The sequence below is a fragment of the Pedobacter ghigonis genome (assembly GCF_903166585.1).
Lineage (GTDB): Bacteria > Bacteroidota > Bacteroidia > Sphingobacteriales > Sphingobacteriaceae > Pedobacter > Pedobacter ghigonis.
In genome coordinates this window covers 1-57,671 of the sequence record NZ_CAESCM010000006.1, presented here as the reverse complement: position 1 = coordinate 57,671, position 57,671 = coordinate 1, and the positions used below count along the sequence as shown (strand labels likewise).

Annotated in this window: 37 protein-coding genes (1 of these 37 running past the window's edge); 2 read left to right on the top strand and 35 right to left on the bottom strand. The window is 39.9% G+C overall.

From position 1 onward, the window contains the following. Together HWV58_RS10540 and HWV58_RS10535 are read right to left on the bottom strand one after the other, a co-directional pair. Positions 1–3,238, bottom strand: partial view of a gliding motility-associated C-terminal domain-containing protein gene (locus HWV58_RS10540; protein ID WP_175634075.1) — the 5' portion only. It extends 101 nt beyond the left edge of the window; 3,238 of the gene's 3,339 nt are visible here — the first part of the coding sequence; it begins with the start codon at positions 3,236–3,238; its stop codon lies off the left edge, out of view. 14 nt (positions 3,239–3,252) lie between these two features. Beyond that, entirely contained in the window at positions 3,253–12,561 is a 9,309-nt protein-coding gene (locus HWV58_RS10535; RefSeq protein ID WP_175634074.1) for a beta strand repeat-containing protein, read from the bottom strand. Positions 12,562–12,861: 300 nt separating this feature from the next. On the opposite strand from HWV58_RS10535, the gene HWV58_RS10530 reads away from it, so the two are divergent. Further along, a complete protein-coding gene (locus HWV58_RS10530; RefSeq protein WP_175634073.1) occupies positions 12,862–15,396 on the top strand; it encodes an NACHT domain-containing protein in 2,535 nt (844 codons plus the stop codon). A 105-nt stretch (positions 15,397–15,501) separates the two neighbouring features. Here the strand turns inward: HWV58_RS10530 and HWV58_RS10525 are convergent, their stop codons facing one another. The 32 genes from HWV58_RS10525 to HWV58_RS10370 form a co-directional block, all read right to left on the bottom strand. Next, positions 15,502–16,341, bottom strand: coding sequence for an OmpA/MotB family protein (locus HWV58_RS10525; RefSeq protein ID WP_175634072.1), 840 nt, complete (start codon positions 16,339–16,341; stop codon positions 15,502–15,504). A 79-nt stretch (positions 16,342–16,420) separates the two neighbouring features. Continuing rightward, positions 16,421–17,080 (bottom strand): DUF2461 domain-containing protein, encoded by a 660-nt coding sequence (locus HWV58_RS10520; protein ID WP_175634071.1) that lies wholly within the window; start codon positions 17,078–17,080, stop codon positions 16,421–16,423. 137 nt (positions 17,081–17,217) lie between these two features. Next, positions 17,218–17,613: a DUF983 domain-containing protein gene (locus tag HWV58_RS10515; protein ID WP_175634070.1), complete on the bottom strand. Its 396-nt coding sequence runs from the start codon at positions 17,611–17,613 to the stop codon at positions 17,218–17,220. Positions 17,614–17,617: 4 nt separating this feature from the next. Next, a complete protein-coding gene (locus tag HWV58_RS10510) occupies positions 17,618–17,890 on the bottom strand; it encodes a hypothetical protein (RefSeq protein WP_175634069.1) in 273 nt (90 codons plus the stop codon). A gap of 198 nt (positions 17,891–18,088) precedes the next feature. Continuing rightward, positions 18,089–19,438 (bottom strand): DUF4302 domain-containing protein, encoded by a 1,350-nt coding sequence (locus HWV58_RS10505; protein WP_175634068.1) that lies wholly within the window; start codon positions 19,436–19,438, stop codon positions 18,089–18,091. A gap of 12 nt (positions 19,439–19,450) precedes the next feature. After that, positions 19,451–20,842, bottom strand: a complete 1,392-nt coding sequence (locus HWV58_RS10500) for a substrate import-associated zinc metallohydrolase lipoprotein (protein ID WP_175634067.1) — start codon at positions 20,840–20,842, stop codon at positions 19,451–19,453. A 12-nt stretch (positions 20,843–20,854) separates the two neighbouring features. Continuing rightward, on the bottom strand, positions 20,855–22,333 hold the full coding sequence (locus HWV58_RS10495) for a RagB/SusD family nutrient uptake outer membrane protein (protein ID WP_175634066.1): 1,479 nt from the start codon (positions 22,331–22,333) through the stop codon (positions 20,855–20,857). 11 nt (positions 22,334–22,344) lie between these two features. Next, positions 22,345–25,974 carry a SusC/RagA family TonB-linked outer membrane protein gene (locus tag HWV58_RS10490; RefSeq protein WP_235972702.1) on the bottom strand — a complete coding sequence of 1,210 codons (3,630 nt, stop codon included), beginning with the start codon at positions 25,972–25,974 and terminating at the stop codon, positions 22,345–22,347. Positions 25,975–26,315: 341 nt separating this feature from the next. Next, the gene (locus HWV58_RS10485) at positions 26,316–27,482 is read right to left on the bottom strand and encodes a FecR family protein (protein WP_175634065.1); all 1,167 of its coding nucleotides are present in this window, start codon (positions 27,480–27,482) and stop codon (positions 26,316–26,318) included. Between the two features lie 63 nt (positions 27,483–27,545). After that, complete coding sequence (locus HWV58_RS10480; RefSeq protein WP_175634064.1) at positions 27,546–28,145, bottom strand: RNA polymerase sigma factor; 600 nt, start codon at positions 28,143–28,145, stop codon at positions 27,546–27,548. Between the two features lie 233 nt (positions 28,146–28,378). Beyond that, positions 28,379–29,692 carry a DUF4302 domain-containing protein gene (locus HWV58_RS10475; RefSeq protein ID WP_175634063.1) on the bottom strand — a complete coding sequence of 438 codons (1,314 nt, stop codon included), beginning with the start codon at positions 29,690–29,692 and terminating at the stop codon, positions 28,379–28,381. A gap of 16 nt (positions 29,693–29,708) precedes the next feature. After that, positions 29,709–31,139, bottom strand: a complete 1,431-nt coding sequence (locus HWV58_RS10470) for a substrate import-associated zinc metallohydrolase lipoprotein (RefSeq protein ID WP_175634062.1) — start codon at positions 31,137–31,139, stop codon at positions 29,709–29,711. 18 nt (positions 31,140–31,157) lie between these two features. Then, positions 31,158–32,627 carry a RagB/SusD family nutrient uptake outer membrane protein gene (locus HWV58_RS10465; protein WP_175634061.1) on the bottom strand — a complete coding sequence of 490 codons (1,470 nt, stop codon included), beginning with the start codon at positions 32,625–32,627 and terminating at the stop codon, positions 31,158–31,160. Positions 32,628–32,644: 17 nt separating this feature from the next. Further along, positions 32,645–36,268, bottom strand: a complete 3,624-nt coding sequence (locus HWV58_RS10460; RefSeq protein ID WP_175634060.1) for a SusC/RagA family TonB-linked outer membrane protein — start codon at positions 36,266–36,268, stop codon at positions 32,645–32,647. Between the two features lie 25 nt (positions 36,269–36,293). Beyond that, a complete protein-coding gene (locus tag HWV58_RS10455; protein WP_175634059.1) occupies positions 36,294–37,265 on the bottom strand; it encodes a FecR family protein in 972 nt (323 codons plus the stop codon). Positions 37,266–37,397: 132 nt separating this feature from the next. Further along, positions 37,398–38,000 carry an RNA polymerase sigma-70 factor gene (locus HWV58_RS10450; protein ID WP_175634058.1) on the bottom strand — a complete coding sequence of 201 codons (603 nt, stop codon included), beginning with the start codon at positions 37,998–38,000 and terminating at the stop codon, positions 37,398–37,400. 98 nt (positions 38,001–38,098) lie between these two features. Next, the gene (locus tag HWV58_RS10445; protein WP_175634057.1) at positions 38,099–38,641 is read right to left on the bottom strand and encodes a DUF420 domain-containing protein; all 543 of its coding nucleotides are present in this window, start codon (positions 38,639–38,641) and stop codon (positions 38,099–38,101) included. Positions 38,642–38,739: 98 nt separating this feature from the next. Continuing rightward, entirely contained in the window at positions 38,740–39,435 is a 696-nt protein-coding gene (locus HWV58_RS10440) for an SCO family protein (protein ID WP_175634056.1), read from the bottom strand. Then, entirely contained in the window at positions 39,435–39,788 is a 354-nt protein-coding gene (locus tag HWV58_RS10435; RefSeq protein ID WP_175634055.1) for a cytochrome C oxidase subunit IV family protein, read from the bottom strand. The genes HWV58_RS10440 and HWV58_RS10435 overlap by 1 nt, the downstream gene beginning before the upstream one ends. Before the next feature lie 25 nt (positions 39,789–39,813). Beyond that, entirely contained in the window at positions 39,814–40,527 is a 714-nt protein-coding gene (locus tag HWV58_RS10430; RefSeq protein ID WP_175634054.1) for a cytochrome c oxidase subunit 3, read from the bottom strand. Between the two features lie 31 nt (positions 40,528–40,558). Next, the gene (locus HWV58_RS10425; RefSeq protein ID WP_175634053.1) at positions 40,559–41,125 is read right to left on the bottom strand and encodes a cytochrome c oxidase subunit 3; all 567 of its coding nucleotides are present in this window, start codon (positions 41,123–41,125) and stop codon (positions 40,559–40,561) included. Between the two features lie 15 nt (positions 41,126–41,140). After that, on the bottom strand, positions 41,141–42,049 hold the full coding sequence (cyoE, locus tag HWV58_RS10420) for a heme o synthase (RefSeq protein ID WP_175634052.1): 909 nt from the start codon (positions 42,047–42,049) through the stop codon (positions 41,141–41,143). A gap of 12 nt (positions 42,050–42,061) precedes the next feature. Further along, positions 42,062–43,120: a COX15/CtaA family protein gene (locus tag HWV58_RS10415; RefSeq protein WP_175634051.1), complete on the bottom strand. Its 1,059-nt coding sequence runs from the start codon at positions 43,118–43,120 to the stop codon at positions 42,062–42,064. A gap of 82 nt (positions 43,121–43,202) precedes the next feature. Beyond that, positions 43,203–44,990 (bottom strand): cytochrome c oxidase subunit I, encoded by a 1,788-nt coding sequence (locus tag HWV58_RS10410; protein WP_235972701.1) that lies wholly within the window; start codon positions 44,988–44,990, stop codon positions 43,203–43,205. A gap of 116 nt (positions 44,991–45,106) precedes the next feature. Then, positions 45,107–46,339 carry a cytochrome c oxidase subunit II gene (locus HWV58_RS10405; protein WP_175634049.1) on the bottom strand — a complete coding sequence of 411 codons (1,233 nt, stop codon included), beginning with the start codon at positions 46,337–46,339 and terminating at the stop codon, positions 45,107–45,109. 69 nt (positions 46,340–46,408) lie between these two features. Continuing rightward, positions 46,409–47,632: a quinol:cytochrome C oxidoreductase gene (locus tag HWV58_RS10400; RefSeq protein WP_175634048.1), complete on the bottom strand. Its 1,224-nt coding sequence runs from the start codon at positions 47,630–47,632 to the stop codon at positions 46,409–46,411. A 16-nt stretch (positions 47,633–47,648) separates the two neighbouring features. Continuing rightward, positions 47,649–48,254, bottom strand: coding sequence for a c-type cytochrome (locus tag HWV58_RS10395; protein ID WP_175634047.1), 606 nt, complete (start codon positions 48,252–48,254; stop codon positions 47,649–47,651). After that, on the bottom strand, positions 48,226–48,762 hold the full coding sequence (locus HWV58_RS10390) for a DUF3341 domain-containing protein (protein WP_090986764.1): 537 nt from the start codon (positions 48,760–48,762) through the stop codon (positions 48,226–48,228). The genes HWV58_RS10395 and HWV58_RS10390 overlap by 29 nt, the downstream gene beginning before the upstream one ends. Before the next feature lie 2 nt (positions 48,763–48,764). After that, positions 48,765–50,237: an NrfD/PsrC family molybdoenzyme membrane anchor subunit gene (nrfD, locus tag HWV58_RS10385; protein ID WP_175634046.1), complete on the bottom strand. Its 1,473-nt coding sequence runs from the start codon at positions 50,235–50,237 to the stop codon at positions 48,765–48,767. Between the two features lie 26 nt (positions 50,238–50,263). Beyond that, positions 50,264–53,296, bottom strand: a complete 3,033-nt coding sequence (locus HWV58_RS10380) for a TAT-variant-translocated molybdopterin oxidoreductase (protein ID WP_175634045.1) — start codon at positions 53,294–53,296, stop codon at positions 50,264–50,266. A 48-nt stretch (positions 53,297–53,344) separates the two neighbouring features. Continuing rightward, the gene (locus tag HWV58_RS10375) at positions 53,345–54,637 is read right to left on the bottom strand and encodes a c-type cytochrome (protein WP_175634044.1); all 1,293 of its coding nucleotides are present in this window, start codon (positions 54,635–54,637) and stop codon (positions 53,345–53,347) included. A gap of 255 nt (positions 54,638–54,892) precedes the next feature. After that, positions 54,893–55,873, bottom strand: a complete 981-nt coding sequence (locus HWV58_RS10370; protein ID WP_175634043.1) for a deoxyhypusine synthase family protein — start codon at positions 55,871–55,873, stop codon at positions 54,893–54,895. Positions 55,874–56,336: 463 nt separating this feature from the next. On the opposite strand from HWV58_RS10370, the gene HWV58_RS10365 reads away from it, so the two are divergent. After that, positions 56,337–57,467, top strand: coding sequence for a BamA/TamA family outer membrane protein (locus HWV58_RS10365; protein WP_175634042.1), 1,131 nt, complete (start codon positions 56,337–56,339; stop codon positions 57,465–57,467). Here the strand turns inward: HWV58_RS10365 and HWV58_RS24280 are convergent. Beyond that, positions 57,445–57,671: hypothetical protein (locus HWV58_RS24280; protein ID WP_217706978.1), on the bottom strand; the 227-nt coding region annotated here is incomplete at its 5' end. The two genes, HWV58_RS10365 and HWV58_RS24280, sit on opposite strands and share 23 nt — an antisense overlap.

Here is a 57,671-nt window from a genome sequence, read left to right as displayed (position 1 = left end):
CTTTAAAGGTTCCGTCCCATCCGTTAGCCACGTTATCTGACTGGAATATCAATTGACCCCATTGGGTGTAAATGCTCATTTTAGCACTTGCAATGGTATTGCCATAGATTAAGAATACATCGTTTTTACCATCGTTATTTGGTGTAAACGCATTCGGTATATACACCTGGTTTCCGAAAGGATTAGATGCTTTGCCTGTAACCGGAGTAGAGTTTGCACTGGTTTGACAATCTAACTGGCCTTTTGCCCTTACAATAATGGTCACACTTTGATCAGGTTTTAAGCCCAGCGCCGTGTAAGTTGTTCCAGTCGATCCGCTTGTTGGACTAATCCACGATAAGCCATTGTCTAATGAAACTTCATAACCTGTTGCATTGGCAACCGCAGCCCAGCCAAATGTTACGCTGTTAGGTGTTGTGCTTTGCACCACTACCACAGGTTTGTCGAGTACCGGAAGTACATTTACGGTAACCGCTGTTCTGGTTGGACTTGCACAACCACCTACTGCAATACTTTCTACATAGTAAATAGTAGTAGCGTTTAATGCAGGGGTTGTAAACGTAATACCTTCTGCTAACACTGTACCTCCAGAGCTTGAAGCATACCATCTGTAAACTAAGCCAGTTACCGGATTATTTACGGTTAATATGGTTGAGCTACCTGCGCAAAGCGTACCGTTTGCTGCTGTTACCGATGCTGGTGCAACCGGTACTGGCAATGCGGTAACATTTACCGGAGTTCTTGAGCTTGATGTACATGAGCCGTTAGCACCTTCAACATAATAAGTTGCATTGGTATTTACCGCCGGAGTAGTAAAGTTAACTCCTGTTCCAACAGGCGACCCGCCGGTTGATGCAGTGTACCAGTTGTAAGTAACGCCCGTTTGTGGGTTGGTAACTGTTAATACTGCAGGGCTTCCGGTACAAACACTTACCGATGGTGAAGCTACCGTTGGTATGGTTGGTTTGGCATTAACGGTAACCGTTACTTTAACCCTGCCACCATTGTTGGTACAGCCACCGGTGCCGGTTGCAATTACATAGTAATCGGTTGTGGCAGTAAGCGCAGTTGTATTAAATGTAGTACCTGCGAATAACAGGTTGCCACTGGTTGCAGCATCGTACCATTGGTAAGTTACACCTGGCTGAATGTTGGTAATGGTTAGTGTTGCAGCATCGCCGGCACAAATACCACCTGCCGGAGCAGATACTGTTGGTGTAGTTGGTGTTGCATTAACAACTACATTTACCGATCTGGCTGTTGCAGCTGTATTTTCACATTTGTTATCACCTTTAACCGTTACGTAGTAAGTAGTATTGGTGCTTAATGCAGGCGATACAAATACTGGTCCGGTAAACACTACGGTAGTTAAGGCTGCATCGCTGTACCAGGTAAATACAGGGTTAGTTACCGTTGTGCTTGTTGCGGCTAAAGTTGCAGCGGTATTTGCACAAACCGAAGTAGAACCATTTACAGTAATATCAGTTGCTACTGCAATTGGGTTAACAGTAACCGTTACTGCTTTAGCATTTGCTGCACTGTTTTCGCATTTGTTGGCACCTCTAACCGTTACGTAATAAGTAGTTGTAGTGGTTAAGTTTGGTGTGGTGAATATCGGGCCGGTAAATGCAACACTGGTTAGTGAAGCATCATTGTACCAGGTAAATACCGGACTGGTAACTGTAGTAGAACTGGCGTTGATTACTACCGAACCAGAACCACATACTTTAGCTGGTGTTGATAAGGTAATATCAGCAGCAGTTGCACCCGCATTTACTGTTACGGTTACTACTTTGGCCGTAATTTTTGAGTTTTCACATTTGTTATCACCTTTAACTGTAACGTAGTAAGTAGTAGTTGCAGTTAATGTTGGGGTAACAAACGATGCACCTACATAGGCTACCGATGTTAAATTCGCATCAGTATACCAGGTAAAGGTTGGATTGGTAACTGTGGTGGTGCTGGCTACCAATGTAGTACCAGAGCCAGAACAGATGGTGGCATTATTAGCAGTAATGTCGGCTGCTGTAGCTACCGGGTTTACCGTAATGGTGATTACCCTTGCTGTACCAGGTGCATTTTCACATTTATTATCGCCTTTAACCGTTACATAATAAGTAGTTGTGCTGGTTAAAGCTGGTGTAGTATAGTTTGCGCCAATGAAACTTACGTTGGTTAAAGCGGCATCGCTGTACCAGGTAAACACCGGATTAGTTACTGTTGGAGATGTTGCACTCAACACAGCTGGTGATCCGGCGCAGGCTACTGTGCTTCCGTTAAGGATAATATCGGTTGAGGTTGCCAAAGGATTGACGGTAACCGTTACCACTTTCGCATCAGCTGCACCGTTTTCGCATTTGTTGGCACCTTTAACCGTTACATAATAATTGGTTGTAGCAGTTAAGCCATTTACCGTAAAGGTTGGTCCGGTGAATACCACGCTGGTTAGTGAGGCATCGCTGTACCAGGTAAATACCGGTTGGGTAACTGTTGTGCTCGAAGCCATCAACATCACGGTAGTACCAGAGCAGATACGGGCATTGCTTACGGCAATATCGGCAGCTGTAGCAAACTCTTTAACTGTTACGGTAACCACTTTAGCGTTAGCAGGCAAATTCTCGCATTTATTATCTCCCCTTACGGTTACATAATAAGTAGTAGTAGCGTTTAATGCTGGCGTAGTAAAGCTTGTACCTACATAAGCTACCGTAGTTAAAGCTGCATCACTGTACCAGGTAAATACCGGGTTAATTACAGTGCTTGTTGAAGCAGATAATGCCGCGGTTGATCCTTTACAAATTGAGGTTATTCCGTTGATGGCAATATCAGAATCTGTAGCTTTTGGATTAACCGTAATGGTAATCGATTTCGCTGTAGCAGCTGTATTCTCGCACTTGTTATCGCCTTTTACGGTTACATAATAAGTGGTGGTTGCATTAAGTGCAGGCGTAACAAAGCTTGCTCCTGTGTTTACAACCGTAGTTAAGGCTGCATCGCTATACCAGGTAAATACTGGGTTGGTAACCGTAGTGCTCGTAGCTGTTAGGGTTACTGTAGAGCCACCGCAAATGGTGCTTGTTCCGGTTAAATTAATATCAGTCGGACCAGCAACCGGGTTAACGGTAACCGTAACCTCTTTTGCATTACCTGGGCTGTTTGCACATTTATTTGTACCGCTAACGGTAACATAGTATTTAGTAGTAACCGTAATGGCTGGGGTATTGAATACCGCGCCCACGTTAACAACCTGTGTTAAAGCAGCGCGCTATACCAGGTAAACACCGGACTGGTTACTGTAGTGCTGGCTGCAGTTAATACTGCTGTACCCGAAGCACATAATGAGGTTGTTCCGGTCACAGTTACATCGGCAGCAGTTGCTGATGGATTAACCGTTATAGAAACTTTTGTACGGGTTGGGTTTGTACAACCTGCTCCACTTACCGATTCTACATAATAATCATGCGGACCAACTGCAAGAGATGCAGGGGTAGTAAAGCTGCTGTTGTTGGTAACCAGCATGTTTCCGCCAACGGCTGCATCGTACCAGTTATAGGTGATGCCTGCTACAGCCTGAACACTTAAAGTTGCAGGTGTACCGATACAAGTTGTAGCCGGGTTGGTAGTCGAAGCAATTGGAGGCGCTGCCGGAGGCAGTATAGTTACTACCACTTTAGTGCCCACAGTTTCGCAACCATTAGCTGTTGCAGTTACCGAATAAGTATAAGTACCGGCAGTTAAAGTTGGGTCGGTGGTGAAAGTTGCACCATCTTTTCCAGCCTGATAAGTTGTGCCTAAGTACCATTTGTACACAACACCTGCCTGTGGATTTTGCACGCCTAATGTGGCCGATGAGCCCTGGCAAGCACTCGCCGTTGCTGATGTTACTGTAGGGGTAGTAATTACACGTTGTGCATAATCTAAATTAACTGATGTTAATGCCCCAAGTAAACCTGAACCTAATCTCAGTTCTACACCGTCGAATTTACTGGTTGGAACAAAGCTTAATATAGCTGAAGTTCCGCCTGACAATAATTTTAAGCTGATTAATGGATTAGATACAGAAACCGCATCGTTATTGCTGGTGGTTCCCTGGAAAGTAGTTACCGTTAAGTTTGGCAATACCGCTACCGAAAGCAATGCTCCAGGTGTAGTAATTTTTACTTTTAAGGTATCACCTACGTTCGATAATCCGGTAAAACCAACCTGGTGATAAACCGAAGCACCCAATAAACCTACCGGAATAACCAGGCTTGATCCTGTATTCACATCATTATCAACTGCATAAGTTGGGTTGAAAACGCCTGCTAAAACAGCCACACCCGTAACACCACTGGCCACTGTTGTTATAGCAGCACCACAAGGTGTAGTAACCGGTGTACCATTAGGAATAACAGTAACGGTAACGGTAGCTCTGCTGGTAGCTGTACAACCACCCGCTATTGTAGCTTCTACATAGTAAGTTGTTGTTGCAGTTAACTGTGGTGTAACAAAAGTTTCACCGGTAAATATTGGCACCACTCCGTTTGATGTGGTGTACCAGTTAATGGTTGCACCTGCAGTACTCGAAGTTGCTTTTAATACGGCAACTGAACCTTCGCTGATGGTTACAGACGGTGGCGTAATTACCGGAATATCTATAGTACCCAATACAATTTTACCTTCCGTTCTGGTTGATGAGGTACCGCAGCTGTTTACCGCGGCTACAAAATAGCTGGTATTTGCGGTAATTAATGGTGTGGTAAAGTTATCACCTGTAAACAATACGGTATTCGATGTTGCACTATCGTACCAGTTGTAAGTTGTACCCACAACCGGGTTTTTAACCTGGAAGGTAACCGATGTATTCGGACAGGTATTAACCAGTGCCGAAAGTAAATCAGGTGTTACCGGAGCAGGGTTAGTAGTTACATTAACTACTGTTTTGTAGCTAACACAACCTGTTGGAGAAACAGCTGCAACATAGAATTTTGTGTCGCCTGTTAAAACCGGCGTGGTAAATATGATACCATCTTTACCAGTTAAATAAGTGCCGGTAGCATCGTACCATCTGTAGGTTAATCCTGCTGATGGATCGCTTACCTGCAATTGGGTGGTAGCACCCACACAAGCGGTAACATTAGCTGCTGTTACTGTCGGAGCAACCAATATACGTTGTGCGTAGTTTAAATTTATTGAAGTTAATGCGCCTAATAAGCCAGAGTTTAACCTAACTTCTACACCATCAAAAACAGCTGTTGGTACAAAAGTGATTAAAGCCTGTGTATTGCCGCTTAACAATTGAATATTGATTAAGTTATCATTCAACAGTTTCGAATCGCCATTGCTGTTGGTTCCAACATAGGTGGTGATTGATGCATTGCCTAATAACGAAAGTGACAATAGTTTTCCTGGCGATGATACCAATACACGTACCGTATCACCAACTTTAGATAATGATCCAAAACCAACTCTTTGATAAACAGAAGCACCTAATGCGCCTACCGGCATTACCAGCGATGAAGCTGTTTGTGTATCGTTATCAATAGCCAGTGTTGGGTTAAATACGCCTGATAATAAGGCTACACCTGTAACACCGCTAACCTGAGTAGTTGCAGCCTCACAAGGAACCGGATTTGGAGATCCGTTGCCATCTACCGTAATGGTAACCTGTACACGCGTAGCCGATGCACAACCATTGGTAGAAACCGATTCTACATAATAAGTTGTGGTAGCCAATAATGGTGGCGTTACATAGGTAGCACCTACATATACCGGAGTAGTTGCAGCAGCAGAAGTATACCAGTTAAAGGTATTGGTTGCATCAGCCGATGTTGCTGTTAAAATTGCAGTCTGCCCAGCACTTACTGTTGATGAACTTGCGGTTACTACTGGTAATCCCGGACGAGGGTTTACCGATACCGCAGCTACAGCACGTGCAGCGCTGGTACAGTTACCTTGCGATGCCTCTACATAATAAGTTGTAGCAGTAGCTAAGGCCGGAGTTTGAAACACTGCGCCTGTAAATACCAGGTTACCTGCTACTGCAGCATCGTACCATTTGTAAGTTACCGCAGCATCTGGATTGGCAACAGATAATGTAGCTGAAGAACCTTCACAAACATTGACAATTGTAGCCAATACCGGTGTTGGAAGCGCTGGAGTTACGGTTACAGTTACCGGAACACGCGTTGGATTTGGACAAGTACCTTTGCTTACTTCAATGTAGTAAGTAGTGGTAGCTGTTAAAGCTGGTGTGGTAAATGTTTCGCCAGTGGCAAGTTGTGTACCGCCTGTTGGCGCGTCGAACCAGGCCAATGTAGTACCACCATTTGCTGTTGCTGCTAATGAAGCTGTACTACCTGCACAAATGGTTTGTGCACCAGCAGTTATAGTTGGGTTTGGATAAACAACGGTTGCACCATATACATCTAAGCTGGTAACAGCCGAAACTAATCCGCCAAAGCTGACCTGTACCCTATCGTAAACGCCACCTGCAGCCAATGTTGCAGCGAAACGGTTACCAGAAAGTAACTGAAGGTTTAATAATGATGAATTTAACTGAACCGTTCTAACCACTGTAGAACCATTCATGATATTTACGGTAACATTGCCTAGGGCAGTTAAATCTAACAAGCCACCTGGCAAGGCTAAATCTAAGCGTACGCTATCGGTAGCCACGCCAGCTGATTGGAATATCAGTTGCTGATAACCTGATGCCCCTACACCTACCGCTAGCGATATTCTGGTGAAGTTGGTTGCATCAGCATCAGTAGAGTTTCCGGCACCAGTGATACCACACAGTAAACAAATTCCGTTAATTCCTGAATTTTGCGCGTTGGCAGCATTACAAGCTGTTCCGCCGCCACCGTTTAAAACAGTAACGGTTACTGCTACACGACTTGCGCTTTTACAGCCATTGCTGCTGGTCGTTTCTACATAATAAGTAGTGTTGGCAGTTAATGCCGGTGTGGTAAACGAAGTACCTGCTCCTACCTGGTTTCCTCCTGTAGCAGCATCGTACCATTGAATGGTATTACCTGCATCGGCTGTAGCCAATAAAGTAGTAGACTGACCGCTGTTAATTACCTGACTGTTGGTTGTAACCGTTGCTAAAGTTGCAGCCGGGTTAACCGAAACATTTACGGCTGTTCTCGAACTTACCGCAGTTCCGGATACCGCTTCTACGTAAAATACGGTAGCTGAAGTTATTGCCGGGGTTACAAAGGTACCATTGTTATTGGTAGCCAGTGGCGTGCTTCCGGTTGATGCATACCAGTTATAGGTAACGCCCGCCTGCAGATTGCTAACACTTAAGGTAGCAGGGCTGCCGGCACAAACCGTAGCTGCTGCCACTACTGGTGCATTAACGGTAACAGTTAAGCTGTAAGCTGTTGTTGCCTTGTTTCCGTTTGCATCGGTAGCAGTTAAAGAAATGGTATAGTTTCCGCCTGCAGTTGGTGTACCTGTAATTTCTCTTGTTGCGGTATTAAAGCTTAATCCCGGAGGAAGGCCTGTTGCCAAATAAGTATAAGGTGCTGTACCTCCTGTTACCGCAGGCAATGTTTGCGTTGGATACGCAGTACCAACCACACCGTTTGGTAAAGTTGCACCCGGTAACGATAGTACACCAATTACTTTTAGTGCATAAGTATTACTTGCGGTTCTGCCCTCGCTATCAGTGACAGTTACGCCGATTGAATAATTTCCGGCTTGTGTTGGTGTGCCCGAAACGGTTCTTGTAGCTGGATCAAAAGTTAATCCGGCAGGAAGGTTAGTACCTGCATAAGTATATGGACCAACACCACCTGTTGCCGCTGGCAAAGTTTGTGTGGCATATAGTGTTCCCTCTGTTCCATCAGGCAAGGTTGCTGCTGGTAACAATAAAGGATTAACGACAGTAATGGTATAATTGGTTGTTGCTGTTTTTCCGTCAGCGTCGGTAACTGTTACCGGTACGGTGAACGTTCCGGCAGCTGTTGGTGTACCTGTAATTTCTCTTGTTGCAGGGTTAAAGGTTAATCCGGCAGGAAGACCAGTAGCTGCGTAAGTATAAGGTGATGATCCGCCTGTTGCCGATGGAATAGTTTGTGTTGGATAAACCGTTCCGGTAGTTCCGTTAGCCAAAGTTGCTGCAGGTAATACCAGCGGATCGGTTACTTTAAGGGTGTAGCTGGAAGTAATGGTATTGCCATTGGCATCAGTTACAGTAACTGGTATAGTAAAGGTTCCGGTTTGTGTTGGCGTACCTGTAATTTCTCTTGTTGCAGGGTTAAAGGTTAATCCCGGAGGCACACCTGCTGCCGAATAAGTATATGGGCCCGTGCCACCAGTAGCAGCCGGAATTCCGTTTGTAGTATAGGCTGTACCGGTTACGCCATTAGGCAATGCACCAGGAGCTAAAGCCAACGCAGGAGTTACAGTTAAAGCAAATGTTGCTGTTGCAGTACAGTTTTTGCTATCGGTAACCACCACATCAAAAGTTGGGTTGCCCGTTGCAGTTGGTGTTCCGCTTACTAAACCACTTGGCGATAAGGTTAAACCAGCTGGTAAGGTGCTGCCTGCTGCTAAAGCATAAGTATAACCTGCGGTACCACCAGTGGCTACCGGAAGCTGTTTGCTATATGCCGAAGCAATTGTTGCATTGGTTAAAGTTGTGCCTGCAAATACAATTGCTGGGTTAACAGTCACCGTTACGGGTACTCTTGTTGTATTTGCACAGCTTCCTTTGCTAACCTGTACATAATAAGTAGTAGTTGCAGTTAAAGCCGGAGTAGTAAAGTTTGCTCCGGTACCCACCTGGGTGCCACCTGTAAGCGCATCGAACCAGGCTAAGGTTGTACCACCGTTTGCTGTTGCACTTAATGCTGCGGTACCACCCGAGCAAATGGTTTGTGCACCAGAAATAAAAGTTGGGTTTGGATAAACTACGGTTGCACCATAAATATCTAAACTGCTTAATGCCGAAACTACAGCGCCGAAGCTCACCTGTACCCTATCGTACACACCACCTGCTGCAACAGTTGCTGCAAAACGGTTAGCCGATAAAAGTTGAAGGTTTAATAATGAGGCACTGATTTGTGTTGTTTTTACAACCGTTGTACCATTATAAACGGTAACGGTGATATTGTTTAATAAACCTACATCGGCCAAACCGCTTGGTAAAGCCAAATCTAAGCGAATGCTATCAGTAGCTACACCTGCCGCAGGGAAAATTAACTGTTGGTAACCTGTTGCGCCAACACCTACCGCTAAATTGATCCTGGTAAAGTTGGTTGCATCAGCATCAGTAGAATTTCCTGCACCGGTAATTCCGCACAATAAACAAATGCCAGTAATTCCAGAATTTTGTGAGTTTGCGGCATTACAAGCTGTTGCACCACCACCGTTAATTACGGTTACAGTTACTGCTACACGGCTTGCGCTTTTACAACCACTTGAGCTGGTTGTTTCAATATAATAAGTTTTAGTTGCTGTTAAAGCCGGAGTGGTAAACGAATTTCCTGTTCCAACCTGTGTTCCTGCAGTTGGTGCATCGAACCAGGCAATGGTGTTACCTGCATCGGCAGTTGCATTTAAGGTAGTGGTTTGACCAGAATTGATATTCTGGTTGTTGGTGGTTACCGTTGCTAAAGTAGCTGGCGGATTAACCGAAACCGAAACTGAAGTTCTTGTACTTACCGCTGTTCCCGAAACCGCCTCTACATAGAATACAGTTGCTGAGTTCACTGCCGGTGTTATAAAAGTACCGTTGTTGTTGGTTGCCAATGGTGTACTACCAGTAGATGCATACCAGTTATAAGTTACACCTGGTTGCAAATTGCTTACCGTTAAGGTAGCCGTGCTGCCCGAACATACTGTAGCAGAAGCTACAACCGGAGCACTCACGCCTACCGTTATGGCGTAAGATGTAGTGGCTTTGTTTCCGTTAGCATCGGTTGCAGTTAAAGCAACATTATAAGTACCACCTTGTGTTGGTGTGCCCGAAATTTCTCTGGTAACCGGATCAAATGTTAATCCCGGAGGCAGATTGGTTGCTACATAAGTATAAGGTGCAGTACCGCCTGTTACGGCAGGTAAAGTTTGTGTTGGGTAAGTTGTGCCCACTACACCGTTAGGCAATGTTTTGGTTGGCAGGCTTAACGTTCCGTTTACTTTAATCGGATAGATATTGCTTGCCGTTTTACCCTGGCTATCGGTAACGGTAACACTAATGGCATAATTACCTGCCTGTGTTGGTGTTCCTGTAATTTCTCTAGTAGCTGGGTTAAAAGCCAGTCCGGCAGGTAAATCTGTAGCTACATAAGTATAGGGACCAACACCACCTGTTGCAGCTGGTAAAGTTTGGGTAGCGTAAACTGCTCCTTCTGTTCCATCAGGCAAAGTAGCGGCAGGCAACAATAAAGGATTGTTTACCGTAATGCTATAATTGGTTGTTATCGTTTTGCCGTCAACATCGGTTACTGTAACAGGTACACTATAAGTACCGGCAGTTGTTGGTGTACCGGTAATTGCCCTGGTTGATGGGTTAAAAGTTAAGCCCGGAGGAAGACCCGTTGCCGAATAGGTATAAGGCGTAGTACCTCCTGTTGCTGCAGGTATAACCTGTGTAGGGTAAGCTGTTCCTGTTGTTCCATCAGCCAATGTAGCTGCAGGTAACACCAAAGGATCAGTAATTTTTATCGTATAATTCGAAGTAAGCGTATTGCCATTGGCATCAACAACTGTAACCGGAATGGTATAAGTACCAGGTTGGGTTGGTGTTCCGCTAATTTCTCTGGTGGTTGGATTGAAGGTTAATCCCGGAGGAACACCCGTGGCCGAATAAGTATAAGGCCCTGTTCCACCTGTTGCAGCCGGAATAGTTTGTGTTGCATAAACGTTACCTGTTATACCTTCAGGCAATGCGCCTGGAGTAAGTACCAGGGTTGCCGTAACGGTTAAATTGTAGGTTGCCGTTGAAGTACAGTTCTTGGTATCTTTTGCTACAACAGAAAAAGTGTAGGTATTGGCTACACTTGGCGTTCCGGTTATTGCGCCGCTTGCCGATAAACTTAAGCCAGCTGGCAAAGTGCTGCCGGCAGCTAAGGCATATGTATAACCTGGTGTACCTCCCGTTGCGGCATCCAGTTGTTTAGCGTAGGCAAAACCTGCAGTAGCATTGGTTAAGGTTGATCCGTTAAAGATAATCTGCGGATTTACTGTAATAACTACAGGTACCCTGGCCGATTCGGCAGTACAACCCAATCTGCGGGCCGAAACATAGTAAGTTTTATTGGCCGTTAATGCCGGCGTAGTAAAGGTGCCGTTATAAGCAACAGTTTGCAATGCAGTTCCTCCTTCTATCGCGTCGTACCAGATCAGTTCGTTGGTACTTGGCGTAGTGGCCTGTAAAGCTACCGTTGTATTATAACATGCAGCAATGGCATTACTTGCAGGGGAAGTAAAGGTTGGTCTTCCCGCCGAACGGATTACCCCGTAAACCTGAATGGTTTGTGTAAGGTTTAGGTTCACCAGTGAACCGAGGGTAACTTTTACCCGGTCGAAAACAACATTGGAGCCGGGCGAGAATGGAATGGATGCCGGCTGACCGCTATTTAGCAGCCCCAGTAAATCTAAACTTAATAAAGCCGGATCAACCGTTGAGGTGTACACCTGCTGGTTGCCGTTATAGGCTGTAACCGTTATATTTTTTAAAACACCGGCAGTTAGTAATGCTGGTGTTGAGCTAAGTCTTAAAGTAAAATCATCGCCTGCATTTGATGGCGTTGCAAAATAAAAATTTTGGCTAATGGATGATGCCACGCCAAGTATACCTAAACTGAGTTGAGAAAAGTTATTCGGATCAGCATCAATGGCCCTTTCGCTATTGGTAACGCCTGAACTACCGAGCTGAAGCGCATCGAGCGTTATGCCTGTGCCTTCGTAACCTGTGGCAAATGCCTGGGCACAGGGGTCGGTACCGGAAGTATAAAATGCATAATATACCTTGGTATTATTGGCTACACCAAGTAATAACGCATTGGTTACATCTTTTATATATACCCTGTCGTAAGCCTGTGTAGGTGTTATCGCTACATAAAAGAATCCGTTGGCATCTTTTACCAAACGTAAATTTTCGGCAGAGAATGCTGCAGTACTGCTTCCGCTTAATATAGTCGTTGCACCATTTCTGGCACCAACCTCAAAAGAGTGGTTACCCAGAACAACTGTTCCGCCTACATTGGCAAGTAAGCCGCCCAGGCTACCTCCCAGCAACCTGTTTAAAATATCTCCGTCAAAATCAATCCTGATATAGGAAGTAACACCCGCAGAAACTGCTGCCGGATATCTGAGTTCCAACTCTCCGCTATAGCTACCTATACCAACGGCAATACCACCATAAGAATTTACAGTAGCAAAGGTGTTGTTGTTTAAAGTTGCATTGTTTGCATTATCTACATGGCTCTGTGCAGATACGTTATTTGCAAAAACTTTTGTTTGCGCATACGATTTGGAATAGAAGAGCGTTAATAAAATGATGATTGCAACACAGGTATTGCGGACTATCCCTATTCGGGACGAAAAAGTATGAGTTTTCATCATGTCAGGCGTTGTTTAGAAGACTTACTATGGGTAAATGCTGCCGTTAGGTAAATGTTTTTATAGGTGCATTATATAATCATGACAAATCTAAATCTTGAATAGGTTGGTATTTCATCCATTGCTATTCATTTTCCGAAAATCTCTTCCATTCATTTTATTCATAGCTCGCATTCTTCATGAATAGATTTCCTCAATTGTGAAATTATGATGACATTAGCGCTAGTCATCCCCATACGTTAATTCATGAATGCTAACGATCTCCTTATTGAACTTAGGAAGTTTGTCCTTATAAAATCAGGTTTGAGAAATATCGACCCTGCCCATTGTAAGATCATTTCTGAGTATGTATTTCAAGAAACCAAGAATTATGTAAGCGAAACCACGATCAAACGTTTCTTTGGCTTCGCCAACACTTTGCATAAATTTTCGCTTTTTACCTTAAACAGCTTATCACAATATATAGGCTATAACGATTGGGATTCGTTTTGTAAAGACAAGGAAAATCAGACAACCTCTGTACAAAGTATCTGGCAGGATTTAAAATTAAAAACTCATGCCATTACAGAAGTATCGTTAATTGCCAATAAAAACAATTCGGGGGTTCCTTTTAATGCTACCGCAAACCGGAGTTTCTTTTATCCCGATTTCGATTATTTCTTAAAAAACAATTACCAGTTTACCACTGTAAGTGCGCAGCCCGGTCAAGGCAAATCGATATTACTGACTCATATGATTGAGTATTTTTTCCTTTCAGAAAATGCCCTTTATAAAAATGATATCGTTTTAATGGTTAATTCGACCAGTATTAACACCATTATACAAACCGGAAGTACTTTACAGGAATGGTTTTTAAAAGAATTTAAATTTAACAGCCTTACCGAACTGATAGGCTTTTTTAAAAAGAACCCCGATAAACGTGAAGGACGTTTTGTGATTATTGTTGATGGTATAGACGAGCATCTGGCCAAAAGCAATTATTTTAAAACTTTTATCGATTTCTTATACAGCATTGAGGAAAACAATTTTGTGAAACTTGTTTTTGCACTGCGAACGAATAGCTGGATTAACCTCCAGCCCGCCATTTACGGATCGGCATCGTTAACCAAATTGTGGTACACAGGTCTCTTTTACGATGACGATACCTTAAGCAACGTTCCCTCACTCAATACCGAAGAAGTACTCTACGCCCTTAGCAACATCGAGAATAAAGCCATTAACAAAGCTGATGTTAGCCCTCCCCTTTTAACCCAGTTTAAAACCCCTTTTTGGTTACAGGTTTATTTTAAGCTTAAAGATGAAAACCACCATCTCGAGCTGAATAACCCCCTGCTGTGTTATGAGCTGATTAATTATTTTCTGGAAAGGCGGGTATTTCTGGCTAAAAAAAGTACCGAAAAAATATTCCTGCTTAAGAAAATAAGTGATTCCATTTCGGAAGGGAGCAAAAAACTAAGGGTATCGAAAGAAAAAATACTGAGTTACATCAACTGCTATCCAGATGCTTACGAAGAGCTTTTACAAGCGGGAATTATAATAGAAGAAAAACGATTAAGTACCGCCATTCCGACAGAAATTGTACGTTTCTTGAACGACGATATTTATACTTACTTCCTGTTTATACAGATAACAGATAAATTTGCCTACAAGCCAGATAAATCATTTTTTGAATACATTTTAAACAACTTCGCAGTACAGAGCAGCCTCAGGTGCCACATTTTAAACTGGTCTATCCGCTTTTGCGTGAACAGAAACGAAATTGCTGCGCTCAAAAATATTTTTAGGCTACCATTTAGCAATACCGAAAAAAACAATGCTTTCGATTTTATCTGCTACGTTTCGAAATTCGAGCTGGGCAAAGCCAATTCTAACTTTAACAAGTTAAGTATTGGAATGGATTTTATCGATATTATGGCTACCGGAAGGACCATGAGCAGCCTGTATAAGGAAACAGTGAAAACCATTTCTGAAAATGTACTCAATGAGGATATCCAGATTATGCTGCATGTGATAGAATGCAACGTTAACCTCATCGATGTAGATAAAAATGCCCTGGCCAATACCATGCAATCGCTTAAAAGAAATTACAAGCGGTTAAATGAACTTTTTCCAATCAATCCGTACGATTTAATTCTTTACTTCTACAACAACCTGGTTAACAAGCCCAGCGACAGTAAAACCCTTGAAGATAAAATTATCAGGCTTTGCCAGGATATAGACCGCAGCACGCCGCGTAAAAACGAAGAGATGACTTCTGCAGAGATTTTGTGCTACCGGATGGTTTTGATCTCCCTGTTCTCACAAAAGAGTTACGCCGAATGCCACCGTTTCATTATGGCCATCCTAAGCAAGTATCCGAACCTTTTTTATGTGCGCCACTCGGTGTTTTCGCCATTTTTGCTTATTCACCTGGGGCAAACTTATATTAAGCTCAATTACTTTAAAAAGGCACAGCGCATTATCCAGTTTGTTGATAAGATTATTAGCAGCGATTATACCTATTATACCAATTTTATACTGGCAAGTTTTAGTGTTTTTAAGGCTAATTTTTACAGCGCCACACACAACTACGAGCAGGCATTGGTTGAAGCCAACATTGGCCTTGAATTAACCAGCAAAAATGATTTTAAAATGTTCGAGATTTCGCTCCTGCTCAACAAGATCGATACCTTGAAACACACTGAAGATTCTGAAGAGGTATCGAACGTAATTAAAGAACTGCTTAATTTCTTAACCGTGCACAAGCTCTCCATGCCTGATTATGCCAACCTGAGCGGCAGCGAATTTGAGCATACCTTTAAGATCTTAAAATCGTACCGACGCCACCAAAATCTATAAAAAAAGTCCTGCAGTTATTGCAAGACTTTATTTCGTTCATTCGTTCAATGGTCAATTGTTCATTAGTACTGCAAATTGCCAATTTTAAACTGCTAACTGTTATTACTATTTGATCAGGTTATAGAGTTCATCCAGTTTTGGTGAAAGTACAATCTCGATCCTTCTGTTTTTACTTCTTCCATCCGCATTAGCATTTGTACCCAATGGTTGGAATTCCCCTTTACCTGTAGCAGTCATCCTTACACTTTCTACCTTTCCAATTTCAGTCAGATAACGTACAACTGAGGTAGCTCTTAGTACGCTTAAATCCCAGTTATCCTTAATTTGTCCGAGGTTATTTATTTTTTGGTTATCGGTATGGCCTTCTACAGCAATATTGATTTCGGGTTGTTGTTTTAGTACATTTGCCAGCTGTGTAAGCGCCTGTTTACCTTTTTCATCAATTATGATACTTCCGGAAGGGAACAAGAGTTTATCGGTTAACGATACATATACCTTCCCGTTTTTAATTTCTACGGTTAAGCCACTTTTGGTAAAGCCAAGTAATGCTTGCTGCAGCTTTTCTTTAAGTGCATTGGTTGCTTCATCACGCTTGCGCAATACTTCTTCTACTTCCTTTAAGCGTTTTTCTCGTGCAGCTAAATCGCCGGATAGTTTGGTGATTTCTGAAGATGAATTACTTTTTAGTTTTTTATAATTGGCATCAACTGTATTGTAATTGCGCTGTAAATCGCGGAGTTCTTCGGCCATTAAAGTGGTATCCTTTTTTAAACGGTTTACTTCTTTTTCGAGGTTTTCGATTTTAATCAAACCTTCGTTAAAGGCAGTATAGAGTGAATCTTTTGTACCCAATAAAGCTTTATACTTTTTAGGCGATAATACAACACAGGAAGTTAGCGAAGAAATAACGAGGAGAAAGGCAAATGCAAGAAAGGTGTTTTTCATTGTTTTAATTTTGGGGTTAATTGGTTAATCGGTTAACTGTTTAATCGTGGCAGTTAACCAATTTATGCTGTTTATACAGTTAACCATCTATGGCGTTCCGTAAAAATGCAACTAAAGGTTGTACCGTTTTAAAAGAACTTATCAACTTATTAACGAGGTTAGGTTTAAAAAATTCTTCATCATCGATTTTCATCGTTGCTTCAAAGCTTTTTAATTTCAGGAGTTCGATGTTCGGATCAGCCGGATCATATCCCTTAGGTGCATTTTTCAATGCATTATCGACCCCCAGCTTAAAATTTTTCTTAAACTCCTTTGCGTTAATAATTGCTTTAAAGTCTTCGGCATTGTAATCTATTTCCTGCCTGATCAGTTTTAGGTGTGGTACATCGGGCATCCAGTAACCTCCGGCAATAAAGCTTTTTCCGGGTTGAATGTGCAGATAATAGCCGGGCTCGTTCCCTCCTTTTTTGGTAGAAAACCACATGCCGTAATTATTTTTATAGGGATCTTTATTTTTGCTGAAACGCACATCGCGGTAAATACGTAACAGGCATTTTTTGGGGTCGGCCTCTGCCGAAAGTATCGGATCTATTTTAGCCAGTTCGGGAATAATGGCACTTACAAGTTTTAAAACATCACTTTTGGCTTCTTCATAAACTTCTTTATTAATTGCAAACCATTCGCGGTTATTATTTTCCGCAACATCTTTTATAAAGTTTAAGGTTTCTTTTTTAAGCATATATCTTGAGGTTAACTGGTTAAGCGGTTAATTGGTTAATCGTTTCTAAATGCGCATTGTTTAATCGGCGCCAAACGCTTATCGCTAAGTGCCAAACCAACAATTAACCAGTTTATACAATTAAACAGTTAACCTAATTACTTATCGTAATAGGGCTTGTACTTAATATTTGGCGATAAAACGTGAAGTAAAATGATCCTCGAATATCGGTAATTAAAGGGATACAGGATAAAACAGCCTGTAAAAATTACGATGAGGTAATGCCAGAAAGTACTATCGGTAAGTGGTCCGAAAATTAAATAGGTAATAAAGCTGGCCACCAGCATTTCTATCACATTCATGGCGTAGCTTACGTACATAGCGGCATAAAAATAACCGGGTTCTATTTCTATACGCTGCGCGCAGTGCCCGCAAATTTCTTTGGTATGCTGTATATTCCAGCCGTACATGCTGCCGGTAAAAATATCTCCTCTACGGCAGTGTGGGCACTTGCAGTGTACAATGGCGTAAAGTTTCGATGTAGTGCCCGACATACTTTTAATTTAAATTAAAAGGTTCTCTTTTCATATTGAGGTGGATATTTTTTTTACGGTATTTTTTATACCAGATTACCCCAACAATTACAGCCATTAAGTATGGAATAGATAAAAGATATAAAACCCCGGTATTTAAACCCGCCGTTTGTGTATTACCGTTTTTAACGCCCTGCTCGGCATTAATGGTACACATAGAGCACTGCGCATTAACATGCTGGCTTGTTGCAAATGCGAGCACCAATACAAACAGGATAAAAATTACTTTCTTTTTCATGTGGTACAAATATAAGCATAAACGGCTGGAGGGGTTTAAAAATTATGTCATAAAAAAGCCCTTGCTTTTTAGGGCAAGGGCTACGGGAGAGAAAGATTAAACTTTAGATTTTAATAGGAGTTGCCACGATACAAAAAATAATACATTATGAAAAGCCTCCGAAAATCTCGGAGGCTTTGGAGGCGTTAATCCTTAAATTTATTGTAAAACTCCAGAAAATGTAAAAGTTGGATTTTGAATACTTTTAAATTGCGCAAATAAACCACCTGTTACAGGATCTGTGAGATAGTCAACAGTAAAAGTATCTACATTTAATCTTTGACCAAGCAATGCAGCCATGAAAGGAACAATAATTGCCCCGTTTCCATCAGCATCTACATAAGTAAACTTAAATATACCATCATCTGTTCTTGTATAAGTATAGTTTATTGTACCTACATATTGAGTGGCATTTTGAGGCATATTTACTTTTAAAGTTAACTTCTTAGTAGTATTGTTAAAAGTATATGCCATTTGCTCTAATCTCAATGCATATCCACCATTAAGCATTGCCGCAGCAGCGGTAGCTCTTCTGGTAACATAATCAGCTCCCCACCCTGCATAGGTTGTTGCATTAGGAACTGTAACCAACGTGTAGCCAGCACCAACTAATAAATATAGCGGAGTAAGCGGAGTTGGGCTACTTTTTACGATATATTCTTTGCCAGCTGAATCATATACAGCCAGAGTTGTTGCATCTTTCCATGCGAACCTAACAAACTTTATCCCGTTATACACCAATCCGCTACCTAATAAATCTGCTCCTGCTAATGTGAATGCAAATTTAGAATTACCTCCTAAAACAGTCTTATTATCTTCAAGTACACCTGTAAAACTCACTCTTTTTCCTGCAGTCATATTATTAGTAACATTAACTGCAATGCCAGCTTTTAATGTAGCACTACCAGAAACGATTTCGATATAAGGGTATTTTATAGTAGAGAAAAATGATTTAAACTTATCGATTGCTGTTTTATATTCACCAGCAAGAAACGCTGCTTTTTGGGCTGCGGTAGCTTTAACCATTAACAATGGTTGACGAAACTGGCGACCAACCATAATTAAACTATCTGCAGTTGAGCGCACGTAGGTAAATTCTACATCCGATGAAAATCCGCTTCCCTGCACACCGCCAAGTACCGACGCTTTTGGATCTTGAAGCATTGAGATAAAGTTGTAGGTATCAAAAGCAAGCATTGCTCCACTGCCGGTAGTAACCCTATAAGTAGATTCAGCACCCGTTGAGGCACCTGCATCTGAAATGTCACTATACATAGTTACTTTTTGGCTGGCATTAAAATTCATATAGAAGCCGTAACCGCCTCCTGCAGAGGTAGGCAGCGTTGCTATCCAGCCATTTGGCGCCGATGTTAGTGTATTATTCACTAAAGCAATGGCATCTGCCATTCTTTCTTCAGGGCTTTTTTCAAAGTTAGATTCAACATCAGATTTTTTACATCCTGCCAGAACCAACAAAGCCAAGCATAATAAATAAAATATTTTTTTCATAATGATAAAGTCTTATAAGGTTACTTGTCCTAATGCGCCATAGAAATAGTTGGTTGGCGTTCCGCTAACATAAAAACCACCGTAACTATTAAAATTATCGGCATTGATTGATGCCGGCATCCAACTGGCAACAAATGTATTGTTCAGAAGATAATCCAATAAAGGCTGTACACCTGGTTTTAGTACGGTTGCATTAGCAACCCATGGTGCATCCGTCCCTCCCGCAGTACCATTAGTGAATTTTGTTTGTCCGGTAGCAACAGTTAAAGCTACATTTAGTGCATATTTTGCTTCCAAAACAGTACCTGCACTATTTGAATAATTAACATATAGTACAGCTGTTGATGCAGTTGGAAAATCCAATCGGATATAGTTTAATTTACGATTAGCCCCACCAATTGCAGCTATACCAGAAACCGCTGCTTGATGAACTGCTTTAAAATCATCGGATATACCATAGTTTGCATAAACCTGATCAGTTGCTAAATTAATAGTCATGGTTTTGAAAAGGTTCTGACCTAACCAATACGGGAATCCAGCCTGTGTATATTTATATTGATTTCTTACAACATTTTGGATTTCTTGCTGAAGTTTTCTAAAATCAACCCCAAGATTTACAGTAAAGTATTGTACCACACTTGCCTCTTTCGCCTTTAAAGCCGCTTTACCAACAGCTGTTGAAGCATTTGCCCTTGCATCATACCAAGCCTGTCCGAATACTAATAAATGAGAGGTCACCTCCGCAAAGTCTTCCACAGGTTCGCTTGAAGCGTAAGGTGTAACATATCCATTATCTCTAGCTGTAGCATCTGCCACAGTAGTCCAGGTTGCATTGTAGGTTGACTTTGTGATATTTTGAAAATCAGCTGGCATTGGCACAAGTTGATTCAAAATGTGTGTAAACTCATGATGAATGGTTTTTAGTTTCCCAACTACTAATGAAGCATCATTTACATTAAAATTATTGATATCGTAAATAGTTACACGCCTACCTGCAGATGCTGTAGCCAAGATCATAGATCCATCGGTTTGATATGCACCAGAACCATACATAACCCACTCTTTCGGAACGTTCTTTTTTATAAAAGGAACACCAGCTATTTTGCGGTATGGTAAAATAAAACCATCTAATACAGTTTGCATTTGAGGCCTTACGCTAGCCGTATTACTTGGAGCAACATTTTTATCGTTATCATAATAATATCTACTGTAACGGTAAATTACATCCATATTATATTCATCTAAAAACGTAGTTTTTAACCACAAATCTAAATCTGTATTAGCAACAGGGTTATCGACATTATACTTAGTTAAATCAACATTTAGTGCATCTTCCTTACGGCACGAAATTATCATACCAAGAAGAACAATAAAACTTAAAGTCTTAAATATATTCTTTTTCATAATAGTTATATTTTATCTTGGATTTAATGGAACACCTGATAGTTTAGCCTGTTCAGGAATCTGGAATACGCGTCTATTATCGTTAGCTTCTAAAGTAACAGTTGTTTCTATACCACTAGCATCAAAAATATTATGTTTTACTGGAAAGTGGTTTCTAACAATATCCATCCATCTCATGCCCTCTTGTAAAAATTGTGCCTTTTTAATATCTAAGATTAGCTTAGTAATCCCTTCCTTCGGATCAGCAGTATTATAAAATGTGGCTACTTTAGTTTGTGTGGCAGCGTCAGATGCAGTATAATTTCTTACCGTATTCGACAAAATAAGATTTGCATCCTTTAAAGCATTCTCATATTGGCCTAGCTTGGTATATGCTTCAGCCCGGTTCAGTAATGCCTCATCAGTTGTTAAAAGCGGAGCCATTAGGTAAGGGAAGCCAATTTGGGCAACCTGATCTGTTAAGAAAAAGTATTCATAATACTTATATGTAGTATAATTAGGAACGCCATAACTAAGAATCTTATTGGCATAAGCCTTCCCTGTGATATTTCCATAAACACCTCCAGCTGCAAACATTTTAACCAGATTTGCTCCATAGCCATATCTAGGACTGGTTAACCTCTGATAAACTGAATACTGATTCGCCAATAAAAGGTTATATTTTTGATCTGACCTCGTAAATGCAGCTCTGTAATCTGCAGTACTTAATGCAAAAAGCGTTGTGTTAATTGGTCTAACAATACCTGTATAATCTCCACCAACTGTAACTGCATTAGCATGATCTATTACTTTTTGCCACTCACCTTTAAATAAATAGAAACGGCTGGCAAAAGCATGACCTGCTGCAGGGGTGAAATGATATTTCGGCACCTTATAGGCAGTAGCAGATAAGAGAGCCAGTCCTTCAGTCAAATCCTTTTCGATTTTCTCATAAGTAGATTGAACCGTGCCCCTATCATATTGCTGAATAACTTTAGTTTCGGGAGAGGTTACATATGGAATACCTGGAGAATCGTTAGCCCCGCCAATTACATATTCTTTGGCAAAAAGTGTAACCAACATAAAGTGTGCATAAGCTCTTGCAACTAATGCCTCACCTTTGTAAGGTAGGGCTGAATTACCAAAATTATTGGTCTCAATGGCTTCTAAAGCCTGGTTTGCAGCAGCAATTCCAGAATAGCAGCCATTCCAATAATTCGTCGATGTTCCAGTATCATCACCAATTACATCCTTCCAAAAATATGGCAAAGTAGAAACATCATCGATTGACCCCACTCCATTTCCTTTATCTTCAGCATTATCCGAAGCCGCTTCGGTAAAGGTGTAGTAGTCATACCGAGGGTAAGCCGTTGCAACCAATTGCGCTACTTTCTCAACCGAATTTATTTCTGTTCTATTATCTGGTTCCTTATCTAAATATTTATTACAGCCTTGTGTGCTTAATAATAAACACATCCCTAAAACTGAATATATCGATATTTTAATTTTCATGTTCTTTCTATTTAAAATCCAACTTTAAGTGAAAATGTATATTGTTTTGGAATTGGTAAGGCAACACCACCATTACCAAAAAACTCAGGGTCTTGACCATTCAAACGTTTATCTGAATATAACAGCGCAATGTTATTTCCAATTAAGGATACTGCTGCATTAGACATGTGTAACTTCGCGGCAATTTTTTTAGGGATATCATAAGTTAATGATATCTGTTTAAACCTGATGAAATCTCCTTTAGCTACACGTTCACTAGAGAAATTATACAAATTATATGGATATACAGCATTTAAGGTAGCACCATCTGCATTTTTGATAATACGGGCAGAAGTATATGGATCTAACAAAGCTGGAACATTTGTAAAAGCCTCATCTCCTGGCTGAATCCATCTGTTTAACATCGATTTAGACATCGAATATAAATCGGGATAAGTTGATGAAAACGTTTGTGCTAAGCGAATATAATTACCAGCAGCAAAGGTAAATAATGCTGAAAGACTAAATCCTTTATACCTGAACTGGTTATAAAAACCACCTGTAAAGGTTGGATCAATAGGACCTTCGTATTTTAGATATCCAATTTTATCACTTTGAAGATTAACATAAGTATTTTTATTACCCTTGTCATCTACATAGTAAGGATAGCCATAATCGTGATCTAAGCCTGAAAACTGGATTGAATATAAACCAGCCTGAGCATGGCCAAGTGTGGCAGCACCATTGTCATCAACCAGATTAAATATTTGTGGGTCCACTTCTAATGAAGTGATCTCATTTTTATTAAATGCGAAGTTAAATTGGGTTCTCCATCTGAAATCATCTTTATTGATCGCATTACCTGCAAGGGTAAATTCAATACCTTTCGATTTCATTTTGGCATAGTTCGCCGTTTTAGTAAACTGCCCACCAATACCAGAGGTTTTTATTTCACCAATTAAATCGTAAATATTTCTTTTGTATAAATCTACAGTTAAGTTAATTCGACCTTTTATTAAGGATAAATCGGCTCCAATATTGGCCTCTTTTAGTTTCTCCCAGGTTAGCTCATCATTAGCAAGGCCTGAAATATAGGTAACTGTTTCTTTTTCATTATCGTAAGGCCTTCTCGAAAGCTGGTTATAAAACACAGCAGCAGAATTATTTGCATTACCTAAATTTGCTACTAAACCGTAAGTACCTCTGATTCTGGCTGAGGTCAAATAATCATTTTTAGGCCAGAAGCTTTCTTCCTCTATATTCCATGCTCCGGAAACGTTCCAGGTTGGCAACCATCTCGCAGTTCTGCTTTTGCCCATTAAGTTCGAACCATCGTAACGTGTGGTTGCATTAAAACTGTATTTATCTTTATATGCATAAGCTCCGCGTAATGCAAATGAAGCAAAACGATCAGCCCCAACACTCATTGCATAGTAAGGTGCAGCGGCTTCCTGGGCCTTTTTGAAATAATAATAATTTGCGTTTACAATACCACCATTATCATACTGATATCCAACCCCATCAAATCTGGATGTTTGTCTATCAATATAACGAGCCTCCATTGAACCAAAAAAGTTTAGTTTATGCGCTTCGTTAATAGTTTTATCAAATTCCAGATTTTGCCTGAAATAATAGTTTTTCAGGTTATCATAATTTACATTGTAGAAGCCTCCTTCAGGAAGAACAACAATTGGATATGCAGAAAGGTCATCAGGGTTTTGGTATAAGAATGGATTACTTCCCAAAACTGTTGGATCTTGTGCACCAGCTCTGAAAACTTGAGCCATATTTGAATTTTCCTTAATATAATGCTGGCGGTCAGTTTTAGCAAATCGGTAGGCACCATCTATAGAGTAAGTTAAACTCGGTATAATTTTATATTTAATACCACCCTGTATTTTAAAATCTATTTGTCCTAATGATAAATAATTATTTTCTAATTCATTGATGATGTTAAATGGAGCAAATCCCCTGTTAAAATACTCTAAACTTCCATCAGTATTATAAGCCGTTACAGCTCTGCTCGTATTCAGTGCATACGAGTAAGGATTAATGTCAAAATCACGAGAGAACTTACCATACACAGGATCTGATGTCCTGGTTAAAGTTCCTGGCGCACGCTGATCTCTAACGGATCCATTAGCCAATAACTCGCCACTAAATTTATCACTAAGTTTAAAATTTATTCTAAAGTTTCCAGTAAAACGATCTACCTCATTTCCCAGTGTCTGACCGCTGTCGTGCAAATAAGATGTAGAAGCATAGGTTTGGAACTTCTCTGTACCAGAACTCACACTTAAAGAGTGCTCCTGAAGTAAAGAATTCTTAAATAAAACATCGAACCAATCAGTATTAGCGTTGGCGTATCGCTCCAAAAATTTAGTCCGGCTAATCACATCATTTCTTAACTCGTAACTATTGGTTGCTGCATTATAATTGTATAATGCATCGTACATTTTACCAAATGGACCGATGTTTGCTGTTTTTGTAGAAGTTTGTTGAAAGTACCCTTTGTTCTCCAGCTCCAGCATCACCGACATTTGATCTGCAGAATTAAGAATGTCGTATTGAGAATAATTAGGTTTTAAATATGTGGTTAAATTGGTTGTGTAGCTGATTCTTGGAGCACCCTCTGTTTGGCGGCCCTTTTTAGTAGTAACCACAATTACGCCATTCATTGCACGCGCACCATACATAGCAGTTGCAGCAGCATCCTTCAGGATATTGAAGCTTTCAATATCATCGGGATTTAAACCTGCTACTGACGATCCGATTAATGTGTTGGCATCACCAGTTGATAAAGCATCATTTGATATATTAACCACGTCTTCCAGGATAATCCCATCAACTACCCAAAGCGGTTTATTATCACCAGAGATAGAGGTAGCACCACGCACACGAATTTTCGGCGCTGCACCAAAAGTACCTGATACGTTCTGTACAGATACACCGGCAACCTGCCCTTCTAACATACGACTGATATCCGGCACACCATTCCTTTGAGAATCCTCTGCCTTAACCAAAGTTGATGAACCTGTAAACAATTTCCTGTCTAATTGTTGGTAACCTGTTGAAACTACATTTACTTCTTTTAGTTGAGCAGCATCCTCCTCCAAAGTAACATTAACAATAGTTTTAGATCCGATTGGTACTTCGAGTGTTTTATACCCTATATAACTAAAGGTTAAAACAGCGCCCTCCTTTACCGAAATGGTAAAATCGCCCGATGCATTAGTAGATACCGCGTTAGCAGCCCCTTTTTCCCGAACACTTACACCTGGAAGTGCTACACCACTTTTATCACGTACCTTACCCGAAACCTTTACTGCAACAAAGTATCCTATTACTTTATCAATAATTGATTTTTCTTTGGGTTTAATTAAGATGGTTTTATCCTCAATAGTATAGGTTAAATCATTCCCTGCAATAATTTTAGCCATTACTTCCTCAATAGTCGAATTGCTGAAATTGGCATTAAAAGTAGTGGTACTGCTGATTTTATTGGTTGAGAGCAATACATCATAACCAGATTGCAATCTGATTTCGCGGAACATTTTTTCGAGTGTTACATTTTTTTCCTTTAATGTAACCAGCTGGCCAAATGAAGCTGCACTTACCTGCATTAACGAGGCAAGCAGAACGACCGTAATTAACTTCATCATTAATAGCAATTTAGGTATGTAGCGGCGATGCGTACATAAAATTCTGATATAAATTTTGTACATTTAATAGTCTGTTTTTTGTGCGGAACGCAAGAAAGTTTGGACGCCAAAAAGCGTTTCGCGGTTATCCAAGAAATAATTGTTTTTAATCGATTCCGGTTTCGGAATAGCTGAACAGATTATAAAAAGGGGTGTTGCAAGCACTCCTTTTTTATGCATTCAACTTTTGGATCGTCAGGAGTTTTGTCGAAGTTTATTCATCATTAGTTAGGTTAGGGTTGATTAATTTGTTATTTCTTTTTTAGAGATAAAGGTTAGTTACTCCTTCATCTTTTTCTCGTTTATTCTTTATAGACAATTATTTTATTGCCCTTAATATCAAAACGAACTTCGCCGGTCTGCTCAAATTTTCTGAGCACTTTTGATATTTTCTCGAAACGGCTTACCGTTCCATAATACATTACATCTTTAGCTTCAGGGTCGGCATATTCTATTTCTACATTATACCACCGGGCAATTTTGCGTAAAATACTTTCCTGTTTTTCATTATCGAACATGAAATAGCCATTTTTCCAGGCTATTGCTTCATCGGTATTTGCCTTTTTTATGGCTATTCCGTTGTTAGATAGTATCGATTGTTCGCCGGGTTTCAGCACAAACATATCAGTTGAGTTTAAATCAGAAACGCGAACGCTACCCTCGAGCAAAGTAGTACGGGTGACATTTTCGTTGGCATAACTGTTAATGTTAAAATGTGTGCCTAAAACTTCCAGTTCCTGTTTTGAAGTTTTAACGATAAAAGGATGCGCCTTATCTTTAGCCACCTCGAAATAGGCCTCGCCGGTTAACTCAACCTTACGCTGTTTTGATGAGCCGATATTTAATGGATACTGCAAAGATGAAGCGGCATTAAGCCAAACTACCGAACCGTCAGGCAGCCTGATTTCCCATTCGCCCCCATTCGGTGTGGAAATGGTATTTACTTTCGAATCGTCAATAACACCGGCTGATTTTTCTATATGGTAAACGAGCTGGCCATTTGCAGTTTTAGAAACGGATATCCCAGCCTGTTCAATAACATCACCGTTTGCGGCATCACTCAGCGATATTTTCCTGCCATCGGCCAGGGTTAAAATGGCTTTGTTCTTACCAGGTGCCACGTCAGAGGCAAAAACATGTTCTTTCTTTTTATTTAACGATAAATAAGCCGTAAAAGAAAACACAACCAATACTGCTGCAGCGGCAGCCCACTTTAAAGGTCGTAACAAAATGCTACGCGGTGTTTTTTGCGGTTTATCGGTAGTTAAGATATTATTCAGTACAGCCTCCCATTTTTCAGTTACAGCTCCTTCAGTAGCAGTCGCTTCTTCAGCCACAATCATCTTTACGATTTCGTCGCCAACAGAAGATGCCGGATCTGCAGCCAATGCTAAAAGCTCCTGCTTTTCTGCCGGGCTTAGTGCATCTGCCGTAAACTGTTTTAATAAGTAATTGATACGTGGTTCCATAATGGGGCTACAATACTAAGAAGCAGAAAAAAGAAATTAGGACTATCGAGATTTTAAAAAAAGTTATTTTATTTTCAAAAAGAGGAAAACAAAAGGAAAAATGAATACAATTCCATGCTGATCGAGGTAGATGCGAATGGATTTCAGGGCCGATACTAAGGCATTTTTAACCGTATTTGGCGATATACGAAGTATTTCAGCAATTTCAGGAATGGTTTTACCATCGCGACGGCTCAGCTGGTATATTTTTCGGCGTTGATCGGGTAATTTTTCAATTGCAGCAGCAATAATTTTAGTTACCTCATTCAAATTAATGGTTTCGACGGTGTTATTGTGGCTATCTGTTTGTTTAGCGGTAAAAGCATCAACCATCTTATCGGCCTTAAGCTTTTGGCGCAGGTAACTTAAGCATTCGTTTGATACATATTTGTATAAATAAGCTTTCACATTCTCTACTTCGGCCAGTTTATCGCGGTTAAGCCATACCCTTAGAAAGGCATCCTGAATAATTTCTTCTGCGGCATCGTCTGATTTTGTAAATTTTGTAGCAAATACCTGAAGTACGGGAAGGTATTTAAAGAACAAAACAGCAAAAGCCTGCTCATCGCCCTCCACAATCTTGCTAATCAGTGCACGTTCTTTTTCCGAATTGCTTACCGCCATAAATTTAATTAGTAATAGGGCTATCTACTGTATTATCCTGATTTGTAATAATAGAAAGATTTAGTGAAAGCCTGGAAATTATTTTACTAAACCAATTTAGCTAGTTAATAACCGAACTTCTCTACCAAATATAATGATTAAGAAATTTTACAGGCTAAAAAAAATGTTAAAAATAAAACCCCGCTTTTAAGGCGGGGCTGAGAGGGGCGGTTAATTTAATCTAATTTATTTTCTTATCTCGGTCTCCAGCTAATCCATGCCTGGGCATCAGATACCCGAACCATATCATATCTTTTACCATCTTCAGATGTTGGGATCAGATACCAATCCTGAGCACTTCCTACAGTTTCCCCGCCATACAACAGGTTTCTGGCTGCACTCATTGCCATGGCTATTGGTGCAGTTCCCGTAAATGTTCCGGCGTTGGTTCCTAAGGTAAATCTGGCTATACCAGAATTGATACCAAACGGATTTCGCGATAATACGTAAGGTGCACCTAATCCATTGTTAACAAAGGCGATCAATCCTTCGGTTGTACCTCCAAAAACAGTTGGTCCGGCATACCATAAATTTTGGTAACCGGCAACATTTTTAAAATTGCAAAAATCGTCAACACCTCCGGCATGAAAAGCCTTATCAGAAACCCAGGTACCATTTAAATTTGCGAACATTTGATTGTACCATCTTTGGGCTGCATTAACATCTAGTTTTAAAGGCGTTATCGCCTCTTTAATTTGGATTGGGCTACCATTAACATTTGCTTTGATGATAAAAGATGTGGCATCATAACTTACATCGCTTATTTGCTTAACAGTAGTTGTACCTATTACCAATGGATCGTAAAAGGCAACTGCCGGACCAGAAACATAATAATTTGAAGTTACCGTTTTAAGGTTTCCATTTTCTAAATAAGAGAAGCTCAGCACCTGGGCAGTTGGGTCCCATTTTACCTCACATTCAATTCCTCCAATGGTTGTCCGTTTAAAGTATGTTCTGATTTTAGCCGCAGCCTCGGTAACATTATTAAGCGCCGTAAATACTGCTGCACTTTCTGCTGCCGACTTAGATCTGATCAGGATCAATTTACTTTTATTGAATGTGCCTTCTAATTTAATGGTATCGGCACTTGAAGATAAAAATGCAAATTCGAAATCTGAATAATAACCTGCCGCAGTAGTTCCGCCAAACACACTCGAGGTTGGATCGGCAAGTAAATGCAATGTAGAATAAGAGTCGAAAAGCAAAGTAGGACGCTGCAATGCTTTTAAGCGATAAGAACTCTCCACTGGTGCCGTCCGGTAATCGGCTGCCATGGTTGTTCTGTTTTTATCATTGAAAGTAAATAAAAAAGTAGCCGGTTTTTCATTATCGGTTAACAGGTAACCTTTCCAGCCAAATTGTGCACCGTTTAGCTGTGTTTGATATTCGGTTAAGGTTGCCGATAGCCGATCATCAACATTGCCGATAACGGGCGTTGTTGTATCTTTTTTACAGGCGCTAAATGCCAATGTAAACAAGAGGATATATAATAAATGCTTTTTCATCATTTTTGATCTTTAATTATTACAATGTTCCAAATAAGTACGAAGTAGCATCTGTTGTTTTAACAAGGCCGCCAAATATACTTTTCGATTGAGGGACAATATCATCCACCCAGCGGATATTAAATGACTGATTGTTGAAATAGGTTAACAAAGACTGAATGCTGGCTTCTATTGCCCTGGCGTTAGCATTTGTTGGCTGAGGATCTGTATAAGTTAAAGTAAGCAACCCGCCAACATTCGTTGTAGTATAATTAAAATCCGCATTAAACCCTGCACTTAACGCTGCTGTTGGATCCATAAAATTCACTCTTAGAATCATCCTGTTTGCAGTAGTAAAAACGAGCGAAATGTTATCGATATAAAGTCCCATTCCAGATTGCAAACCCGTATTAGCTGCGTTATAAGCCGTGAGGAATTTAGTAGATAAACCATTTAGTTTTTGAGGATTTACAGTAATGGTACCATAAGTTTTACCCGGCCCAAGTAAACTGTTAAAATCTGCAGTTGCCGATTGAGCTTCTATAGCAGCCTGTGTTCTGGTTTGTAAATCGGTTAAATCTATACCCCAGCTATCTTTCATATAAGCTACAACGATCGATTTCTTTTTTAAGAGCTTAGCCCTTGCATCGGTATTTTGTTCGTAAACCCCTTTTCCATTTCTTTTGATGTAAAGTCCGTCATACACGAAAAGATTGTTTATGATGTTATCAAAATTAGCTTGTCCGCCTTCCAGTAAAGTTGATAAAGTCTCCACAAAATCGTCGTCCTTATTTGATCTTGAGTAAGGCGTTATAAAACCCTTTCCCCAAAAATCGGCCTCGTACATAATCTTATCCAGGGCCGAATTTGTAGAATATGCACCTCTGAAAATATTAAACCAGGTTGCGGTATAATCAGCAGGTGTGATTCTTTGATAATCGGGCACCACAGCAATATTCTGATTCAGGATATGGCCAAACTCATGGTGCATGGTGTGTAAAATCTGTTTTACCGCAGGCTTATTGGCCGGGTTAAAAGTGTTCAGGTCTAACAAAACAATTTTCCGGCCCGCTTCTGCCGTACCCAGGGTAATGGTACCGTTGCTGTTGTACGAAGGGCTACCCGCCAGGTAAAACTGTTTTTGGGTATATTTCTTCATAAAATCTTCGCCCTTTACTGCAGCATAAGGCACTATCCAGGTATTTTTAATAATGCTCATTACGGGCACTACCAATTCTTCTTTAACCGGTACTATATTCTTATAAATTTCTCCCAGCTCCGACCTGTCCCACTTGTATTTTACTTCGATGTTATAGGGAGTGGTATAGTTTGTACTAATCCACTCATCTATTGGCCCCTTAGTCCAGGTATCGCCACCCAAACCAACTATATCGGCACTTAAATCATCTTTTTTGCTACATCCTGCTAAAAAGATTGTTGCTAAAGCAACCATTAATAATGTCTTTTTCATAATAATATGCTTTTATAATTATCGAGGATTCGCAGCTAAACCTGCTGCAACAGCATCTTGTGGAATTTGAATTAACCTTCTCGGGTCATTAACGCCCAATGTAATTGTATTTAAACCGTTAGCAGAAACGTGTACAACCGGGATTTTCAGCCTTACAATATCCAGCCACCTTAAGCCCTCGTGCATATATTCCTGGCGCTTAAAATTGATGATGGTGGCCACTAAAGCATCTTTAGCAGATAAGCCTGTAAAAAATGTGGTGGCTTTGGTTTCTGTAAATTTATCGGCAGTAGCAGAATAGTTAACAATCCTTTTCGACAGGTAAATATCCAGGTCGGCAATGGTTTGCGCATTATTGGCCAGCATGGCATTGGCCTCGGCCCTGTTAAACAGTACTTCTTCGGCAGTTAGCAAAGGTATCATGTTGTAAGCATCGCCAAAGTTGGCACTAATGGTCTCTTTTACAAAATGCTCTCTGAATTTAGGAATATTATAAAATGCTTCGTTTGCACCAAAAATTTTCCCGGCTATGGCCAGCGATTTTCCTGTTGGATTGTTACCCGGATTAAATACTGTTGCCAATACCCCCGAGCTTAACCCGTAATTGTAAGCACCATAATTTCTGCCCCAAAACGAATTGGATTCCTGTAACAACAAGTTAGCTGGTTCGGTTGAATTAGAATACAATGCCTGCAACTCATAAAAACCCAATACATTATAGGTAGTATTCCAGGCCCTTAGGTTATCGGCAATTGTAGCTGCCGGAAAAACAGCATTGGCATTATCGATTACTTTTTGGTAATCTCTTTTAAATAAATAAAAGCGTGTAGCAAAAGCACGGGCGGCCTGCGTAGTAAAATGATACTTTGGCACCCGGTAGCTATTGTTATTAAGCAATGGTAACCCTTCGGTTAAATCTTTCTCAATACTGGCATAAACACTTGCCACGGTTCCCCTGGTATAATTACCTTCTACAATTTTTTGTGGCAAGGTAACATAAGGAATACCCGGATCGGATGCAGCCGTAGCCGGATCGTAAGCTTTAGCAAACAGGGTAACCAACATAAAGTGTACGTAAGCCCTGGCTACAAGTGCTTCGCCTTTGCTGGCCGAGTATTCAGCGGTATTGCCACCTTTCTCAATGGCTTCTAAAGCATAATTGGCAGCCGCAATGGCTTTATAGCAAGCGTTCCAATAAAATGGGGGGGTATCTACTGAGTTTGCGTCTATCTGATCAATGTAATTCCAGGGAGAAGAATTTGGCAAAGCCCTTGCTGTTATTCCCTTATCGCCTGCATTATCACTCATGGCTTCGGTAAAGGGAAGATAACTGCCATGTGGATAGGCATTGGCCAGTAATTCGGCAACTTTAACCGGGCTGTTTAATTCAGTACGGTCGTCTGGCTGATGCTCTAAAAATTTCTTACAACCACCAGATAGCAGTAATCCTGAGCATGCGATATATATGAATATTTTATTCTTTTTCATTTTCTGTTCAATTTAAATTAGAATCCAACTTTTAGCGAAAGTGTATACTGTTTTGGAATTGGCAAGGCTACACCACCAGAGGCAAAAAACTCAGGATCCTGCCCCTTTAGTTTTTTATCTGAATAGATTAACCAAAAGTTATTGGCAACAGCACCAATTGATGCGTTGTTTGCGCCAATAGCTTTCAGGAATTTTGCAGGTAGTGCATATGAAAGAGATATTTGTTTTAACCTGATAAAACCACCATCAGCAACTCTTGCTGTAGAATAGTTGTAGGTATTGTAAGGATATGTTCCACTAATTTTACCCGCTGCTTCTATATCCAGAATAGAAGGGATATTTGTTTTCAGCTCATCGCCAGGCAAAGTCCATCTGTCTTTAAATTCGTTCGGTAATGCATCCAGATCTGAATAAGAAGTAGCAAATATCGGGTTCAGCCTGATTTTATTTCCGGCAGAGAAAGTAAATAATGAACCCAATGTAAAGCCTTTGTAACTTACACTGTTGTAAAAACCACCTGTTAATTTCGGATCTGTAGGACCTTCGTATTTCAGGTATTTGGTTTCTAAACTCTGCATGTAAACATCAGTACTTTTCTCGCCTTTTTCGTTGATAAATTCAGGGATACCGGTATCGTGGTTCAAACCAGTAAAATCAACTGAATATAAACCGCGGTATGGGTAACCTTGCTGAGGTCCGCCATCGGCAGTTACCAAACTGAATATATTTTGCGGACTTGAAAGTTTAGTTACTTTGTTTTTATTGTAACCAAAGTTTAAATTACTTCTCCAGTTCCAGTCGCCGGTTTTAATAATCGGCCCGCTTAAAGTTACCTCAATACCTTTAGAGTTCATATCGGCATAATTGGCTGTGGTTAAATACTGACCGCCAATACCCGAGGTTCTTAACGGACTGATTAAATCGAAACCATTCCTGTTATATAAATCAACCGTTAAGTTCAGTTTATCTTTAAAGAAACCAAGATCTACACCAATATTCGTTTCATATTGTTTTTCCCAGGTTAAATCCCTGTTTTCAATATACTCGATATTCATCACCGATTCGGTTTCGCTGGTATATGGCCTTAATGCACTTCCATTTCTTAAAACCAGTGCCGAATTGGTAGCACTTCCTAAACTGGCCGTTAAGCCATAAGTAGCTCTTATGGTAGCACGGTTTAAGATTTTAGTCAGCCTATCGTTATCAAAGAACTTTTCTTTATCAATGTTCCATGCACCGGAAATGTTCCAGGTTGGTAACCATCTTGCTGTAGCCGAGCTACCCAATTGGTTCGAACCATCGTACCTGCCAGTGGCGTTAAATGAATATTTGCCATCATAAGAATAAGCCGCTCTGGCCATAAATGCTGCAAAACGATCATAACGGTGGTTCATGGAGTAGTAATTCAGGTTATTAAGCACAGCCTGTTTTACAATATTCGGATCAATAAACGGCACACCTCCCTTATCGTATTGATAACCATAACCAATCATGCTTCTGGTCTGGCGATCGGCCATACGCATTTCCTGAAAGGCATAAACGTTGATGAAATGTTTTTCGTTAATGTTCCTATCGTACTCGAGTGAGTTCCTTACCATATACGATTTAAGAAAATCGTCGTTTGTGTTGTAAAAACCACCATAAGGAAGTACTACAACGGGCTGCAACTCGGGATGAGCCGGATCGCGGAACAAGAAACGGTTATTCTCCTGAATGTAAGAATCGCCATTGGCCCGGTAAGCATTGGCCATGTTAGCATTTTCTCTTACTTTATGTTCATTACCACTTTTTACATAGCGCATCGAAGCCAGAAAGTCGTACTTAAAGTTTTTGGCAAACTTATACCCTAAACCTCCCTGAAGTTTAAAATCGAGCATACTCAAATCCAACGAATTATTATCCAGCTCATCCAGGATATTGAAATTGGCAAAGTTTCTGGTAAAGCTTTCGCGGTTTCCGTTTTGATCGAATGCGGTTAAAGTTCTGCTCGTATTTAATGCATAGCTAAAAGGGTTGATATCGAAATCCCTCGAATATTTTCCCTCAACCGGATTACTCACCCTGCCAACTGTTCCGGGTGCTTTTTGGTTACGGATTGATCCGGTAGTAATAAAATTAAGGGTGAGCTTATCAGACAGGTTAAATAAAGCATTTACGTTTGCGGTATATCGCTCTACATTATTGCCTACCGCCCAACCGTTATCGTTCAGGTAACTGGTAGAAATATATAACTGCGATTTATCCGTTCCTGATGAAACACTGATACCATGTTCCTGCATCAGCGAGTTTTTGAAAAGCACATCAAACCAATCGGTATTCGCCGTGGCATAGCGTGATAAAAATGTATTTCTCGCTTCAGGTGTATTGGCCAGGCCAAATGCGCCCGATGTTGCATCGTAAGTATTAATTAACTGGTACATTTTAGTGTAAACCCCACCATCGGCAGCTCTCGATGCACTGGAGTGGTTTAACCAGCCTTTACGTGCCAACTCCGAATATACCGACATCTGGTCGGACGAATTCATAATGTTGTAGCTATCGTAAGTTGGTTTTAGATAAGTAGAAAAGTTACCGGTATAAGAAATTAATGGTTTACCAATACGGCCTTTTTTAGTGGTAATTACCACCACACCGTTCATCGCCCTTGCACCATACTGCGCAGTTGCGGCAGCATCTTTCAAAATATTGAAACTCTCAATATCATCGGCATTAATACCTGCAACCGACGAACCAATTAAAGTACTTACATCACCTGATGATAACTGTTCGTTAGAAATGTTAACCACATCTTCTAAAATCACACCATCAACTACCCAAAGCGGTTTATTTTCACCTGTAATAGAAGTTGCCCCACGTACACGGATTTTAGGTGCAGCACCAAAAGTACCCGACACATTCTGTACCGATACCCCCGCTACCCTACCCTCGAGCATACGGCTTACATCGGTAATACCATCCTGTTTAACATCAGCTCCTTTTAAAGCTGTCGCTGCTCCGGTAAATAGTTTTTTATTCAGGTTTTGATAACCTGTTGAAACAATGTTTACTTCGCCTAGCTCTTTTGAATCTTCTTCGAGGCTAACATTAATTACCGTTTTACCAGCTACGGTCACCTCAATGGTTTTATAACCGATAGATGCGAAAGATAATGTCGCATTATCCTTAACGGTAATCTGGTATTCGCCCCGTGAGTTAGTCGAAACCGCATTGGTTGCCCCTTTCTCGCGAACACTTACGCCCGGCATGGTTGCACCATCCTTTTTATCGCGTACAGTACCCTTTACGGTGATCTCTTTTTTCGCGTTATTTTTAGGTGCGGCAGCAACCTTTAAAATTACCTGGTTGCCTACCAACCGGTAAGAAATATTTTTTTGCTTAAGCTGATCAAGTGATTCAGTTATCGAAGACAGCTTTGATGGCACATCAAGCACCATTGTTTTATTAATCTCTGCGGCATCAAAAACAAAACTTACTTTATAAGCCTGTTCTATTTTTTTCAGGTAGTTATCCAATCTTTCGGGCTTTCCATTGGCTTGCTGAGCATCGGCCCTGGCCAAAACTGCCCAAAAAACTGCACACAGCAGTAAGGCCATCTGGCGCAAACTTATTCCCGCATTTCTTTGGTAGAAATTTTTCTCCATAGTTGATTTCAGTTAATTTAATTGATTAGTGTATTGGTGTCTTTAAGGTTATTGTGTCTTTATTCGTAGTAATTTTTAATCCGTAAGTTTCTTTCAGCACAGCTAAAACTTCTGTTAAACTATTGTCCTTAAAGGTGGCATTGAACTTTTTAACCAGTGGCTGATTGGTTTCTATAAGAATATTTTTTTGATAGTAGCTGCTCAGTTGTTTACACACTTCTTCCAGTGGGGTATCAACAAAAACGAGCTCGTTTGTTAACCATGCATCTGCATTTTGCGAAAGCCGGGTGGTAAACTGTCTGTTCGAAATGCTGTACGACAAAGCCTGACCTGCAACTAAAATGGATGATGTACCATTGGCGTACGGCGAAAACAATACCCTCCCGGTTTTCACATCCAGATCGATTTTATTCGGCGAATAGTTAATATTGAAAGATGTTCCGAGTACTTTAACTTTCGATTGCCCCATTAACACACTGAAAGGGCGTTTTGGGTCTTTGGCAATCTTAAAGAAAGCCTTACCCTGTATTAAATAGATTTCCCTTGATGATGAAACAAAGCTTTTTGGATATTTAACCGAACTGTTTGCCGCCAGCATAACCACCGAGCCATCGGCCAATAAAACCGAATCTTTCTGGTTTGCACCAGTTTGAAGGGTTAGATAAGCCGGCTTGTTGTTCAAGTTATAAAACCAGTAACCGAGGCCCAGTATAATGAGTGTTGCTGCGATGTTACGTAACCAGATAATACCTGTAAAAGGCTTATAAGTATGCTTTTTAAATTCGCGCTTAAAATTAGCCTCTGCCTGCTTGATATCGATTCTGTTTAAAGAAACAGACTTAGCAGATAAATGCCATACCCTCGATATTTCAAGAAAATACGCTTCATTTTCAGCAGATGCCGACCTATAAGTATCTATTGCAGCACAAGTGGTTTCATCCTGCGGATTGTTTAAATACCGGACGATTAAATCCAGGTATTCTGATTGGTTAAGCATTTAGTTCGTTTGGGGGATTATATTTTAAAGACAAACCAAACCGTAAAAACCCCTAAATAAATTTCAAAAAAATGAATATATTTTAAAAAATCTATTTAAAATGGGTTAAAAACACCTTTTTTAGCAAAAAAATTAACATAAATAAAGTGCCATTACAGTGAGGTAACTTTTTGCTTTTCTATTTAAGGCCCGGTCGTCTACAAATCTGGTTCTTAAAATTTTAAGGGCATTACCGATGTGGTTTTCGACCGTTTTTTCTGAGATATTGAGTTCTGATGCAATTTCCCGGTATTTGAAATTATCAAATCTGCTTAGTTTAAATACTTTTTTACATTGGGTGGGTAATTTCTCTATTTCATTATGCAAAATAATGATCATTTCATTTTCATCATCCAGATCGGTTAGGTAATCATCAGAAAATTCGGCAGCCAGTTTTAAGTGATGCTGTTCTAAGTTCTTTTGGCGGTTGGCAAAATTAATGGAGGCATTTACAACCGAGCGGTACAGATATGATTTTACGGATTTAACCTCAGTAAGGGTTTCGGGAAACTCCCAGATCTTAAGAAAAATATCCTGAACAATCTCTTCTGCTGTATGAATATCACTAATGTATTTATCACTTGCCAGAATAAGTTTTTGAAAATAGGAAGTGTAGAAACGTGTAAAGGCAGCGCTATGTCCACTTTCTATTAACGAGATCAAATCCTTTCCTGTTTCAATTTTTGCAGTATCCATTAATACATAATTGCTTCCAACACTTAATACCGAATCAATTATACACAATAATGTGCAATTATTAATACAAGAAATAAACTTTAAACTAACTAATTAGGCTAGTATTGATAATAAGGCGAAATCATCAGGTAAACCACCACTCCAGTTATGGCTACATATAACCACAAAGGGAAGGTAATTTTAGCAATCTTTTTATGGCGATCGAAACGCTCTGCCAAAGCCCTAACATAAGTAACCAATACCAATGGAATAATAGCAATTGAAAGCAGGATATGCGTTAAAAGAATAAAAAAGTAAACATATCTTACAGTTCCATCCCCTCCAAATTTAGTAGAAGGCGTAGTCATGTGGTAAGCAATGTACATCACCAAAAACAATAAAGAACAACCAATGGCAGTTTTCATTAAATTTTGGTGCAGGGTAACTTTTCCGTTTTTAATGGCCCAAACGGCTACAATCAAAAGGATCGCTGTTATACCATTAATGGTTGCATATATAGGTGGTAAAAAAGGAAGCGGAGGTGCATCAATCCCTAAATCTTTAAGTTTTACTACAAATAAAACCGCTACAGCTACGGGAATTAATATGGATAGGATAATGATCCATTTGTTATATTTTTTCTCAATTGGGCTATTTTCCATGAGTTTTAACGCTCTTTTATATTTTATAATTATTCAACAACCAGTTATAGTATGTGTGCTTTGTACTTTCGACTAAAGACTTTGGGCTTTGTGCTAAATTACCTGCCGTCTTTAACATTCCTCAAATACTCGGCAATTAATACCTTAATCTCATCTTCGAGCTTCGAATTGGCCTCTTTATTATCGGCTTCATAAATCCCCCTGATGCGGTGCAGGTTATCGATGAGTAAAATTTTATTACTGAAAATGAAAGTTGGTTTAGTGCGGGTATCATCTTCAATTACATCGAGCATCAAACCATTTTTAATGAGCGGGTAAGTTTGTATGGTATCGCCGGCTAAAAAATCCCATTTACCTTCTTTTGCTTTAAATCTGGCTGCGAAATCTTTTATTTTACCCTGATCGGCCGGATCTACGGATAAGCTTAAAAACTTAACCAATGGCTTTTTCTCGTAACCATCAGACAGTTGTTTGATGTAATTACCTGCCTGCTGGTTGCTGGCACCGGTATGGAATAAATTCAGTACAACAATCTTGTTCTCCAGCGATTTCCAACTGATGGTATCATTATGCTGGTTAACAAGTTTAAAATCGGGGATTTGATGGTAAATCGTATCCGGAATTTTCTTCCCCTTTACACTATGAAAGGTGGTGGCTACAACCTTTTTACCGAAGATGGGTAAACTCTTATACCTGTTTTTAGCAAAGTGCGGCAACAAGTAAAAAAATAAAAATCCCGGTATAGCTAAAATGCTTACCAGGATTAATACCTTTTTTATAGGGCTTCTTTTCATTAATGGCTCATCATGTGCAGGTTTAAAAACCCACCTTCTATTAGCATTAAAACAATAAAGTAAATAATGAAAATGAATGATACCGTTAACGCTAACTGTAAGCCAAGTTTCTCATACTTTAAGTGCATGAAATAAGCCACAATATAAAAAGCCTTTAATAATGTTAAAACGATATAAACGTAGTTACCAATATGCTGGGTCATATATCCTTTCGGAATTAATACCAACGCAATGATAAACTCAATTACAGTAATTAATAAAAGGATTCCGAAAACTTTCCAGATTTTACCTTTTGATAAACCTGCGTGATCGTCGTGTCCGTGACCTTCTGTTGAATGTGTGTGCTCTGACATAAAAATATTTTTATAATATGATAAATTAAACCAAATAGAAGAATGTAAATACGAACACCCATACTAAATCTACGAAGTGCCAGTATAAACCAACTTTCTCAACCATTAAATAGTGACCTCTTCTTTCGAAGGTTCCGTTAATTGTCATGATCAAGATGATGATGTTAATTACCACACCACTAAATACGTGGAAACCGTGGAAACCGGTAATGGTAAAAAATAAGTTTGCAAATTGTTGTGCAGCTACTAATGAAACATCTTCAGGCTTAAGGAAGAAGTGTTTTAACTCCTCAGCAGAAGGGATATGTCCCCACCAGAAACCATCGTGGTGTAAGTGAGTCCACTCAATTGCCTGACAGCCTAAGAACATAAAACCACCAACGATAGTTGCAACCATCCAGCCGATAACTTCTTTTTTAGAACGTCTGTGTCCGGCTTCTACCGCTAACACCATCGTAACCGAGCTCATGATTAAGATAAAAGTCATGATACCCACGAAAACCAATGGTGCACCATGCTCGGCAATACCTGGAATAGATTGGAAAACTTTATCTGGAGCTGGCCATGTTAATTTAGAAAAACGCTGAGCGCCGTAGTAGATCAATAATGATGAAAAGGTAAAAGCATCTGATAATAGGAAAAACCACATCATGATTTTACCATATTCTACCGACCACGGAGAACGACCACCATTCCATGGTCCGGTTTTAACTTGATCTAATTGTGATACTGCATTCATTTGGAAATAGTATAATAGTTTGTTAACAAATTTAACGGTTCAAAAGTAAAAAAACATATAGATATATCCATAGGATATCTATAAAATGCCAAAAAATAGAAGCGATTTCCATTCTATACTGGCTCTTGGCAGCAGGAATATTCTTATAACTGCCTATTAGTGCATTAATTATAAAGCCTACACCAGCAATAATATGCAACAAGTGCAAGCCAGATACTACGTAAATAAAAGAAATTGCTGCATTGTTGCCTACCAGGGTTGCTCCTGTTCTAACCATACTTCCCCATGCATTAAACTGCATAATGCCGAAAGCTACAGCCAGTATTACAGTAAGCCAAAGCAGGTTGCGCTGTGAGCTGAAATTAAGTTTCTTTAGGGCTCTTGCCGCTAAAAATAAAGTAACACTGCTGGCTAAAATTACCAGGCTCGAGTAAATAAATGCATCGGGCAATACTAAACCATGCCCTTTACCTTTAGATGCGGCAAATACCAGATAATAACTGGTAAAGCCCCCAAACATAATGGTAGATGATACTACGAATAACCAAACAATAAACTTTCTGGGTTTTGGATCAAATGTATCCTGGATCTTTTCCATTGTGATAACCATCAGTTATTTTGCTATAAAATTTAATAATAAACCCAGCTGTACAGCAGGGATGTAAAAAAATGAACAGAACATCACGCGCTTCGCATCAATCATTTCTCTGTTCAGTAAAAGTTTAAATGCTAACCAGCTAAAAATAAAGCCAGCTATTAATGATAAGCCTGCTATGTAATAACCGCCAAAGCCATAAAAGGTTGGCAGCAAACTTACCGGTATTAAAATCAGCGTGCTTAAAAACGTAAGTAATGCTGTTGCCTTATCACGTTTTTTGGTAGGCAATAACCTAAAGCCTGCTTTTTTATAATCATCATCCAATACCCATGCAATGGCCCAAAAATGTGGGAACTGCCATACAAACTGGATCAGGAACAGAATACCAGCAATGTAATAATCGATTTCGTGGAACAATTCGGCTTTTAAACTGCCAAATGCTGCCAGATAACCAATAAGCGGTGGCAATGCTCCCGGAATGGCTCCAACAAAAACGGCAATCGGCGATTTCCTTTTTAATGGTGTATAGGCAAAAGCATATAATAAAATCGAGAATACCGATAATAAACCCGTTTCCAGATTTAATTTACCCAATAACCAGGTACCCACAAACGACATAAACACACCTAAAATTAATCCCTGTCCGGTAGTCATCCTACCTGCTGGCATTGGCCTGTCTTTAGTGCGCGACATCAGTTTATCCAGGTCCTTTTCAATAATCTCGTTAAAGGTATTAGCAGCTGCAGTAACCAAAAAGCCACCTGCAATTAAAATCAGCCAGTTTCCCCAATCTATACTTGGAATATGGCCTCTGCCTACCTGCATCTTCTGCCCAATCAGAAAAGAGATCGACGCAGAAAACACTACCGTAAACGATAGCCTGAATTTGATGAGTTTAGAAAAATCTGAAATATATTGTTTCAATTCCCTTAAATATTATTGTTTATATGTACTGGTACGGTAAACCAACAAGTACAGGTAAAACTGTAAACTAAACAGCAGCGTAGAGAACAAAATATGTAATGCCTGTGCTACCGGCGGAAAAGCAATGTATGCCAAAGCTAAACCACTTAATAACTGAACCAAGAGCGTAATTAAGATAAACCTGGCTGTTAACAGTGGAGCTGCTTTGCCACTAAAACGGTCGATAACCATTTTATAAACCACCCCGTTCGTTATCACCACCAGTATAGCCAGGTCGCGGTGATAAGAAAATATACTTCCCACTTTTGAAATCCAGGTATCTTTAGCACCATAGGCCAGTGCCTTTGCAATTACATCAACCGCTTCCCTTACATCGGTACCAATAACAATCTGCACAAGGCTTATAATTAACGTAAAGAACAAAAATCCTTTAAGCCACAATATGCGGTACATAATAACCGATGGGGCCTTGTTTAACTGTTTTGCGTAGTTATAGGTGTAAATGGAAATGGCCAGAATAACCAGTGCCAAAAGCATGTGTACGGTTACCACCCATTGCGCCAAGTTAGTAGAAACTACAATTGAACCTAACCAACCCTGATATCCCACCACAAAAATATTAAGGATGCTTAATACAATTATGCGTTTACCTGTTTTTCTATAAGTAAAAGAACATATCGCTGTTAACAGTAAAAAGATCCCGGCAGCTACACCCGCCAAACGGTTCAGATATTCGGTCCAGGTTTTAGTTGGATTAAACTCTTCAGGCACTGTAATGCTTTTATCATGTCTGATGCTATCAGCCAATGCTACTTTGCCCATACTTTCGAGGTATTTGGCAAATTTTTCGTTTTTCTTAAGCCTGCCCGCTACATATTTTTCCTTGTAATTGGCCGGTAACTGCGATACATCGGTAGGTGGAATATAACGATCGAAACATTTTGGCCAATCCGGACAGCCCATGCCAGAGCCTGTACTGCGTACAATACCGCCGGCAAGGATAACCAATAACGTAATTACGATGGTTATCAGATTAATTTTAATGAAACGTTGTTCTGATCCGCTGACCATATATCTATTAAGATGAAAAGGGTATCCGGATAAGCAGAAACTTAATCAGATACCCCTTCTAAATTTTATTTAAAGCTTTAAACTAGCCCTTATTTGCTTCAACTGGATTGGCTAATTCCCATTCTTGTTGAATTTTTTCTGCTTCAGCATTTCCTTCAAAATCGTGAGGCAAGTTAGAACTCATGGTTTGAGAGAAAGGTACAGTTTGCGGAATGAAATCTGCATCATGTCCTGGCTTGCTGTAATCGTAAGGCCATCTGTAAACAGTTGGAATTTCTCCTGGCCAGTTACCATGTAAGTGTTCTACTGGTGCAGTCCACTCTAATGTATTGGCTTCCCAAGGGTTTTGAGGAGAAACTTTACCTTTAAAGATCGAGTAGAAGAAGTTAAATAAGAACGCAACTTGTGCCAATGCAGCCATAATAGCAGCCCAGGTAACAAATACGTTTACAGTTAACCATTTTTTCATAAACTCGAACTCAGTAAATGCATAGTAACGACGTGGTACACCATCTAAACCTAAGAAGTGAAGCGGGAAGAATACCAAATATGCCGCGATGAAAGTTAACCAGAAGTGTAAATATCCTAGTTTCGCGTTCATCATTTTACCGAACATTTTAGGGAACCAGTGATAAACACCTGCAAGCATACCAAAAATTGCTGCTGATCCCATTACCAGGTGGAAGTGGGCAACTACAAAGTAAGTATCGTGTAAGTTAATATCTAAAGATGCGTTACCTAAGAAGATACCGGTTAAACCACCAGAGATAAAGAATGAAACTAAACCAATAGCGAATAACATGGCCGGGGTGAAACGGATGTTACCACGCCATAAAGTAGCCAGGTAGTTAAATGTTTTTACTGCCGATGGTACCGCAATAATTAAAGTAGTGATCATAAATACACCACCCAATAACGGGTTCATACCGGTAACAAACATGTGGTGACCCCATACGATGAACGACAATACAGTAATACCGATCAATGAATAAACCATCGCATGGTAACCGAAGATCGGTTTACGTGAGTTTACTGAGATTACTTCAGATGAAATACCCAAAGCTGGCATGATTACGATATATACCTCAGGGTGACCTAAGAACCAGAATAAGTGTTGCCATAAAATTGGCGAACCACCTTCGTTTGGTAAAATATCAGTACCTAATACGATATCAGATAAGTAGAAACTTGTTCCGAAACTACGGTCGAAAATCATTAATACCACACCCGCAACCAATACAGGGAATGATAAAATGCCCAAGATAGCAGTTAAGAAGAATGCCCAGATAGGTAAAGGCATTTTCCAAAGATCCATACCTTTAGTACGCATGTTTAAGATTGTACTTACATAGTTGATACCACCCATTAATGATGAAGCAACGAAAAGTACCATACTGATTAACCACAATGTCATACCCAAGCCCGAACCTGGCATAGCCTTAGCTACTACAGATAATGGCGGATAAACAGTCCAACCACCAGATGCAGGGCCGGTTTGAATAAAGAATGATGACATCATGATCACACAGGCCATAAAGAAGAACCAGTATGAAAGCATGTTTAAGAATGGCGAAGCCATATCTCGTGCACCAATCTGCAAGGGAATTAATAAGTTACTGAATGTACCGCTCAATCCGGCTGTTAGTACAAAGAATACCATAATGGTACCGTGAATGGTAACCAGTGCCAGATAAAAATCAGATTTAATACGACCGCCTTCAGCCCATTTACCTAAAAATGTTTCTAAGAAAGGGAAACTTTTATCTGGCCAGGCCAATTGGATACGGAATAAAATAGATAAGCCCATTGCTATTACCGCCATAATGATACCGGTAATTAAAAATTGCTTGGCAATCATTTTATGATCCATACTAAAGATGTACTTTGAAATCAAAGTCTCTTTATGATGCCCATGATCAGCGTGATCGTGATTGTGTTCGTCGTGTAATGCTATTGTTGACATAATTCGTTCGCTCCTGCTTAATATTATTTATTTAAAGCCATTTGGTTAGTTTTAACAGCTGCTGAATCTGTAGCTGCTGAATCTGCTACTGCTTTTACAGGTGCAGGTGCCACTGGCAAATTAAATTGTTTTCTTAAATCATCGTTTAAGTATGTTTTCTGTTCTGCTATCCAGGTTTTGTAGTCAGCCTCAGAAACTACACGTACCACTTTTTGCATGTTGTAGTGACCAGAACCACAGATTTTGGCACAGAAGAAAAGGTACTTAAAGTTAGGATCGTTTGTTTCTTGCTGCATCTCTGCAGTTGTTTTTGTAGGCGTAAACTCAAAGTAAGTTTTCATACCTGGTACAGTGTTTAACTGAACCCTGAAATGCGGCATGTAAAAACTGTGAATTACATCTTTACTGGTTAAGATTAACTTAATTGGTTTTCCAACCGGAATAACCATTTCGTCAGCCATCTCATCGTCACGAGAGTTAAGATCTTTGAAATCGATACCCAGTGGATTAGCAGCTGTAGTTAATTTGTAGTTTTTAGCACCTACAACACCATCAGCTCCAGGGTAACGGATAGACCATTTAAACTGCTCTGAAGTTACTTCAATTTGTAATGGTTTGTTGTTTGGATCTTCAACTTTGTAGAAAATTGATCTCCAGGTTAAGAAACCCATTAACACCAATACCGTTAATACTAAAGCCGGAACAATTGTCCAGATTTTTTCGATTGTATTGTTATGTGGGTAGTAGTAAGCTTTTCTTTTTGCAGAATATTTGTAGATATAAGAAAATCCGAATAATAAGATGTGTGTTACTACAAACACAATTGTGGTGATGATCAATGTTAAATTGAACATCTCATCTATTTTCTTACCATGTTCTGATGCTGCATCAGGAAGTAACATTGCACCGTGCACTGTATATTCCCAATATACACCGTATAAACCTAACACTAAAAACAAGGCAAATAAACTTGCATGTACCCTGTTCCAATTAATGCCTACAGGTTTACCTTGTGCTTCGCGGCTTAATTCATATACCCTTATCGATTTACCGATAATTGCAATGAATAAACATACGGCAAGGAAAATCAGTATATAAAATATTACCGATTTATAAACCTCGCCCATATCAACCTTAGGTGCCGCGGCAGCACCTGCTGCTGCATCTTGCGCAAATACGCTAGTGTTTGCAAAAACAGTAAGTAATACTGCTAAAGCTGCGGTCGTTTTATTCGTTATAAACTTTCTTAAACTCATTTTCTTAAAAGTAGTACGCTGTACTGCTAATTATAATAATAACTAAATATTTGCTCTATCTTATCATCATTACAGTTGATGATGCAAACTTTCTTGTAATAATGGGTGATTTTTTGCAATCAAAGGTTTTTTACTCAATGCCGATAAAACGGTAAAGGTAAACAATCCTACGAAACCTACTGCAGTTCCGATTTCAACAATTCCGAAACCGTTGTGGCCATCTTCTACTGCACCTGGCATAATCATTTGGTAGTAATCTACCCAGTGACCTAATAATACCACGATAGAAACGAATAATAATTTGGCGTCGGTTCTTTTGTTATCTCTATCCATTAACAATAACACTGGCGCTAAAAAGTTCATAGCAAGGTTTAAGAAAAACCAGAACTTGTAATATTCGAAGCGTTTGAAGAAATATACAGTCTCCTCAGGCATGTTTGCATAGTAGATCAATAAGAACTGAGCAAACCATACGTAAGTCCAGAAGATAGAGAAACCAAAAATAAACTGACCTAAGTTGTGTAAGTGGCTATTGTTAACCCATTGCATGTAACCAGCTCTTCTTAATAAGATCAGAATGATGGCAATAGTTGCTAAACTGCTTACCCACATGGCTGCAAAGTTATACCAACCGAACATGGTTGAGAACCAGTGCGCCTCTAACGACATCACGGTATCGAAAGCAAAAACCGGCGTTGTAAATCCGTAGATAACCAGGAAGATACAAGCGTTTTTGAAGCTTTTTCTGTAAGAGTTTAAACCACCTGCTAAATCTTCGTTGTAAGAAAGCTTAACAAAAAGCATCGAGAAAATGCTGTAAACACCTAAGAAGATTACCTGACGACCTAAAAAGAAAGGTACGTTAAGGAATACTGATTTACCTGCAATGATCGAATCGTAATGCGGGCTGTTCGGATCGGTTAATCCTTCAGCGTTCCAGTGGTGGTATAAGTTATGTGTAAATAAACCTGCAGTAATAACTACAACAAGTATTACAGCTGCTATAGGCAAAGTTTTTGCCATAGCCTGTGGTACACGTAAAATAGATGCAGACCATCCTGCCTGCGCTACATATTGAACAGCTAGGAAAAATGTACCCGACATACAAACGCATGCAAAGTAATATGCCATAAGCAACAGGTTGGCAAAAGTACGCTCGTGCATCACTTTATCGCCGGCTAAGAAACCAAAGGCTACAGCTGCAGCACCGATAAGGATACCAACTATACTTAAGGTTTTTACTTTTCCTGTAAACTCAAACTGTTCACTAAAATTAATATTGTGAGTTCCCATTTATATTCTGCTTTACTTATTGTTGTTTTTGTAATTCCTGAACATACATCACTACTTTCCAACGATCGGTTGGTGAGATTTGTGAAGCATGCGAGCCCATATTATTTACACCGTATGTAATGGTGTGGTAGATTTTACCTGCAGTAAGCGCTTTCATATCTCCACCTCTTGATGAACTTCCTGCGAAGTACGAAGGCACACCATTAAATTTCTCAATTTTAACCAGGTGTCCTTGTCCGTCTCCTTTAGTTCCATGGCATGGGCTACAGAAAACGTCGAACAAATGCTTACCCTCAGCTAAATTTACAGTATCAACCGGTAAAGGGTTAACCATGCTCACACCAGCTGCTTCATATCCTTCTTTGGTATTAGGATACTCATCATACTCTGTAAAACCAACAGGTTTAGTGTGTGCTGGCGGCAATTGTGCCGTTTTACCATCTTTAAAATTCTTGTTTGGCTGATCCGGATTGTAAGCAATCGGATCATACATGTTTCTGGCATATTCTAAACCAGTACTGCGTTTATCTTTACAAGCAGAAAAGGTAGCTGCAAAAGCGATAGCTAAAAACGCCGTGTAAACAAATTTATTCTTATTCATAGCTAATGTACTTCCTTTCATTATACTTTATTTCTAAAGCACCTGCATCTTTTAATAATCCATCAATTACAGTGTGAGCTGTATTGTCTTTTGCATCAACTGCAATTACAAAACGATCGTCAGTAGCACGTAAATCCATCACTCTTGGTGCTCTTCCTGGAAATAAGTGTGTAGAAGCATAGTAAGTTAACACCATACCGAAAGCACAGAATAATACTGTAAGCTCGAACATTATCGGAATAAAATCCGGCAATGCAAATGATGGTTTACCACCTATGTTTACTCTCCAATCGATAACTGCGCAGAAATAAATCAAAGCGAATGCACAGCAAGTACCGGTAATACCAAAGCAAAATGCCGCGATATCGATTCTAGATCTTTTAATTCCTAATTTGGCTTCTATTCCGTGTATAGGCATTGGAGTATATACATCATAAATGCTGATGTTATTTTCCTGAAGTTTTTCGATGCCATGCATCATTTCATCAGGATCGCCAAAGCTGCCTAAAATATATTTGATATCACTCATTGTTATATTTTTGCGTAATCTTCTTGTTTAACACTATCAAATTTTTCTAAAGACTCTATGTACTCAGCTACATATTCTTTATTCTCGTGCCCTTCTTTAATCTGTTTCATTTTAGCTTGCTCACTTGCAGATTTTAATAATAATTTAACCTCTGCGATAGCGATTGATGGCAATACCCTTAAGAACAATAAGAATAAGGTGAAGAATAATCCAATCGAACCTACGAATACACTGATATCAACCCAGGTTGGATAGAACATCGCCCAGCTAGATGGAATATAATCGCGGTGTAATGAAGTAACGATAATTACGAAACGCTCGAACCACATACCTACGTTTACTACGATTGATAAAATCCAGGTAGCTTTAATGCTTAAACGGATCTTTCTGAACCATAATAACTGTGGAGAGATTACGTTACAAGTCATCATCATCCAGTACGACCACCAGTAAGGACCAGTAGATCTGTTGATGAAGGCATACTGCTCATACTCTGAACCTGAATACCAGGCAATGAAGAACTCAGTTAAATAAGCAACACCTACAATTGATCCGGTTAAGATGATGATTTTATTCATCGACTCGATGTGGAACATGGTGATGTAATTCTCTAAGCCTAATACTTTACGGGCAACCAATAATAAGGTTAACACCATCGCGAAGCCCGAGAAAATCGCACCTGCTACGAAGTATGGAGGGAAGATGGTAGTGTGCCATCCCGGAATTACTGAAGTTGCAAAGTCCATTGATACAATCGTGTGTACCGAAAGTACAAGTGGTGTAGAAATACCAGCTAAGATTAACGACACCGCTTCGAAACGTTGCCATGTTTTAACACTTCCACTCCATCCGAAAGAGAAGATAGAATAGATTTTTCTACGTGTACCCACTGCACGGTCGCGGATGGTTGCAATATCTGGTAATAAACCTGTGTACCAGAATAATAATGATACAGAGAAATAAGTTGAGATTGCAAACATATCCCATACCAATGGTGAGTTAAAGTTTACCCAAAGTGAACCAAACTGGTTTGGTAAAGGTAAAACCCAATAAGCTAACCAAGGGCGGCCCATGTGCGATACTACATAAGTTGCGGCACAGATTACGGCGAAGATCGTCATCGCCTCTGCCGAACGGTTGATTGAGTTACGCCAGTTCTGACGGAAAAGTAATAGTACAGCCGAGATTAGTGTTCCGGCGTGACCAATACCTACCCACCATACGAAACCGGTGATATCCCAAGCCCAACCTACTGTTTTATTTAAACCCCATGCTCCGATACCGTTCCAGAAGGTGTAACTTACAGCTACTGCCCAAAGTAAAGCACCTAATGAGGCAACGATGAAACCAATCCACCAAGCTTTGTTTGGCTTATTTTCTACTGGCATCAAAATATCGTCCGTAATTTTTGCATACGTGATATTATCGCCGGTAATTAATGGTTCTCTAAGTATTGATTCGTTATGTCCTGACATAATTTGTATTTTCTTTATACTAAAGCTTACGCTTGTACTGTTGTATCTGTATTTCTAATTTTTGTCATGTAGCCGATACCTGGTTTCACATTGATTTCTTCTAATACGTAGTAGATACGCTCAGAACGCAATGCTTTTGAAACCTCTGAATTTGGATCGTTTGCATCACCAAATACGATTGCATTTGCTGAACAAGCTTCCTGACAAGCCATTTTAATATCGCCATCTTTTAATGGACGTTTCTCCAGTTTAGCTTGTAATTTGCCACCTTGTATACGTTGAATACACATTGAGCATTTTTCCATAACCCCTCTTGAACGTGTAGTTACATCAGGATTTAAAACCAATTGGGTAAACTCGTTATTTAAATAGTTATCGAAACGAGAATCGTTCCAGTAGTTGAACCAGTTGAAACGACGTACTTTGTATGGACAGTTGTTTGCACAGTAACGTGTACCTACGCAACGGTTATAAGCCATGTGGTTTAAACCATCACTTGAGTGTACTGTTGCCAATACCGGACATACAGTTTCGCAAGGTGCGTGATCACAGTGTTGGCACAACATTGGTTGGTGAACAACTGAAACGTGATCTAAGTCTTCTAATTTTGCAATTTCCTTCTCTCTCGTTACATCGCCATCTTTAGTTTCATAGCTATAGTAACGGTCGATACGGATCCAGTGCATTTCACGGCGACGACGAACCTCATCACGGCCTACAACCGGAATATTGTTTTCTACGTTACAGGCAACAACACAAGAACCACAACCAGTACAAGCATTCAAATCGATTGCCATAACCCAGTTGTTACCTGGTTTTTCGTATTGATCCCAAAGATCGTAATCTTTGTGCTCGCCTTTTTCGTTACCGGCACCAGCATTTTTTAAGTATTCCTTAAAAGTAGCTTCTTTAATTACTGCACGGCCCTCGAAAGAGTGGTGGGTTTGTGTTTGTGCCAGTTCGTAGTAACCGCCTGTTGGGGTAATGGTTACCGAAGTAGCATATTGCATTGTTCCGTTAACAAAAGAAACAAAAGGGAAAGCATTTTTACCTACATCGTTACCAGCTTTACCAGTTTTGGTACGGCCGTAACCTAATGCGATAGATGCAGTTCCTTGTGCTTGTCCTGGTTGGATCAATACCGGAAGGTCTACCGAATATCCGTTGCTACCTTTTACAGTTACAACATCAAATTCTTTAACTTTTAATTTTTCTGCGAATTTCGGAGCAATGGCAACAAAGTTATCCCAGGTTACTTTAGAAACCGGATCAGGTAACTCTTGTAAGAATGCGTTGTTTGCATTTTTACCATCACGCATCGGGATGTTTTCGTAAACCTGTAACTCTACTTCTTTAGCCAAAGCTTTGCTGCTGTTGGTAATTGAAGTAGCTACTGCAGCTAACGATAAAGTGAAGCTGTAAGCAGCAGCAGCTTTAGCAGCTGTTGTAACTACACCTTTCTCTAACACCTCTTCCCATTTCAAACCTGCAGCTGGCAATACTTTAGCTTCCCAGTTGCTGCGTACAAACTGATAGTAGTCTTTAACAGGAGCATCAGCCCAGGTTAATAAACTCTCTTCTGCCTGACGGCTATTGAAAACCGGGTTAATGGTTGGCTGAACGATAGAATAATATCCTTCGTAAGCATTCGCATCACCCCACGATTCTAAGTAGTTGTGGTTAATAGCAATTGCATCGCAAAGCGTAGCTGTTTCATCAGCACGGTCTGAGAATGAAATTTTTGCCGGAACTTTAGCTAAAGCATCAGTAAATGCTTTTGCATTTGCTGCATCGTAAGCCGGGTTGCTGTTTAAGAATAAAACTGCACCAACTTCGCCACGTCCCATTTCAGCAACTAAGCCATTAAATTCAGCATCGTTACCAGCATATAAGTAGCAAGGGTTATCTAAATCGATAGTAGTACCGTAACTTCCGATAGCGGCGTTAATGGCATTTACTAAAATTTGTGTAGAAACATCGTTCGAACCACAAACTACTAAACCTTTACCTTTATTCTGTAATAATTCTTTAGCAACTAATTTAATTACTTTATCAGCTGTAGCATTATTACCTAATGTTCCGCCAGGTAAAGCCTGACCAGTAATTGCGTTGTATAAAGCGATTAATGCAGGGCCTTCTTCTGATAATTTAACAGGAACACGGGTATCGGCGTTAGTACCGGTTAAGCTCATACCACCTTCGAACTGAATGTGGCGGCTCATTTTTTTATTTTCTAACGATTTGTAGTTACGGTTAGCAGTATACTGAGAAGTAAACTCTTCACCACTGATCCAGGTACCTAAGAAATCGGCACTGAAACTAACAATTAAATCGGCTTTATCGAAGTTATACTTTGGTAAAACAGCTTTACCAAAACTATTTTGGTTAGCCTGAATAATACCTGTATATGAAACAGCATCGTACTGAACCAGTTTAGCTGCAGGATATTTAGCAACAAAAGTTGCAATAGCTGCGTTAGTTGACGGGCTGTTTACTGTTGATGCAACGATACGGATTTTTTTACCTGAAGCCTGTGCTTTTGCCAACTCGCCTTTTACAAAGCTGTCGATTTTTGCCCAGGTAGTTTCTTCAGTCTGACCACCTTTTACTAAAGCTGGTGCTTTTAGTTTAGATACATCGTATAAATCTAAAACTGAAGCTTGCGCTCTTGCATCGGTACCGCAATTGTATAAACCTGCATTTGGATTCGGTTCAATTTTAATTGGGCGTCCCTCTCTTGTTTTAACTAAGATACTCTGGCCATTGAAGCTAGAAGTATAAAAGTTAGGAATACCTGGAGTAACCTCTTCAGGTTTTACCAGATAAGGGATTGATTTTTTTAACGGTGTACTTTGGCAGGCAGCTAATGTAACCGCACCTAAACCAAAACCTAACGCCTTTAAAAAGTCGCGGCGTGGGGTAACGGTACTTAACCCTGCTTCATTTAAAACATCTTCTATTGGAAGTGGCTCGGCGAATTCGTTTTTGTTATTTTTAACAAAATCCGGTGTATTGTTATACTCCTCTAAGCCTTTCCAGTATTTTTTATTGCTTTCCATTTAAGCTATATTACTGTTTATCGAACGTTCTTACTAAACTCTAATCTATTAATAGTGGCACTTACCACACTCTAAACCACCCAATAACGCTGGTGTAATTTTCTCGCCTTTTTTAATTTTTTCGTGCGCTTCAATAACCTTAGCGTAGAAAGCATTGTTTTTCTGACCAGAAATATCTGTTTCTTTATGGCAGTTAATACACCATTTCATGGTTAATGGAGAATATTGATAAATTTCTTCCATTGTATTAACCGGACCGTGACAAGCGAAACAAACAGGTTCAGTTGGCTGTAATCCTTTTGCTTTACGAATTGCATCTTCTGCAACTACCACGTGTTGAGAGTGGTTGAAGTAAGCAAAATCAGGTAGATTGTGTACACGTACCCACTCCATTGGTTTCGATTTGCTCTCGTCATACTTCTGTGTTTCAGGATCGTAACCTAAAGCACTGTAGATTTTCTTGATCTCAGGAGAAATCTCGCCATCATATTTATCTCTTGCCTGTACCGCTTTGTGGCAGTTCATACAAACGTTTAATGATGGAATAGATGCATTTTTAGATTTAAATGCTCCAGAGTGGCAGTACTGACAATCGATCTGATTGATACCTGCGTGCAGCTCGTGAGAGAATTTAATTGGCTGAACTGGTTGATAGCCAGTGTGAACACCGGTTTCCCACATGCCCATCCAACCGAACGAACCTAAGCAGATAATTAGACACAAGATGAAGAACATCACAAATTTCTTGTTTTTGAACATCTTGCGCACACCTACTTTCAATGGCACATCTTCTTCAATTTCGATACCTTGTTTCTGTAGAATCAGACGCTCTAATAATTTAGATGCGCGACCTAGAATAACAAGGATAACAATAGCTACAATTACAATGGCTACGATACCTGCAATTGATAAACCTGAAGTAGATTCGTCTTTAACGGCAGCACCACCTTCAGCTTTAGCAGCTTTAGGCTCGCCTTCTTTAATGTAAGCTAAGATATCTTTTACTTTTGTTTCGTCTAACTCAGGAAAAGATGTCATTGGAACTTTTCCGTGATCGTTAAAAAGTTTAACAGCCTCAGGGTTACCAGAAGCTACCAAGCCTTGCGAATTTGGAATCCATTTTAAAAGGAACTCTTCAGAGTGACGATCCGATACTCCTGTTAAGGCAGGACCAACCATTTTCTGATCTAATGCGTGGCACGACGTACATTTTGCTTTGAAAAGCGTTCTTCCCTCTTTAGCATCTTGCGCATTTACGGTAGAAACCGCTATTACGGAAACTGCTGAAAATACGAATAACGACTTCCAAACATTCTTTAAAATCATCGAGATATCTCTCATAATGAACACTTTATACTTATTTAATTTACTTTTTGTTGTGAAATTGATGCTTGAACCCAGATAGCCCCATCAAAACTTGAACAAAAGTATAACTTATTAATAAATCCCATGACATAATAGTGACTGGAAATACAATTTATAATCATTCTAAACAAATGCTGATTTGAGCCATTCAGGCAATAAAAATGCCCATTTTTGATACCTAATCTCAAATGGGCATACCAAAAACCAATTTGGTTTATTTATTTCTTGCAATTATTGTTTTAATATCCACGCAAACATTAATGGTGCTACAATTGTTGCGTCGCTTTCTACAATAAATTTAGGTGTGTGAATATCCAGTTTACCCCAGGTAATTTTTTCGTTCGGCACTGCGCCCGAATACGAGCCGTAAGAAGTGGTCGAATCTGAGATCTGGCAGAAGTAGCTCCAGAAGGGAATGTTTTCCATTTCCATATCCTGATACAACATTGGTACTACGCAAATCGGGAAATCGCCGGCAATACCTCCACCAATCTGGAAGAAACCAATTCCTTTACCGCCACTGTTGGCAATATACCAATCGGCAAGCCAGCCCATATATTCAATACCACTTTTCATGGTAGTTGCCTTTAATTCACTTTTCATTACGTACGAGGCGAAAATGTTACCCATCGTCGAATCTTCCCATCCAGGCACTACGATTGGTAAATTCTTTTCAGCCGCAGCCAGCATCCACGAGTTTTTAGGGTCTATTTCATAGTATTGCTCCAAATCGCCGCTTAACAGCATTTTGTACATGAACTCATGCGGGAAATATCTTTCGCCAGCTGTATCTGCATCCTTCCAGATTTTGTGGATGTGTTTCTGTAAACGACGGAAAGCTTCTTCTTCCGGAATACAAGTATCGGTAACGCGGTTGTAGTGGTTCTCTAATAAGTCCCACTCATCCTGCGGGCTCAAATCGCGGTAGTTTGGTACACGTTTATAGTGAGAATGCGCAACCAGGTTCATAATATCCTCTTCTAAATTGGCACCTGTACAAGAAATAATCTCCACTTTATCCTGACGGATCATCTCTGCAAGCGAAATACCCAATTCTGCAGTACTCATTGCACCGGCAAGTGTGATCATCATTTTGCCACCCTCGTCTAAATGCGTTTCGTATCCTTTAGCCGCATCCATCATTGCCGCAGCATTAAAATGGAGATAATTGCGCTCCATAAACTGAGATATTGGTCCTCTAGTATTGCTCATTTCGTTTTGTATTGTTTGCCGCAAAAATAGGTATTTAGGCCGAAAGGTTAAAACGTAAATGTGTTTAGCGTTTTGCGGGCTGCGCTTGGCGTTTGTTGACTGATATAAATAGCCTATCACTGCCCCGTCCGAATCCCTTCCTTATCTTTTACCACAAAGGCACGAAGGCACAAAAGAATTCTTACATTATGTTTATTAGAATTTCAGTCCTCATTAACCGATCTCACTCGTGATCGTCATCCTGAGCGAAGCCGAAGGATCTTTTAAAGCAATACCTATTATATGGTATACCTTATATATATAGAATAATCAAGCACCAGTGAACTAACCAGTTTGGAGTTGAGAGGTTGGAGTTTAGAGCCAGTTAACCGATTTGCAGCCACCAATGAACTAATGACCATGAACTAGTGAAACAATTAACCAGTTAACCAACATATAACTAAATTTCCTTTTCTTTGCACCGATGAAAAAATATTATCTAATTATTTTACTGGCGTTCGTTTCGGGAAGTGCTTTTGCACAAATGAAACTGATCAGGAAAATGCTCTCTAACGAAAAAGATACTACACGTAAAGCTAGTTTTTTACCTCTACCCGCTTTTGGCTATAGTCAGGAAACCGGATTTGAGTTTGGTGTTGGCGCTATTTATTCATTTTATATAGACCGTAAGGATACGCTAAACCGCAGTTCCAATTTTGCGTTGAATACGACCTACTCTACCAAAAAGACCGCAAATTTTATGCTTAAGGGCGATAGCTGGACAAAGGGGAACAAATACCACTTTATTGGTGATATCCGTTTTAAAAACCAGCCATTTAATTTTTACGGTATCGGCAACAACGCTAAAAAGTCAGACGAGGATAAATTGGATCAAAGGGTTTTTAAAACACTTTTCGATGCAGAAATGAATACCTTACCCAAAGCTTATACAGGCATTTCATTAGGTTTTGAGAATTACCATTTTATCGATAAGGAAGCTGGTGGCATTTTCACCACAAATCCACGGATTTTGGATAAAGAAGGAGGTTCGGTAGCATGGATCGGAGCATCGCAGAGTTACGATACCCGCAATAGCAACAATTACCCAACCAAAGGTTTTTTTGGGAGGGCAACCTATCAATATGCACCAGATTTTTTTGGCGGGGAAAGTTTCAATGGCTCACAGATTAAGCTCGACCTTCGGGGTTTCTTTAGTTTAGCCCCTAAAGTGGTTCTGGGTGTACAGGGAATATATTATACCATACAAAGTAAAGGCACGCCATTCTATTTATTGCAGCAGTTAGGAAACGACCAAATGATGCGGGGTTATTATAGTGGCCGTTACCGCGACGAAAATTTAATGGCTGCACAGGCCGAAATCCGCTATCGCTTTATGAACCGTTTTGGTATTGTAGCATTCGCAGGTACAGGTAAAGTATTTACAAATGGGCAATTTAACGGCGATGGACTAAAGCCAAACTACGGTGTTGGAGGCCGGTACTTTTTTGATCCGGCAAAAGGCCTGAGTGTTAGGCTCGATTATGGCATAGGCGAAAAACTAGCAAATGAAAAACGCCAAAGCGGGTTTTACATCAGTTTAGCAGAAGCATTTTAAAGAATAGAAAATGGATGATGGAACATGGATGATGGAAAAGGGATAATTGGATTATTTTGTCATGATGAATATTGAGCCACGGAGATTCTGTGTTGATATCCAAATTAATTTTTAATTTTGTAGTCCAAGGCAGCTCTAAGCTAGCTTCATTAGGGCAGTTCATTTTTAATGGCTGCTCTAACAATTTACTTCGTTTTCCACCTC

Excerpts from the sequence above, each read along its gene's own strand:
- HWV58_RS10390 (WP_090986764.1), bottom strand. The coding sequence starts at position 48,762 with ATGAGTGATATCAAATATATTTTAGGCAGCTTTGGCGATCCTGATGAA.
- HWV58_RS10455 (WP_175634059.1), bottom strand. The coding sequence starts at position 37,265 with ATGCTTAACCAATCAGAATACCTGGATTTAATCGTCCGGTATTTAAAC.
- HWV58_RS10535 (WP_175634074.1), bottom strand. The coding sequence starts at position 12,561 with ATGATGAAAACTCATACTTTTTCGTCCCGAATAGGGATAGTCCGCAAT.
- HWV58_RS10480 (WP_175634064.1), bottom strand. The coding sequence starts at position 28,145 with ATGGCGGTAAGCAATTCGGAAAAAGAACGTGCACTGATTAGCAAGATT.
- HWV58_RS10450 (WP_175634058.1), bottom strand. The coding sequence starts at position 38,000 with ATGGATACTGCAAAAATTGAAACAGGAAAGGATTTGATCTCGTTAATA.
- HWV58_RS10515 (WP_175634070.1), bottom strand. The coding sequence starts at position 17,613 with ATGTCGGGCACTACATCGAAACTTTACGCCATTGTACACTGCAAGTGC.
- HWV58_RS10495 (WP_175634066.1), bottom strand. The coding sequence starts at position 22,333 with ATGAAAATTAAAATATCGATATATTCAGTTTTAGGGATGTGTTTATTA.
- HWV58_RS10490 (WP_235972702.1), bottom strand. The coding sequence starts at position 25,974 with ATGATGAAGTTAATTACGGTCGTTCTGCTTGCCTCGTTAATGCAGGTA.
- HWV58_RS10505 (WP_175634068.1), bottom strand. The coding sequence starts at position 19,438 with ATGAAAAAAATATTTTATTTATTATGCTTGGCTTTGTTGGTTCTGGCA.
- HWV58_RS10445 (WP_175634057.1), bottom strand. The coding sequence starts at position 38,641 with ATGGAAAATAGCCCAATTGAGAAAAAATATAACAAATGGATCATTATC.
- HWV58_RS10500 (WP_175634067.1), bottom strand. The coding sequence starts at position 20,842 with ATGAAAAAGAATATATTTAAGACTTTAAGTTTTATTGTTCTTCTTGGT.
- HWV58_RS10410 (WP_235972701.1), bottom strand. The coding sequence starts at position 44,990 with ATGGATCATAAAATGATTGCCAAGCAATTTTTAATTACCGGTATCATT.
- HWV58_RS10475 (WP_175634063.1), bottom strand. The coding sequence starts at position 29,692 with ATGATGAAAAAGCATTTATTATATATCCTCTTGTTTACATTGGCATTT.
- HWV58_RS10525 (WP_175634072.1), bottom strand. The coding sequence starts at position 16,341 with ATGAAAAACACCTTTCTTGCATTTGCCTTTCTCCTCGTTATTTCTTCG.
- HWV58_RS10460 (WP_175634060.1), bottom strand. The coding sequence starts at position 36,268 with ATGGAGAAAAATTTCTACCAAAGAAATGCGGGAATAAGTTTGCGCCAG.
- HWV58_RS10365 (WP_175634042.1), top strand. The coding sequence starts at position 56,337 with ATGAAAAAATATTATCTAATTATTTTACTGGCGTTCGTTTCGGGAAGT.
- HWV58_RS10440 (WP_175634056.1), bottom strand. The coding sequence starts at position 39,435 with ATGAAAAGAAGCCCTATAAAAAAGGTATTAATCCTGGTAAGCATTTTA.
- nrfD (WP_175634046.1), bottom strand. The coding sequence starts at position 50,237 with ATGTCAGGACATAACGAATCAATACTTAGAGAACCATTAATTACCGGC.
- HWV58_RS10370 (WP_175634043.1), bottom strand. The coding sequence starts at position 55,873 with ATGAGCAATACTAGAGGACCAATATCTCAGTTTATGGAGCGCAATTAT.
- HWV58_RS10415 (WP_175634051.1), bottom strand. The coding sequence starts at position 43,120 with ATGGTCAGCGGATCAGAACAACGTTTCATTAAAATTAATCTGATAACC.
- HWV58_RS10380 (WP_175634045.1), bottom strand. The coding sequence starts at position 53,296 with ATGGAAAGCAATAAAAAATACTGGAAAGGCTTAGAGGAGTATAACAAT.
- HWV58_RS10400 (WP_175634048.1), bottom strand. The coding sequence starts at position 47,632 with ATGGGAACTCACAATATTAATTTTAGTGAACAGTTTGAGTTTACAGGA.
- HWV58_RS10435 (WP_175634055.1), bottom strand. The coding sequence starts at position 39,788 with ATGTCAGAGCACACACATTCAACAGAAGGTCACGGACACGACGATCAC.
- HWV58_RS10510 (WP_175634069.1), bottom strand. The coding sequence starts at position 17,890 with ATGAAAAAGAAAGTAATTTTTATCCTGTTTGTATTGGTGCTCGCATTT.
- HWV58_RS10520 (WP_175634071.1), bottom strand. The coding sequence starts at position 17,080 with ATGCTTAAAAAAGAAACCTTAAACTTTATAAAAGATGTTGCGGAAAAT.
- HWV58_RS10375 (WP_175634044.1), bottom strand. The coding sequence starts at position 54,637 with ATGAGAGATATCTCGATGATTTTAAAGAATGTTTGGAAGTCGTTATTC.
- HWV58_RS10470 (WP_175634062.1), bottom strand. The coding sequence starts at position 31,139 with ATGAAAAAGACATTATTAATGGTTGCTTTAGCAACAATCTTTTTAGCA.
- HWV58_RS10465 (WP_175634061.1), bottom strand. The coding sequence starts at position 32,627 with ATGAAAAAGAATAAAATATTCATATATATCGCATGCTCAGGATTACTG.
- HWV58_RS10425 (WP_175634053.1), bottom strand. The coding sequence starts at position 41,125 with ATGGAAAAGATCCAGGATACATTTGATCCAAAACCCAGAAAGTTTATT.
- HWV58_RS10405 (WP_175634049.1), bottom strand. The coding sequence starts at position 46,339 with ATGAGTTTAAGAAAGTTTATAACGAATAAAACGACCGCAGCTTTAGCA.
- HWV58_RS10395 (WP_175634047.1), bottom strand. The coding sequence starts at position 48,254 with ATGAAAGGAAGTACATTAGCTATGAATAAGAATAAATTTGTTTACACG.
- HWV58_RS10430 (WP_175634054.1), bottom strand. The coding sequence starts at position 40,527 with ATGAATGCAGTATCACAATTAGATCAAGTTAAAACCGGACCATGGAAT.
- HWV58_RS10485 (WP_175634065.1), bottom strand. The coding sequence starts at position 27,482 with ATGGAACCACGTATCAATTACTTATTAAAACAGTTTACGGCAGATGCA.